Source organism: Kitasatospora hibisci (assembly GCF_043950205.1).
Lineage (GTDB): Bacteria > Actinomycetota > Actinomycetes > Streptomycetales > Streptomycetaceae > Kitasatospora > Kitasatospora hibisci.
Map to the genome: position 1 here is coordinate 5,268,780 of NZ_CP171642.1, position 54,155 is coordinate 5,322,934.

General features: G+C 72.4%; 54 protein-coding genes, 1 tRNA gene and 2 pseudogenes (2 of these 57 cut by a window edge). 33 read left to right on the plus strand and 24 right to left on the minus strand.

Annotated features, from left to right (window positions below; all coding sequences use genetic code 11):
* From ACF9IK_RS23085 to ACF9IK_RS23100, 4 genes are all read left to right on the plus strand, one after another.
* On the plus strand, positions 1-392 hold the 3' portion of the coding sequence (locus ACF9IK_RS23085; protein ID WP_395296025.1) for a Mov34/MPN/PAD-1 family protein. The gene continues 31 nt to the left of window position 1, outside the view; 392 of the gene's 423 nt are visible here — the last part of the coding sequence; its start codon lies off the left edge, out of view; it ends in the stop codon at positions 390-392.
* Positions 393-539: 147 nt separating this feature from the next.
* Positions 540-659: a putative leader peptide gene (locus ACF9IK_RS23090; protein ID WP_313763949.1), complete on the plus strand. Its 120-nt coding sequence runs from the start codon at positions 540-542 to the stop codon at positions 657-659.
* 104 nt (positions 660-763) lie between these two features.
* Positions 764-1,042, plus strand: a complete 279-nt coding sequence (locus ACF9IK_RS23095; RefSeq protein WP_395296026.1) for a MoaD/ThiS family protein — start codon at positions 764-766, stop codon at positions 1,040-1,042.
* A gap of 80 nt (positions 1,043-1,122) precedes the next feature.
* Positions 1,123-2,091, plus strand: a complete 969-nt coding sequence (locus tag ACF9IK_RS23100; protein ID WP_395296027.1) for a PLP-dependent cysteine synthase family protein — start codon at positions 1,123-1,125, stop codon at positions 2,089-2,091.
* A 51-nt stretch (positions 2,092-2,142) separates the two neighbouring features.
* Here the strand turns inward: ACF9IK_RS23100 and ACF9IK_RS23105 are convergent, their stop codons facing one another.
* Entirely contained in the window at positions 2,143-2,601 is a 459-nt protein-coding gene (locus ACF9IK_RS23105; protein ID WP_395296028.1) for a type II toxin-antitoxin system PemK/MazF family toxin, read from the minus strand.
* Between the two features lie 184 nt (positions 2,602-2,785).
* On the opposite strand from ACF9IK_RS23105, the gene ACF9IK_RS23110 reads away from it, so the two are divergent.
* Positions 2,786-2,977, plus strand: coding sequence for a MerR family transcriptional regulator (locus ACF9IK_RS23110; RefSeq protein WP_395296029.1), 192 nt, complete (start codon positions 2,786-2,788; stop codon positions 2,975-2,977).
* Between the two features lie 186 nt (positions 2,978-3,163).
* Positions 3,164-3,910, plus strand: coding sequence for an MBL fold metallo-hydrolase (locus ACF9IK_RS23115; protein ID WP_395296030.1), 747 nt, complete (start codon positions 3,164-3,166; stop codon positions 3,908-3,910).
* Between the two features lie 63 nt (positions 3,911-3,973).
* Here ACF9IK_RS23115 and ACF9IK_RS23120 read toward each other — a convergent pair whose 3' ends face one another.
* A complete protein-coding gene (locus tag ACF9IK_RS23120; protein ID WP_395296031.1) occupies positions 3,974-4,888 on the minus strand; it encodes a branched-chain amino acid transaminase in 915 nt (304 codons plus the stop codon).
* A gap of 143 nt (positions 4,889-5,031) precedes the next feature.
* Between ACF9IK_RS23120 and ACF9IK_RS23125 the strand changes: the two genes are divergently transcribed.
* A complete protein-coding gene (locus tag ACF9IK_RS23125; protein ID WP_395296032.1) occupies positions 5,032-6,096 on the plus strand; it encodes a helix-turn-helix transcriptional regulator in 1,065 nt (354 codons plus the stop codon).
* 289 nt (positions 6,097-6,385) lie between these two features.
* Here ACF9IK_RS23125 and ACF9IK_RS23130 read toward each other — a convergent pair whose 3' ends face one another.
* Together ACF9IK_RS23130 and ACF9IK_RS23135 are read right to left on the minus strand one after the other, a co-directional pair.
* Positions 6,386-7,651, minus strand: a complete 1,266-nt coding sequence (locus ACF9IK_RS23130; protein ID WP_395296033.1) for a PTS transporter subunit EIIC — start codon at positions 7,649-7,651, stop codon at positions 6,386-6,388.
* A gap of 804 nt (positions 7,652-8,455) precedes the next feature.
* On the minus strand, positions 8,456-9,745 hold the full coding sequence (locus ACF9IK_RS23135; RefSeq protein WP_395296034.1) for a PTS transporter subunit EIIC: 1,290 nt from the start codon (positions 9,743-9,745) through the stop codon (positions 8,456-8,458).
* Positions 9,746-10,147: 402 nt separating this feature from the next.
* On the opposite strand from ACF9IK_RS23135, the gene ACF9IK_RS23140 reads away from it, so the two are divergent.
* The 4 genes from ACF9IK_RS23140 to rdgB all read left to right on the plus strand — a co-directional run bounded on the left by ACF9IK_RS23140 (position 10,148) and on the right by rdgB (position 12,535).
* Complete coding sequence (locus ACF9IK_RS23140) at positions 10,148-10,381, plus strand: glucose PTS transporter subunit EIIB (RefSeq protein WP_238862766.1); 234 nt, start codon at positions 10,148-10,150, stop codon at positions 10,379-10,381.
* 189 nt (positions 10,382-10,570) lie between these two features.
* Entirely contained in the window at positions 10,571-11,296 is a 726-nt protein-coding gene (rph, locus tag ACF9IK_RS23145) for a ribonuclease PH (RefSeq protein ID WP_395296035.1), read from the plus strand.
* Between the two features lie 175 nt (positions 11,297-11,471).
* Entirely contained in the window at positions 11,472-11,876 is a 405-nt protein-coding gene (locus ACF9IK_RS23150) for a hypothetical protein (protein ID WP_395296036.1), read from the plus strand.
* A 53-nt stretch (positions 11,877-11,929) separates the two neighbouring features.
* Positions 11,930-12,535, plus strand: coding sequence for an RdgB/HAM1 family non-canonical purine NTP pyrophosphatase (rdgB, locus tag ACF9IK_RS23155; protein WP_395296037.1), 606 nt, complete (start codon positions 11,930-11,932; stop codon positions 12,533-12,535).
* Between the two features lie 61 nt (positions 12,536-12,596).
* Here rdgB and ACF9IK_RS23160 read toward each other — a convergent pair.
* Both ACF9IK_RS23160 and ACF9IK_RS23165 read right to left on the minus strand, forming a co-directional pair.
* Positions 12,597-12,674 (minus strand) — tRNA-Leu (locus ACF9IK_RS23160).
* A gap of 14 nt (positions 12,675-12,688) precedes the next feature.
* On the minus strand, positions 12,689-13,348 hold the full coding sequence (locus ACF9IK_RS23165; RefSeq protein WP_395296038.1) for an HNH endonuclease signature motif containing protein: 660 nt from the start codon (positions 13,346-13,348) through the stop codon (positions 12,689-12,691).
* 368 nt (positions 13,349-13,716) lie between these two features.
* Between ACF9IK_RS23165 and ACF9IK_RS23170 the strand changes: the two genes are divergently transcribed.
* Positions 13,717-16,050 (plus strand): chitinase C-terminal domain-containing protein, encoded by a 2,334-nt coding sequence (locus tag ACF9IK_RS23170; RefSeq protein ID WP_395298660.1) that lies wholly within the window; start codon positions 13,717-13,719, stop codon positions 16,048-16,050.
* 192 nt (positions 16,051-16,242) lie between these two features.
* On the opposite strand, the gene bcp is transcribed toward ACF9IK_RS23170, so the two are convergent.
* Positions 16,243-16,719 (minus strand): thioredoxin-dependent thiol peroxidase, encoded by a 477-nt coding sequence (bcp, locus tag ACF9IK_RS23175; RefSeq protein ID WP_238862760.1) that lies wholly within the window; start codon positions 16,717-16,719, stop codon positions 16,243-16,245.
* Between the two features lie 164 nt (positions 16,720-16,883).
* Here bcp and ACF9IK_RS23180 point away from each other — a divergent pair, with 164 nt between their 5' ends.
* From ACF9IK_RS23180 to ACF9IK_RS23195, 4 genes are all read left to right on the plus strand, one after another.
* A complete protein-coding gene (locus tag ACF9IK_RS23180; RefSeq protein ID WP_395296039.1) occupies positions 16,884-17,201 on the plus strand; it encodes a DUF3618 domain-containing protein in 318 nt (105 codons plus the stop codon).
* A gap of 189 nt (positions 17,202-17,390) precedes the next feature.
* Positions 17,391-17,693 (plus strand): GroES family chaperonin, encoded by a 303-nt coding sequence (locus ACF9IK_RS23185; RefSeq protein ID WP_375934398.1) that lies wholly within the window; start codon positions 17,391-17,393, stop codon positions 17,691-17,693.
* 133 nt (positions 17,694-17,826) lie between these two features.
* Positions 17,827-18,138, plus strand: coding sequence for a hypothetical protein (locus ACF9IK_RS23190; RefSeq protein WP_395296040.1), 312 nt, complete (start codon positions 17,827-17,829; stop codon positions 18,136-18,138).
* Positions 18,139-18,222: 84 nt separating this feature from the next.
* On the plus strand, positions 18,223-19,398 hold the full coding sequence (locus ACF9IK_RS23195) for a winged helix DNA-binding domain-containing protein (protein ID WP_395296041.1): 1,176 nt from the start codon (positions 18,223-18,225) through the stop codon (positions 19,396-19,398).
* 41 nt (positions 19,399-19,439) lie between these two features.
* On the opposite strand, the gene ACF9IK_RS23200 is transcribed toward ACF9IK_RS23195, so the two are convergent.
* Positions 19,440-21,809, minus strand: a complete 2,370-nt coding sequence (locus ACF9IK_RS23200; protein WP_395296042.1) for a transglycosylase domain-containing protein — start codon at positions 21,807-21,809, stop codon at positions 19,440-19,442.
* A gap of 227 nt (positions 21,810-22,036) precedes the next feature.
* Here ACF9IK_RS23200 and ACF9IK_RS23205 point away from each other — a divergent pair, with 227 nt between their 5' ends.
* From ACF9IK_RS23205 to ACF9IK_RS23225, 5 genes are all read left to right on the plus strand, one after another.
* Positions 22,037-22,897 (plus strand): ABC transporter permease, encoded by an 861-nt coding sequence (locus ACF9IK_RS23205; RefSeq protein ID WP_395296043.1) that lies wholly within the window; start codon positions 22,037-22,039, stop codon positions 22,895-22,897.
* Positions 22,890-23,855 (plus strand): ABC transporter permease, encoded by a 966-nt coding sequence (locus ACF9IK_RS23210; RefSeq protein ID WP_395296044.1) that lies wholly within the window; start codon positions 22,890-22,892, stop codon positions 23,853-23,855. Before ACF9IK_RS23205 ends, ACF9IK_RS23210 begins: the two co-directional genes overlap by 8 nt.
* Before the next feature lie 28 nt (positions 23,856-23,883).
* Positions 23,884-24,843 carry an ABC transporter ATP-binding protein gene (locus ACF9IK_RS23215; protein WP_395296045.1) on the plus strand — a complete coding sequence of 320 codons (960 nt, stop codon included), beginning with the start codon at positions 23,884-23,886 and terminating at the stop codon, positions 24,841-24,843.
* Positions 24,821-26,296 carry a DUF445 domain-containing protein gene (locus tag ACF9IK_RS23220; protein WP_395296046.1) on the plus strand — a complete coding sequence of 492 codons (1,476 nt, stop codon included), beginning with the start codon at positions 24,821-24,823 and terminating at the stop codon, positions 26,294-26,296. The genes ACF9IK_RS23215 and ACF9IK_RS23220 overlap by 23 nt, the downstream gene beginning before the upstream one ends.
* Before the next feature lie 203 nt (positions 26,297-26,499).
* Positions 26,500-27,498, plus strand: coding sequence for an adenosine deaminase (locus tag ACF9IK_RS23225; protein WP_395298661.1), 999 nt, complete (start codon positions 26,500-26,502; stop codon positions 27,496-27,498).
* Positions 27,499-27,623: 125 nt separating this feature from the next.
* On the opposite strand, the gene ACF9IK_RS23230 is transcribed toward ACF9IK_RS23225, so the two are convergent.
* Positions 27,624-28,097 (minus strand): sigma-70 domain-containing protein, encoded by a 474-nt coding sequence (locus tag ACF9IK_RS23230; RefSeq protein WP_395296047.1) that lies wholly within the window; start codon positions 28,095-28,097, stop codon positions 27,624-27,626.
* A complete protein-coding gene (locus tag ACF9IK_RS23235; RefSeq protein ID WP_395296048.1) occupies positions 28,085-28,861 on the minus strand; it encodes a TetR/AcrR family transcriptional regulator in 777 nt (258 codons plus the stop codon). The genes ACF9IK_RS23230 and ACF9IK_RS23235 overlap by 13 nt, the downstream gene beginning before the upstream one ends.
* Positions 28,862-28,999: 138 nt before the next feature.
* On the opposite strand from ACF9IK_RS23235, the gene ACF9IK_RS23240 reads away from it, so the two are divergent.
* The gene (locus tag ACF9IK_RS23240; protein WP_395296049.1) at positions 29,000-30,493 is read left to right on the plus strand and encodes an MFS transporter; all 1,494 of its coding nucleotides are present in this window, start codon (positions 29,000-29,002) and stop codon (positions 30,491-30,493) included.
* 67 nt (positions 30,494-30,560) lie between these two features.
* Here ACF9IK_RS23240 and ACF9IK_RS23245 read toward each other — a convergent pair whose 3' ends face one another.
* Together ACF9IK_RS23245 and ACF9IK_RS23250 are read right to left on the minus strand one after the other, a co-directional pair.
* The gene (locus ACF9IK_RS23245; protein ID WP_395296050.1) at positions 30,561-30,746 is read right to left on the minus strand and encodes a DUF397 domain-containing protein; all 186 of its coding nucleotides are present in this window, start codon (positions 30,744-30,746) and stop codon (positions 30,561-30,563) included.
* Between the two features lie 2 nt (positions 30,747-30,748).
* Positions 30,749-31,600: a helix-turn-helix domain-containing protein gene (locus ACF9IK_RS23250; RefSeq protein ID WP_395296051.1), complete on the minus strand. Its 852-nt coding sequence runs from the start codon at positions 31,598-31,600 to the stop codon at positions 30,749-30,751.
* 230 nt (positions 31,601-31,830) lie between these two features.
* Between ACF9IK_RS23250 and ACF9IK_RS23255 the strand changes: the two genes are divergently transcribed.
* Complete coding sequence (locus ACF9IK_RS23255; protein WP_395296052.1) at positions 31,831-32,208, plus strand: ATP-binding protein; 378 nt, start codon at positions 31,831-31,833, stop codon at positions 32,206-32,208.
* Complete coding sequence (locus ACF9IK_RS23260) at positions 32,205-32,360, plus strand: hypothetical protein (protein ID WP_395296053.1); 156 nt, start codon at positions 32,205-32,207, stop codon at positions 32,358-32,360. Before ACF9IK_RS23255 ends, ACF9IK_RS23260 begins: the two co-directional genes overlap by 4 nt.
* A gap of 21 nt (positions 32,361-32,381) precedes the next feature.
* Here ACF9IK_RS23260 and ACF9IK_RS23265 read toward each other — a convergent pair.
* Positions 32,382-33,020: pseudogene (locus ACF9IK_RS23265) on the minus strand (cellulose-binding protein); the annotation flags it as partial.
* A gap of 117 nt (positions 33,021-33,137) precedes the next feature.
* A pseudogene (locus ACF9IK_RS23270) lies at positions 33,138-33,914 on the minus strand (serine/threonine-protein kinase); the annotation flags it as partial.
* A 184-nt stretch (positions 33,915-34,098) separates the two neighbouring features.
* Here ACF9IK_RS23270 and ACF9IK_RS23275 point away from each other — a divergent pair.
* Positions 34,099-34,674, plus strand: coding sequence for an LppU/SCO3897 family protein (locus ACF9IK_RS23275; RefSeq protein WP_395296054.1), 576 nt, complete (start codon positions 34,099-34,101; stop codon positions 34,672-34,674).
* 60 nt (positions 34,675-34,734) lie between these two features.
* Here ACF9IK_RS23275 and ACF9IK_RS23280 read toward each other — a convergent pair whose 3' ends face one another.
* The 3 genes from ACF9IK_RS23280 to ACF9IK_RS23290 form a co-directional block, all read right to left on the minus strand.
* Entirely contained in the window at positions 34,735-35,505 is a 771-nt protein-coding gene (locus ACF9IK_RS23280) for a CDP-alcohol phosphatidyltransferase family protein (protein WP_395296055.1), read from the minus strand.
* A 135-nt stretch (positions 35,506-35,640) separates the two neighbouring features.
* Complete coding sequence (locus ACF9IK_RS23285) at positions 35,641-36,339, minus strand: YidC/Oxa1 family membrane protein insertase (RefSeq protein ID WP_395296056.1); 699 nt, start codon at positions 36,337-36,339, stop codon at positions 35,641-35,643.
* 126 nt (positions 36,340-36,465) lie between these two features.
* Positions 36,466-36,759, minus strand: coding sequence for a DUF6412 domain-containing protein (locus tag ACF9IK_RS23290; protein WP_395296057.1), 294 nt, complete (start codon positions 36,757-36,759; stop codon positions 36,466-36,468).
* A gap of 179 nt (positions 36,760-36,938) precedes the next feature.
* Between ACF9IK_RS23290 and ACF9IK_RS23295 the strand changes: the two genes are divergently transcribed.
* A complete protein-coding gene (locus tag ACF9IK_RS23295; RefSeq protein WP_238862743.1) occupies positions 36,939-37,223 on the plus strand; it encodes a type II toxin-antitoxin system Phd/YefM family antitoxin in 285 nt (94 codons plus the stop codon).
* The gene (locus ACF9IK_RS23300; protein ID WP_395296058.1) at positions 37,216-37,638 is read left to right on the plus strand and encodes a type II toxin-antitoxin system VapC family toxin; all 423 of its coding nucleotides are present in this window, start codon (positions 37,216-37,218) and stop codon (positions 37,636-37,638) included. The genes ACF9IK_RS23295 and ACF9IK_RS23300 overlap by 8 nt, the downstream gene beginning before the upstream one ends.
* Before the next feature lie 74 nt (positions 37,639-37,712).
* Here the strand turns inward: ACF9IK_RS23300 and ACF9IK_RS23305 are convergent, their stop codons facing one another.
* Entirely contained in the window at positions 37,713-38,804 is a 1,092-nt protein-coding gene (locus ACF9IK_RS23305) for a Gfo/Idh/MocA family oxidoreductase (protein ID WP_395296059.1), read from the minus strand.
* Positions 38,805-38,812: 8 nt separating this feature from the next.
* On the minus strand, positions 38,813-39,466 hold the full coding sequence (locus ACF9IK_RS23310; RefSeq protein ID WP_395296060.1) for a MarR family winged helix-turn-helix transcriptional regulator: 654 nt from the start codon (positions 39,464-39,466) through the stop codon (positions 38,813-38,815).
* 178 nt (positions 39,467-39,644) lie between these two features.
* On the opposite strand from ACF9IK_RS23310, the gene ACF9IK_RS23315 reads away from it, so the two are divergent.
* On the plus strand, positions 39,645-40,214 hold the full coding sequence (locus ACF9IK_RS23315; RefSeq protein ID WP_395296061.1) for a carboxymuconolactone decarboxylase family protein: 570 nt from the start codon (positions 39,645-39,647) through the stop codon (positions 40,212-40,214).
* Positions 40,215-40,286: 72 nt separating this feature from the next.
* On the opposite strand, the gene ACF9IK_RS23320 is transcribed toward ACF9IK_RS23315, so the two are convergent.
* Positions 40,287-41,393, minus strand: a complete 1,107-nt coding sequence (locus ACF9IK_RS23320) for a lytic polysaccharide monooxygenase auxiliary activity family 9 protein (RefSeq protein WP_395296062.1) — start codon at positions 41,391-41,393, stop codon at positions 40,287-40,289.
* A gap of 380 nt (positions 41,394-41,773) precedes the next feature.
* Here ACF9IK_RS23320 and ACF9IK_RS23325 point away from each other — a divergent pair, with 380 nt between their 5' ends.
* The 4 genes from ACF9IK_RS23325 (at position 41,774) to ACF9IK_RS23340 (ending at position 46,084) form a co-directional block, all read left to right on the plus strand.
* Complete coding sequence (locus tag ACF9IK_RS23325; RefSeq protein WP_395296063.1) at positions 41,774-42,553, plus strand: HAD-IIA family hydrolase; 780 nt, start codon at positions 41,774-41,776, stop codon at positions 42,551-42,553.
* A 111-nt stretch (positions 42,554-42,664) separates the two neighbouring features.
* Positions 42,665-43,975, plus strand: a complete 1,311-nt coding sequence (locus ACF9IK_RS23330; protein ID WP_395296064.1) for a low temperature requirement protein A — start codon at positions 42,665-42,667, stop codon at positions 43,973-43,975.
* A 120-nt stretch (positions 43,976-44,095) separates the two neighbouring features.
* A complete protein-coding gene (locus ACF9IK_RS23335; RefSeq protein ID WP_395296065.1) occupies positions 44,096-44,824 on the plus strand; it encodes a uracil-DNA glycosylase in 729 nt (242 codons plus the stop codon).
* Between the two features lie 138 nt (positions 44,825-44,962).
* Positions 44,963-46,084, plus strand: coding sequence for a glycoside hydrolase family 6 protein (locus ACF9IK_RS23340; RefSeq protein WP_395296066.1), 1,122 nt, complete (start codon positions 44,963-44,965; stop codon positions 46,082-46,084).
* Between the two features lie 175 nt (positions 46,085-46,259).
* Here the strand turns inward: ACF9IK_RS23340 and ACF9IK_RS23345 are convergent, their stop codons facing one another.
* The 4 genes from ACF9IK_RS23345 to ACF9IK_RS23360 all read right to left on the minus strand — a co-directional run bounded on the left by ACF9IK_RS23345 (position 46,260) and on the right by ACF9IK_RS23360 (position 52,469).
* Positions 46,260-48,191 carry a galactose oxidase-like domain-containing protein gene (locus ACF9IK_RS23345; protein ID WP_395296067.1) on the minus strand — a complete coding sequence of 644 codons (1,932 nt, stop codon included), beginning with the start codon at positions 48,189-48,191 and terminating at the stop codon, positions 46,260-46,262.
* A gap of 33 nt (positions 48,192-48,224) precedes the next feature.
* Positions 48,225-50,225 carry a glycosyltransferase family 2 protein gene (locus tag ACF9IK_RS23350; protein WP_395296068.1) on the minus strand — a complete coding sequence of 667 codons (2,001 nt, stop codon included), beginning with the start codon at positions 50,223-50,225 and terminating at the stop codon, positions 48,225-48,227.
* 808 nt (positions 50,226-51,033) lie between these two features.
* Positions 51,034-51,702: a 3-oxoacid CoA-transferase subunit B gene (locus tag ACF9IK_RS23355; protein ID WP_395296069.1), complete on the minus strand. Its 669-nt coding sequence runs from the start codon at positions 51,700-51,702 to the stop codon at positions 51,034-51,036.
* 5 nt (positions 51,703-51,707) lie between these two features.
* Positions 51,708-52,469, minus strand: coding sequence for a CoA transferase subunit A (locus ACF9IK_RS23360; RefSeq protein WP_395296070.1), 762 nt, complete (start codon positions 52,467-52,469; stop codon positions 51,708-51,710).
* 423 nt (positions 52,470-52,892) lie between these two features.
* On the opposite strand from ACF9IK_RS23360, the gene ACF9IK_RS23365 reads away from it, so the two are divergent.
* Positions 52,893-54,155 carry the 5' portion of a substrate-binding domain-containing protein gene (locus tag ACF9IK_RS23365; RefSeq protein ID WP_395296071.1) on the plus strand. The gene runs 12 nt beyond the window's last position, so 1,263 of the gene's 1,275 nt are visible here — the first part of the coding sequence; the start codon lies at positions 52,893-52,895; its stop codon lies beyond the right edge, outside the window.

Consider the following 54,155-nt stretch of genomic DNA (forward strand, 5'->3'; position numbering starts at 1 on the left):
CCATCGTCGCCCACGCCCGCGCCGACCATCCGGACGAGGCCTGCGGTGTGGTCGCCGGGCCGGCCGGCACCGGTCGGCCCGAGCGGTTCGTCCCGATGCTCAACGCCGCCCGCTCGCCCACCTTCTACGAGTTCGACTCGGGCGACCTGCTCAAGCTCTACCGAGAGATGGACGAGCGGGACGAGGAGCCCGTGATCGTCTACCACTCGCACACCGCGACCGAGGCCTACCCCTCGCGCACCGACGTGAGCTACGCCTCCGAGCCGTTCGCCCACTACGTCCTGGTCTCCACCGCCGAGGGCAACGGCCCCGACGACCCTTACCAGTTCCGCTCGTTCCGCATCGTGGACGGCGAGATCACAGAGGAAGACGTCCAGGTCGTCGAGGTCTGAGCGGCCTGGCCGGCACCCCACCTGGACGCGGCCCGTCGACCCTCCCGAGCGGTCGGCGGGCCGTTTCGTCTCACCAGGGGAAACGGAAACATCCGGATCCCGAGACGGGCATGTCCCCGCGGGGCCGGGAATCTATACGATGAGCCCATGCGTTCCGTCGATGTGAGCAACCAGGCCCCGGGCACCCGCCTCGTGGCGCGCCTGCACATCGACCTGTGCCGGCACGCCGGCGCGATCTGTCCCCGCACGCCGGCGCGCGCTCGCTGAGCAGCCCGCCCAGGCCCGCCGCAGGCCTTGCGCCGCGGGCCCTCCCCGCCCTGCCGCGACCGCTGCGGCCCCTCCCACCTCACGACTCGCACAGGAGCGCACCCATGGCCATCGAGGTCCGCATCCCGACCATCCTCCGCACCTACACCGACGGCGCCAAGGCCGTCGAGGGCACCGGCAACAACCTCGGGGAACTCTTCCAGGACCTCGACGCCCGCCACCCGGGCATCGCCGCCCGTCTGCTGGAGGGCGGCGAGCTGCGCCGCTTCGTCAACGTCTACCTGAACGACGAGGACGTCCGCTTCCTGGAGGGCATCTCCACCGCCGTCGCCGACGGCGACAGCGTCACCATCCTGCCCGCCGTGGCCGGCGGCGCCCGCTGACCGCCCGCGCCCCCGCCCGCCGGCCGCGCGGGTGGGGGCGCAGCCGCCCCCACCCTCACCGCCGTTGCCGGAGGCCCCCCTTGCGTTACGACAGCCCGCTCGAAGCCGTCGGCAACACCCCGCTGGTCCGCCTGCCACGCATCTCCGCCGCCGTCCCCGGCAACACCGAGGGTCTGGTCACCCTCTGGGCCAAGCTGGAGGACCGCAACCCCACCGGGTCCATCAAGGACCGCCCGGCGCTGCACATGATCGAGCGCGCCGAGGCCGCCGGGCTGCTCACCCCCGGCTGCACCATCCTGGAGCCCACCAGCGGCAACACCGGCATCTCGCTCGCCATGGCCGCCAAGCTCAAGGGCTACCGGATGGTCTGCGTGATGCCGGAGAACACCAGCGAGGAGCGCCGCGAACTGCTGCGGATGTGGGGCGCCGAGATCATCCCCTCCCCGGCGGCCGGCGGCTCCAACACCGCGGTGCGGATGGCCAAGGAGATCGCCGCCGAGCACCCCGACTGGGTGATGCTCTACCAGTACGGCAACCCGGACAACGCCGGCGCCCACTACGCCACCACCGGGCCGGAGATCCTCGCCGACCTGCCGACCGTCACCCACTTCGTGGCCGGCCTCGGTACCACCGGCACCCTCATGGGCACCGGCCGCTTCCTGCGCGAGAAGGCCCCCGGGGTGCAGATCGTCGCCGCCGAGCCGCGCTACGACGACCTGGTCTACGGTCTGCGCAACCTGGACGAGGGCTTCGTCCCCGAGCTGTACGACGCCGAGGTGCTCACCACCCGCTTCTCGGTCGGCTCCGCCGACGCCGTCCGCCGCACCCGCGAACTCCTCCAGCAGGAGGGCATCTTCGCCGGCGTCTCGACCGGCGCGATCCTGCACGCCGCGATCGGCGCCGGCCGCAAGGCCGCGGCGGCCGGGCAGCGGGCGGACATCGTCTTCGTCGTCGCGGACGGCGGCTGGAAGTACCTCTCCACCGGCATCTACACCGCCGAGTCGACCGAGGCCGCGGTCGAGGCCCTGCAGGGCCAGCTCTGGGCCTGACGCCTCAGGGCGCGAGCCGCACCCGGGGCGCGAGCCCGAGCCCCGGGGGCCTCAGGACCGCAGGGCCCGCTGTGCGCGGGCCCAGACCTGCCGGTCCACCTCGCCGGCCCGGCGGCGGAAGGCGCCGAGCGGCACCTCGCGCAGCTCGTCCGTCTCCAGCCAGCTGGTCCGGCCCTGGCGGTCGCCCACCGAGCTGGGCGGAAGCGGCAGCACCCCCGGGCGCTCGGCGTGGTGCTTGCTGGTGATCTTCGCGACGGTGGCGGTCCGCCCGTTCACCCGCAGCACCAGGCAGGGGCGGTCCTTCGCCCCGGGGCCGTCCTCGAACGGCACCTCCGCCCACCAGATCTCCTGCGGCGCCGGGCCCGGGCGGCCCTTCGCCGGACGCGGCCGCGGCGGCGCCGTCGGCACGGGAGCCCGGCGCTCCTGCCGACGGGCCCGGAGCCGGGCCCCCACCAGGGCGGCCCCCGCCGCAGCGACCGCCCAGAGCGCGAGCCACCAGTAGTTGGTCATGCGGCGAACCGTACCGGGCCCCGACCCGCCGCCACCACCGATGCCGGCCTGACCTTCGGTGATTTGTCCGTGTCCTGCACCCGGTTCGTCACGGTATGACCACAGCGTCCGTTCCGCGGTGGCGCCGCCGCGGGTGCCGGAAAGGCTGTTCGCGCACGCCCCCACGCACCGCGGAGGTGACCCCGTGAGCCGCAGCACCGACCTGTGGTCGTACGCCGAGATCGCCCGCCACATCAACGTCCAGCCGGAGACCGTCCGCAACTACCGCCGGCACGGGCTGCTGCCCGATCCGGACGTCGTCGACGACAGCGGGCACCCCCGCTGGTACGCCGACACCATCCGCGCCTGGGCCCGCCGGCGCCCCGGCCACCGCTGATCAGCCGTTCCGCCCCCGCTCCCGGCGTTCTGGTGATTCCAGCCACAGCGCGGCACGGAGACGGGGGCAAAGTGCCCCTCCGCCCTTACCCTCGACACACGCGAGAGCAGTGCTACCGGCCGGTTCACCCGGCCCGCACTGCCATGACCAGTGGCAGCCAGGACGTGTCGGGGCGGAGGGGCTCGGATGAAACTGACCGTGGTGGGGTGCTCGGGGAGCTTCCCGTCCGCCGACTCGCCGTGCTCCAGCTACCTCGTGGAGGCCGACGGCTACCGCCTCGTGCTCGACCTCGGCAACGGCGCCCTCGGCGCCCTGCAGAAGTACGCCGACATCTACCAGGTCGACGCCGTCCTGCTCAGCCACCTGCACGCCGACCACTGCGTCGACCTGTGTGCCTACTGGGTCGCCCGGAACTACCGCGCCGAGGGGTGCCCGGATCCGGTGCCCGTCTACGGCCCGGCCGGCACCGCCGAGCGGCTGGCCCGCGCCTACGACATGCCCGAGAACCCCGGCATGAAGGAGGTCTTCGACTTCCGCACCCTCACTCCCGGCGGCTTCGACCTCGGCCCGTTCCGGATCGGTGTCGCCCAGGTCAACCACCCCGTCGACGCCTTCGCCTTCCGGATCGAACACGCCGGCCGCAGCCTCGTCTACTCCGGCGACACCGGCGAGAGCGCCGAACTCGTCGAGCTCGCCCGCGACACCGACCTCTTCCTCTGCGAGGCCGCCTACGTCGACGGCCGCGACACCTACCGCGCCGTCCACCTCAACGGCCGCGAGGCCGGCGAGCACGCCACCGCCGCGGGCGCCCGCCGGCTCGTCCTCACCCACATCCCGCCGTGGACGGACGCCGAACGCAACCGCCGGGACGCCGAGGCCGCCTACGCAGGCCCGGTCGAGGTCGCCCGGGCCGGCGCCGTCTACCGGATCTGAGCCGACCGGCCCGGTTCTCCCGGGCTCCTGGAGCTCCCCGCTCCCGCACGGGCGCCGAAGGTGTCACTCCACCGGCGTCAGCCAGTGCCGGTAGCGCGGGTCGGTGCCCGACACCGCCGCCTCGTACGCCTCCTGCAGCCGAGCCGTCAGCGGGCCGGGCGCCGCCGGCAGCTCGCGGTCGTCGAGCGAGCGCACCGGAACGACGCCGGCCGCCGTCCCGCAGACGAACACCTCGTCCGCCGCGTAGAGGTCCGAGCGCAGCAGGCCCTCCACCCGCACCGGGACACCCAGGCCGCGGGCCAGCTCCAGCACCGTGTCCTGGGTGATGCCCTCCAGCGCACCCGCGCTCGCCGGGGGCGTCCGCAGCACACCGTTCCGAACCGCGAACACGTTCTCGCCGGTGCACTCGCTCACCGAACCGTCCGGGCCGAGCAGCAGCGCCTCGTCGTACCCCGCGTCGGTCGCCTCCCGGCGGGCCAGCACCGAGTTCAGATACGGACCGGTCGCCTTGGCGGCCGGCGGCACCGCGTTCGCGTCGTTCCGCCGCCAACTGCTCGTCTTGACCCTGATCCCGCGCCCTTCGGCGGGGAGTTGGGGCTGCCAGTGCCAGCTCGCGATCGCCGTCGTGGTCGGCGAGAAGCGCATGTCCAGGCCCATCGAGCCGTAGCCCAGGAAGGCGAAGTGCCGCAGGTAGCAGTCGCGGTGGCCGTTGGCGCGCACCAGGTCGACCGTGGCATCGGTCAACTCCTTCAAACTGTATGGGAGTTCCATGCGCAGCATGCGCGCGCTGAGGCCCAGCCGGTGCAAGTGCTCGGGCAGTCGGAACACCGCCGGACCGTCCGCCGTGGCGAACACCCGGGTACCCTCCAACACCCCTGTCCCGTAGTGCAGTCCGTGCGTCAGGACGTGTGTCTGCGCCGCCTGCCAGGGCACCAGCGCGCCGTCCAGCCAGATCGTCGAAGCTTCGGAAAGAGCCATGCGGCCCATCCTGACCACCGCTCCGCGGCGGGTCAGCCGTACCACCCCGACCGGAACCGGCCATGACCGGGAGCGGAAGCGGAGCCGTCTCGCCCCTCGGAAACCCCCGCCCGCGCGGCCGCCCGCTCACTACGCTGCCGCCGATGGAGAGCTCCGCCGGCCGCCACGACAGCGACGCCACGCTGCTCTACGCCCGCCTGCTCGCCGAACCCGGCCTACCGCCTACCGCCCTCGGGCAGGGCTGGGACGAGCGCCGCCTCGCGGCCGCCACCGCCGAGCTGCTCGGCCTCGGACTGCTCCAGCCCGCCGCCGCCACCCCGTCCGCCGGGGACGGCGGCGGCACCGGGGCCGCCGGGAGCCACGCCGTGGTGTCCGTCGACACCGCCGTCCGCCAGCTGCTGCTCGACACCGACGCCCAGGTCGCCGCCCTGGTCGAGGCGCTGCGCCGGGCCCGCGACTCGGTGGACCGCCTGCACACCGGCTACCTGCCGCTCCAGCACCGCCGGCACACCGGCACCACCCTCGAACTGGTCCACGGCCCTGACCGGATCGCCGCCCTGCTGGAGGACTCCGCCCGCGGCGCCCGCACCGAGGCACTGTCGCTCCGCCCGGGCCAGGACCTCTCCGGCCCTGCGCTGGCGGGCAAGCTCGCCCGCGAACGGCTCGCCCTCGCCCACGGCGCCGCCCTGCGCACCATCTACCCGGCCGCCGCGCTGCGCCGGCCCGCCGTCCTCGCGCACGTCCGGGAGCTCGCCGCGGCCGGCGCCCGGATCAGGGTCGCCCACTCGCTGCCGCTCTGGCTCATCGCGGTCGACGCCCGCCTGGCCATCCTGCCCGCGCCGGGTTCGGGCTCCTCCGGCTCCGGTCCGGGCTCCGGCCCGGGGGAGGGCGATTGCGCGACGGAGGAGCAGGCGGCCGTGGTGGTCCGCGAGCCGGCCCTGGTCGCGCTGGTGGCGGAGCTGTTCGAGTACTTCTGGTCGGCGGCCTGGACTCCGCCGGAACTCATCTCCGGCGCAACGGATGTGACGGACCGCCACAATGAGGTGCTGAAGATGCTGGCGGCCGGGCTGACCGACGCGGCGATCGCCCGGAAGCTGGAGGTCTCCGAGCGGACAGTGCGCCGGCTGGTGGCCGACCTGACGGCGGACCTGGGCGCGGAGAGCCGCTTCCAGGCCGGCGTGTACGCCGCCCGCCTCGGCCGGATCTGAGGCCGACGCCGGAGCGGGCGCCGGTACCGGCCCCGGACCCGGTCGGATTCCGGGCGCGGGCGAACCGGGCGGCCGGGGCTGTCGAGGGCCGTGGAGAGGTGCAGCGGCGGGGCACGGTGAGGCCTCGGAGTTCCTCCGGCGTTCTCGATCGGCGTCTCGGCGTCTCGGCGTCCGGGTCCTCGTTACCGCCGCCGGCCCGGCGCACTGAACGCAGAACGGCCCCGCCCCGCCGCCTGGGGGAGCAGGCGGCGGGGCGGGGCCGTGAGCGGCGCGGGGGAGGCGACGGGCGTTACGCCTTGGTCACGTCCTCGATCTCGTCGTCGTCCTCACGACCGGGGGTCTTGAGGTTGAACTTGACGATCGCGAAGCGGAACACGAAGTAGTAGATCGCGCCGAAGACCAGGCCGATCGGGATGATCAGCAGCGGCTTGGAGGCCAGGTGGAAGTTGATCGCGTAGTCGATCAGGCCGGCCGAGAAGCTGAAGCCGTCGTGGACGCCGAGGGCCCAGGTCACCGCCATCGAGACGGCGGTCAGGACGGCGTGCACGGCGTAGAGCGCCGGGGCGATGAAGAGGAAGGTGAACTCGATCGGCTCGGTGACACCGGTGACGATGCTGGTGAGGGCGAGCGAGGTCATCATGCCCAGGACGACCTTGCGGCGCTCCGGACGGGCGGCGTGGGCGATGGCCAGCGCGGCGGCGGGCAGCGCGAACATCATGATCGGGAAGAAGCCGGACATGAACTGGCCGGCGGTCGGGTCGCCCGCCAGGAAGCGGTTGATGTCGCCGTGGACGGCGGTGCCGTCGGCGGCGGTGTAGTCGCCGGTCTGGAACCACGCGTAGGTGTTGACGAACTGGTGCATGCCGATCGGGATCAGCGCGCGGTTGATCAGGCCGAAGATGCCGGCGCCGGCCGCGCCCGCGCCCACCAGGCCGTCGTTGACGTTGGAGATCGCGTCACCGATCGGCTGCCAGCAGAGGCCGAAGAGGATGCCCAGGCCGGTGCCGACGAAGGCCATGATGATCGGCACCAGGCGGCGGCCGTTGAAGAAGCCCAGCCAGTCCACCAGCTTGGTGCGGTGGAACTTCTGCCAGAGGATCGCGGAGAGCAGGCCGACGACGATGCCGCCGAGCACGCCCGGGTTCTGCGGTTCGCCCTTCGGCACGGCCGCCGTGACGGTGCCGTCGGCCGGGAACGCGGTCAGCACGTTCTTGAAGACGAGGTAGCCGACCAGCGCGGCGAGCGCGGTGGAGCCGTCCGCCTTCTTGGCGTAGCCGATGGCGATGCCGACGCAGAACAGCAGCGGCAGGGCGCCGGTGATCGCGGTGCCGGCGGCGCCGAAGACCTCGACCAGCTTCGCCGGGAAGTGCCAGCTCTCGTGGACGTCCGGCTGGCCCAGGCGAGCCAGCAGGCCGGCCGCGGGCAGCACGGCGATGGGGAGCTGGAGGCTGCGGCCGACCTTCTGGAGGCCGGGGAGGAGGCCGGAGCCGAACTTCTTGGCCGGGGCCGGGGCCGGAGCCGCGGCGGGCGCCGGTGCCTGCGCAGACTGACTCATGGGGGTGGGTTCCTAACGGCAGGGCGGGTCGGTCGGGGATGGATGCACAGGGGGCCGAACCGCGAACTGGTCTACACCACACGTGGTGTAGACCAGTTTTGTAGCACGGGCGGGGAAGGGGGGGAACCCTCGAAAGCGGTGTCGACGGGAAGCGCTATGAAATCGAAACCTACCCACGGAGCGGCGATCATGATTACCCGCCGCGATTGGGATTTTGGCTATTTGCGCAACAAAAAGGCTCGGTCGCCCGGCGGGGGCCGGCCGGGCGGGCCCGGCGCGCTGCGTGGCCCGGTCGGCGCGGGGCGGCGACCGAGCCCGCTCCCGCCGCCCGGCCGGTCGCGGCGGGGCGGGTGGCGGGCGGGTCGGCCACGGCCCGCCGCGACCGGCCGGAGGTCCCTCCCGCCACCCCCCGGAGTCCGGATTTCCCGTGGGCCGATCACGGCGGAGTCGAGGACTGCGTCCCGTCCGCTCCGAGAAACCCGTGGCGGCGCCCTTGTGGAACGGCGGTCGCCGATTGTCGGGTCGTCCCGCGCGCGCCGGTGGCGATCATTCCCCCACCCGGCCGGCGTGCCGCGGACGCGGCCGCCCGGGCCCGGGCGCAGCCCCGCCCGGCGTCGCCGCAGCACTGTCCGGGCAGTGCCGGGGCCTGCCCGGCCGCGCCGGGCGGGCCGTCGCCGAATTCCCGCAGTGGAAATTCCGGCGCTCCGGAAGTGCGGGCCGAATCGTTTTCCGGAAATGCCGGAGGCCTCCGGGCCGGGGCTGCTTCTAGGAGACTGTTCCGGATAATGCGCGGTGGCGCTCGGCCTATGCCTTGGTCACGTCCTCGACCTCGCTCTCGTCCTCGCGCCCGGGGGTCTTCACGTCGAATTTCACGATGATGAAGCGGAACAGCGCGTAGTAGACGACGGCGAAGCAGGCCCCGATCGGAAGGATCAGCCAGGGCTTGGTGGCGAGCCCCCAGTTGAGCGCGTAGTCGATCAGGCCGGCCGAGAAGCTGAACCCGTCGTGGACCCCGAGACCCCAGGTGATCGCCATCGACGCACCGGTCAACAGGGCGTGCACCGCGTACAGGGCGGGCGCGATGTAGGCGAAGGAGTACTCGATCGGCTCGGTGATGCCGGTGACGAAGGAGGTCAGGCCGACCGAGAGCATCAGGCCGTAGATCTCCTTGCGGCGGTGGGGCTTCGCCGAGTGGGCGATCGCCAGCGCGGCGGCGGGCAGGGCGAACATCATGATGGGGAAGAAGCCGGAGGTGAACTGCCCGGCCGTCGGGTCGCCCGCCAGGAAGCGCGGGATGTCGCCGTGGACGATGGCGCCGTCCGGCTTGGTGTAGTCGCCGAACTGGAACCAGAGGAAGAAGTTCAGCAACTGGTGCATGCCGACCAGCAGCAGCACGCGGTTGAGGACGCCGAAGATGCCGGCGCCGACCGAGCCCAGGTCGGAGAGGTGCTGGCTCAGGTCGGTGAGGGTGCGGCCGATCGGCGGCCAGACCCAGACCGAGAGGCAGGCCAGCAGCAGGCCCGCCACGGCAGTGATCATCGGCACCAGCCGGCGGCCGTTGAAGAAGCCCAGCCAGTCCACCAGCTTGGTGCGGTGGAAGCGCATCCAGAGCCAGGCCGAGATGAGGCCCAGCAGGAGGCCGCCCAGCACGCCCGGGTTCTGGTACACCGCGGCCGCGGCCTTGGCCGAGGTGAAGTCGATGCACTGGTCGCTGATCAGCACCGTCGGCGGCTTGCACTTCTCGGGGAAGGCCTGGAGCACCTCGAAGTAGACGAGGAATCCGACCACCGCCGCGAGCGCCGTCGAGCCGTCCGCCTTCTTGGCCATGCCGATGGCGACGCCGACGCAGAACAGCATCGGCAGGCCGAACGAGGAGTCCAGCAGGGCTCCGCCCGCCGCCGCGAAGACCTTGGCCACGTTGTCCCAGCCCAGGCCTTCCGGGCCGAAGACGTCGGGCTGGCCGAGCCGGTTGAGGATGCCGGCCGCCGGGAGCACCGCCACCGGCAGCTGCAGCGAGCGGCCCATCTTCTGGAGCCCGCCGTAGAAGGTGTGCCACCACGCGGTCCGCGGGGCCGTGGCGCCTGCCGAACTCATCCGTCGCCCTCCGAGCAGCTGCCGGCCGCGGATCCCCCGGTCGGGGCCGCCGGGCGGGGCTCTGGAACCACCGGGGCCCTTCCTGCGTTCGTCGGAGTACACATATATTGGTGTAGACCACTTTCGGAACGCAGGCCGCGCGCGCCGGGACGAAGCCCCGCTGATCGCCATCCTCGGACGAAGATCCAGACGGTGCGCGCCGAAATGGGCCAAAAGTGGACTAACGTGGCAGGCCGGTCCAGATCGGGCGATGCTTGTCGCGCCGCGTTGCGGCGCGACGGCTGCTGAATCCGCGTCAGTACCGGAACCGACCCGCCCCCGGCCTCCGGCCGGGGGGACCCAGCACAGCGCAGGACGGCGCCCGGCAGAGCAGCCGGCGGGCCGAGACAGAGGGAGAGACAGATGGCCAGCAAGGCTGAGAAGATCGTCGCCGGTCTGGGCGGCATCGAGAACATCGAAGAGGTCGAGGGCTGCATCACCCGCCTGCGCACCGAGGTCAAGGACGCCTCCCTCGTCGACGAGGCCGCGCTGAAGGCCGCCGGCGCCCACGGCGTCGTCAAGATGGGCACCGCGATCCAGGTCGTCATCGGCACCGACGCCGACCCGATCGCCGCCGACATCGAGGACATGATGTGAGCTGAGCCCACCAGGCTCACCGCCCGGCCCGCCGACCGAGCCACGCCCGGGACACCCGGGCACCGCGCCCGGACGCGCCGCCTCGGCCCGCCCGCCCTCCGGGGCCGGCGGGCCGAGGCCATCGGGGCACGTTCCGCACCGGTCGGGGCGAACCCGGAGCACCCGGCGGAGCGACTACGCTCGGTGCCTATGTCACGCATCGACGGCCGCACCCCCGACCAGCTCCGCCCCGTCACCATCGAACGGGGCTGGAGCAAGCACGCCGAAGGCTCCGTCCTCATCTCCTACGGCGACACCAAGGTGCTGTGCACCGCCAGCGTCACCGAGGGCGTCCCGCGCTGGCGCAAGGGCAGCGGCGAGGGCTGGGTCACCGCCGAGTACTCCATGCTCCCGCGCGCCACCAACACCCGCGGCGACCGCGAGGCCGTCAAGGGCCGGATCGGCGGCCGCACCCACGAGATCAGCCGCCTGATCGGCCGCTCCCTGCGCGCCGTCATCGACCACCGCGCGCTGGCCGAGAACACCATCGTGCTCGACTGCGACGTCCTCCAGGCCGACGGCGGCACCCGCACCGCCGCCATCACCGGCGCCTACGTCGCCCTCGTCGACGCCGTCTCCTGGGCCCGGGAGAAGAAGATCCTGCGCGCCAAGGGCCAGCCGATCACCGGCGGCGTGAGCGCCGTCAGCGTCGGCATCATCGACGGCGTCCCCATGCTCGACCTCCAGTACGAGGAGGACGTCCGCGCCGAGACCGACATGAACATCGTCTGCACCTCCGACGGCCGCTTCGTCGAGGTCCAGGGCACCGCCGAGGGCGCCCCCTTCGACCGTGCCCTGCTCGACCGGCTCCTCGACCTCGGCACCCTCGGCTGCGCCGGGCTGGACGAGATCCAGCGCAAGGCCCTGGAGGGCTGACCCCCCTTCACGTCGCTCCCTCCTGCTTCACCCCGCTTCACCACCGGCTCTCCGGGTCCGGCGTTTACACGCCGGGCCCGGAGACCGTACGGTTCCCGCAGCACACCGTTGCGGGAACCGCGAGCCTCTCGCGCGCGTCCCTCCCCTACGGAACCCGCGCCCCGAGGAGGACTTGATGCCCGACAGCATCGCCCGCGCCGGCATCACCCGCCCCGCCGTCCTCGCAGTGGCCGCGCTCATCGCCGTCCTGCCGCTCAGCGTGGTCAGCTGCTCGGCCGTCCAGAAGGCCATCGACTGCGGCAACACCGCCGTCACCATCACGGGTGACGTCAACGACGTCGTCTCCGCGTTCAACAACGCGAGCAACGACGCGGCCGCCGCCGGGCAATCGCTGCAGAAGCTGAAGAACGACCTGGACCAGCTGGGCGAGAACTCCTCGAACACCGACGTCGCCAAGGCCGTCACCGACCTCAACACCCAGGTCGACAAGCTCCAGCAGGCCGTCAACAACAAGCAGGTCCCGGACCTCAAGCCGCTGGGCGATGCCGCAGGCAACCTCACCAAGATCTGCACCGGCTGACGCCGCCGGGCCCGGGCCCGGACCCGGGCGATCAGGGCGGTTAGGGTGGGTTCATGTCCACCCGTCTGATTCTCGCCACCCGCAACCAGCACAAGGTCGCCGAGCTCCGGGCCATCCTGGGTGACGCCGGCCTCGACGTCGAACTGGTCGGTGCCGACGCCTACCCCGAGGTCCCGGACGTCCCCGAGACCGGCGTGACCTTCGCCGAGAACGCGCTCCTCAAGGCCCACGCGCTCGCCCGCGCCACCGGCCTGCCCGCCGTGGCCGACGACTCCGGCCTCTGCGTGGACGTACTGAACGGCGCCCCCGGCATCTTCTCCGCCCGCTGGGCCGGCAAGCACGGCGACGACCGCGCCAACCTGGAGCTCCTGCTCGCCCAGCTCTCCGACATCGACGCCGTCCACCGTGGCGCCCACTTCTCCTGCGCGGCTGCCCTCGCCCTGCCCGACGGCACCGAGCGCGTCGTCGAGGGCCGCCTCCTCGGCACCCTCCGCACCGCGCCGTCCGGTGACGGGGGCTTCGGCTACGACCCGATCCTCCAGCCCCTCGGCGAGACCCGCACCTGCGCCGAGCTGACCCCGGCGGAGAAAAACGCCATCAGCCACCGGGGCCAGGCCTTCCGCGCCCTGGCCCCGGTGGTGAAGGACCTGCTGGGCTGAGTGGGCAGTAACGACAATGGCCCGCCCACCTTCGAATCAAAGGTCGGCGGGCCATTCTGCTTGGTACGCCCGGTGGGACTCGAACCCACGACACTGCGATCCTAAGTCGCAACCCTCTAGCCAGCTGGGGTACGGGCGCACGCGAGCACTAGCCTACCGGCTGCCGGGGATGTGGGCGGACCGATTCTTGTTCCGCCCACAGTAGGTCTCGGTGACGGCGTGACAGTTCGGGCAGAGCAGTCTGAGATTCCCGGGCCGGTTGTCCGACCAGTCGCCGTTGATGTGGTCGACCTCCAGCGTGAGCGGGCGCCCTCGCCATTCGGATCCCGTGCCGCAGCCCTCGCAGCATTCGGGGCGTCCGAGTGCGGCCAGGGCTCGGCGAATGCGGACACCTGGGATCCGCTTGGCCTCCATTGGCCGCTGAACCAGAACTTCTTCGGGTGGGAGCCGCCTGGGGGATGTCTTGCCGCGGTTGTGGGCCTGGCCCGTGAAGTGCGAGGTGTCGATGCCGAAGGCCTTGATTCGGCGCCCGATGTGCGCCTGGGTGCCGCCGGCCTGGCGCTGGCCGAGGTATCGCACCACGCCCGCCACGCTGTGGGAGGCCGATACGGCTTCCTGCAGCAACTCCTTGGTGTAGATCGTTCCGGCGGGAGGGAAGTGAGAGGCGTCGATGCCGTACGCCTTGATCCGCTGTCGGAGGTAGGAGCGGTTGTAAGCGTTCGGCTCCCTGCCGAGGGTGGTGAGCATCTCGTCGAGCGAGGCGGTCGTCGCCGCGGCGGCCGCGAGCAGTTCGCGCGTGTACTTGATCGTCATGGTCGTCCCCGTTCGGGCTGGTGTGCGCCCGTCCCCCGGTCGGTGAACGACCGGCGCGAGGATCGGTCACGGCCTTGTCGGGAGGTCGTCGGAACCGGAGGTTCCGGTGGTCGGTTCAAGGAAACTGGCGGTCAATTGGTACAGACCTATTGACCTATGTGGTTCAGACCACATACCTTCAGCGCCAATTCTGCATTCCCCCACGAGCGTGCTCCCCCACAGGCACGCGCCGACACTCTCTCCCGGAGGACCGAGTGTTGATCCGAAGCACGGCGACGCGGCGTCCCACCGCCGATCGCCGCTCCACGAGCCCGGCCGCCCGAGCGGGCCTGGCCTCGCTGGCGGCCGTCGGCCTGGCCGGCCTGCTGATGGCGACGCTGGGCGCGGCGCCCTCGCAGGCGTCCGCCGCCGTCGACAACGCGGCCTGCCGCCCCGACGGGCTGTACCAGACCCCCGGGGTCGACGTCCCGTACTGCAGCGTCTACGACACCAGCGGCCGCGAGAAGATGGGCGCAGACCACCAGCGCCGCATCATCGGCTACTTCACCGGCTGGCGGACCGGCAAGGACGGCACGCCGCCCTACCTGGTGAGCGACATCCCCTGGGACAAGGTCACCCACCTCAACTACGCGTTCGGGCACGTCGGCGGCGACAACAAGATCTCCGTCGGCACCGACAACGACAAGAACGAGGCCACCGGCATCTCGTTCCCGGGCGTTCCCGGCGCCGAACTGGACCCGTCGCTGCCCTACAAGGGCCACTTCAACCTGCTGACGAAGTTCAAGAAGCAGTACCCGAACGTCAAGACCATGATCTCGGTGGGCGGTTGGACCGAGACCGGCGGGTACTTCGGCGACGACGGCAAGCGCGTCAACTCCGGCGGCTTCTACTCGATGACCGTCAACCCGGACGGCAGCGTCAACCAGGCCGGCATCGACACCTTCGCCACCTCGGCGGTCGACTTCATCAAGAAGTACGGCTTCAACGGCGTCGACATCGACTACGAGTACCCGACCTCGATGAAGGACGCGGGCAACCCGCTGGACTGGCAGCTCGCCAACGGCAAGCGCGGCTCGCTGGCCAAGGGCTACGCGGCGCTGATGAAGACGCTGCGCGAGAAGCTGGACCGGGCCGGAGCCGCCGACGGCAGGCACTACCTGCTCTCGGTCGCGGCCCCGTCGTCCGGGTACCTGCTGCGGGGGATGGAGACCTTCCAGGTCGCGCAGTACCTGGACTACGTCAACATCATGTCGTACGACCTGCACGGCGCCTGGAACAAGTACGTCGGCCCGAACGCCTCGTTGTTCGACGACGGCAAGGACGGCGAGCTGGCGGCGGCCAACGTCTACGGCACCGCGCAGTACGGCGGGATCGGTTACCTGAACGCGGACTGGTCGTACCACTACTTCCGCGGCGCGATGCCCGGCGGCCGGATCAACGTCGGCCTGCCGTACTACACCCGCGGGTTCAAGAACGTCACCGGCGGCACCAACGGCCTCTGGGGCACCTCGTCCACCAACACCTGCCCGGTCGGCTCCGGCCTGACCACCTGCGGTGACGGCGCGGTCGGCATCGACAACATCTGGAACGACAAGGACGACGCGGGCAAGGAGTCCCCGGCCGGGTCGAACCCGATGTGGCACGCGAAGAACCTGGAGAAGGGCGTCGTGCCCGACTACCTCGCCGAGTACGGCGTGACGGACACCGCGCTGCAGGGCACCTACACGCGCAACTACAGCTCCGCCCTGGTGGCGCCGTGGCTGTGGAACGACACCAAGAAGGTGTTCCTCTCCACCGAGGACGAGCAGTCGGTGGCCGCCAAGGCGGACTACATCGTCGACCGGGGTGCCGGCGGTGCGATGATCTGGGAGCTCGCGGGCGACTACAAGTGGGACGCGGCCGCCAACGGCGGCAAGGGCCAGTACGTGCCGGGCTCGACGCTGACCTCGGTGATGTACGACAAGTTCAAGGCGGCCACCCCGTACGGCGCCGTCCGCGCGACCACGGCGCTGCCGCAGCAGACCCTGCCGGTCGACGTGTCGTTCACCAACTTCGCGCTGGGTGACTCGAACTACCCGATCAACCCGAAGATCCACATCGTCAACAACTCGACGCTGACCCTGCCGGGCGGCACCGAGTTCCAGTTCGACTACAGCAACTCCGCCCCGGGCAACGCCAAGGACCAGTCCGGTTTCGGCCTGACCGTCATCAAGCAGGACAACCCCGGGCCGGGCAACGTGGGGGGCCTCAAGGGCACTTACAACCGGGTGTCGGTGAAGCTGCCCGGCTGGCAGTCGCTGGCGCCGGGCGCGTCGATCGACATGGACTTCGTCTACTACCTGCCGGTGTCGACGCCGTCGAACTGGACGGTCAACGTCGGCGGCACACTGTACGGCCTGAAGGGCGACCTGACCCGCGGTGCGACGGACGGGAGCACCCCGCCGACCACCCCGCCCACGACGCCGCCGACCACCCCGCCCACGACGCCGCCCACCACCCCGCCCACCACCCCGCCGACGACCCCGCCCACGACTCCGGCGGGCTGCGCCGGAGCCCCGAGCTGGGACGCGGCCACCACCTACGCGACCACCACCAAGGTGTCGTGGAAGGGCCACTACTACCAGAACAAGTGGTGGACCAAGGGTGAGGACCCCTCGCTCAGCGGAGCCTGGGGAGTCTGGAGCGACCTCGGGGCCTGCTGATCACGGCGGTCCGCCGAGGTGAGGAACGGCGGTGGCGGTGCACCCGGTCGGGGGGTGCGCCGCCACCGCTGCGTCGTGCCCGGCACGGGCCGCCGCTCGCGCTCCGCCCGTCAGGGATCGCGCGGAGCGCGGACAGCGCCGGGACACGGCGGTGACGAAGTGACACCGGCCGTGCCCCGGAGGGGAGTCCGGTCAGGCGGCCTCGACCTTGAGGTCGCGCAGCAGCTTGGCCACGTGGCCGGTGGCCTTGACGTTGTAGAGGGCGCGCTCGACCTTGCCCTGCTCGTCGACGACGACGGTGGAGCGGATCACGCCGACGTACGTCCGGCCGTAGTTCTGCTTCTCGCCGTACGCGCCGTAGGCCTCCAGGACGGCGTGGTCCGGGTCGGAGAGCAGGGTGACCTTGAGGTCCTCGGCCTCGCGGAACCTGCCGAGCTTCTCGGGCTTGTCCGGCGAGATGCCGATGACGTCGTAGCCGGCGCCGGCGAACACCTCCAGGTTGTCGGTGAAGTCGCAGGCCTGCTTGGTGCAGCCGGGGGTGAGCGCGGCCGGGTAGAAGTAGACGATCACCTTGCGGCCGAGGTGGTCGGCGAGGGACACCTGGTTGCCGTCGGCGTCGGACAGGCTGAAGGCGGGCGCGGTGTCGCCGGGCTGGAGTCGCTCAGACACGGGGGACTCTCCTGGTGCGTGGACGGGTGGTCGTACCACCGCAAACTTACCCCCGATGGTGGGTGGGGCCGCGCGGCCGTGCAGCGCAGCTGACAGACTGGGTCAGTCGCACAGGACAACATCAGTGAATTGGGGTGGCCCGAGTGGGCGAGGCGAGCAAGGACATGGCGACGCGGACGACCGCCCAGATCGAGGCGGACATCGCCCGCACCCGCACCCAGCTGGCGTCGACCCTGGACGAGCTGGCCATGCGCGTGCACCCGAGCACCATCTCCGCCCAGGTGAAGGCCAAGGCCGTGGCCACGGTGGAGGAGAAGGCCGGCCGGGCCTACGTGGCGGCCAGCGGGCTGGTCGAGAAGGCCAAGGCGCAGTTCGTCGACGACAAGGGGCAGCCGCGCAAGGAGCGGATCGTCCCGGCCGCGCTGGTCGGCGTCGGCCTGGTCCTGCTGGTGGCATCGTCCCGCAAGCGCCGCAAGGGCTGAGCGGGGAGTCCTCCGGGCCGGGTGCCGGTGGCGCCCGGCCCTTCCGCATCCCGGGCCAGCGTCACACCGCCCGCCCGGGAGCGGTACCTTCGGGGCGTGAGTACGAACGACGAACCGACCCCGCAGACCGCCCCGCACGAGTCCGACTCGCCGCGTCACGACCGGCTGGGCGAGAAGCTGCCGATCAAGATGCTGCACGACCGCGTCCTGGTGAAGACCGAGGGCGGCGAGGGTGAGCGCCGCTCCACCGGCGGCATCCTCATTCCGGCCACCGCCGAGCTGTCCAAGCGCTGCGCCTGGGCGGAGGCCGTGGCGGTCGGCCAGAGCGTGCGCTCGGTGGAGCCGGGCGACCGCGTGCTGTACGACCCGGAGGACAAGCTGGAGGTCGAGGTCCGCGGCGCCACCTACGTGCTGCTGCGCGAGCGCGACCTGCACGCGGTGGCCGCGATGCGCTTCGGCGACACGGAGGGGTCGACCGGCCTCTACCTCTGATCCGGGGCACCGGGGCCTTCAGGTGCGACGGCTGTCGCACCCGAGGCCGCCACGGCCTCTGCACGGCCCGCTGACCGCTGCACGACCACTGAACGCTCCGGCCGAACGGGCCGACCCCGGGGGAGGGGACCACGTGGATCACCTGCGGTACTTCTACGAATACGGCGTCGACACGCCGCTGTGGCCGCACGACATGGAGAGCCCGTACGGTCACCCGACCGAGCTCGACCGGTTGCCGATCGGTGCTGCGCTGCGGGCGGAGCTCTCCGAGCTGGCCGACTGGTACCAGTCGTCGCTCAACCAGGAGTACCCGCCGGACCCGTCGCCCTGGCCGCGGGAGGAGCAGGACCGGTTCAACGCGCGGGCCCGGGCCGCCCTGGTCGCGCTGCGCCGCGAGCTGGGGCCGGGCTGGACGGTCGACGACGGGTTCGTACCGGTCGACTGAGCGCCACCGCCGCCGTCGTCGTCGACGCCGCTCCCGGCGGTCGGTGTCGGTGGCGGTGTCGGTGGCGGGCGCTAGGGTCCCGCCATGAGCAGCGGTCCGATTCCGATCAGTGACGAGCAGCGCCGCGCCCGGCTGGGCCGGCGGCACCTGTTGGCCTCCGCCGGCCGGGCGGCCCGGGTCGAGCAGGTGGCGGACGCGCTGGTGGGCCTGCACGCCACCGACGCGGCGACGGTGTACCTGTCGGCCTGCGCCCGGCTGGCGGAGCCGTCGGCGGCGGAGGTCGAGCGGGCGCTCTACGAGGACGTCACGCTGGTGAAGCTGCTGTCGATGCGGCGGACGATCTTCGCGGTGACCGAGGGCTTCGCGCCGTACGTGAGCGCGTCGACGGCGCGGGCGATCGCCGTCAAGGAGCGGGCGACGCTGCTGAAGCACCTGCGCGAGTTCGCCGAGGGCTGGGACGAGGCCCGGCTGGCCGAGACGGAGCGGTTGGTGCTGGCCGCGCTGGAGCGGCGCGGCGAGGCGACCACGGGCGAACTGGGCGCGGACGTCCCGGCCCTGCGCGAGACCATGCTGATGTCGGCCGGCAAGCCGTACGAGGCGAAGCAGAGCGTGGGCAGCCGGCTGCTGCGGCTGCTGGCCTCGGACGGGCACGTGCGTCGGTGCCGTCCGCGCGGGTCCTGGCTGAGCAGCAGCTACCCCTGGGCGCCGGTGGCGCAGTGGCCGGACGTACCGGTGCGGGAGGCGAAGGCCGAGGTGGTGCGCCGCTGGCTGGCGGCGTACGGGCCGGCCACCGTCGAGGACGTGAAGTGGTGGACCGGCTGGACGCTGGGCGACACCCGCAGGGCGCTGGGCGACGTGGGCGCGGTGGACGTCGCGCTGGCGGGCGGCGGGGCGGGGCTGGTGCTGCCGTCGGACACCGAGCCGGTGCCTGAGCCCGAGCCGTGGGCGGCGCTGCTGCCGGGGCTGGACCCGACGGTGATGGGCTGGCGCGGCCGGGACTGGTACCTGCGGCCGGAGGACGTGCCGGCGCTGTTCGACCGGGCCGGGAACGCGGGGCCGACGGTGTGGTGGTGCGGCCGGGTGGTGGGCGGCTGGGCGCAGCGCCCCGACGGCGAGGTGGTGTGGCGGTTCTTCTCGGACGTCGGGGCGCAGGCCGGGGCGGCGGTCGCGGCGGAGGCTGGCCGGCTGGCCGGCTGGCTGGGGGAGGTGCGGGTGACGCCGCGCTTCCGGACGCCGCTGGAGCGGGAGCTGTCGGCGTAGGGCGTGTCCGGCCGGGTCCGCCGGCCCCGACCCCGGCGCGGCTACCGGGCCGGGGTCGGGGTGGCGGCTCCGGTGGGTTGGGGTGGGGTGGTCGCGGTCGGCGGCGCCGTCGGGAGGGTGGGCGTGGGCCGACCGGTGGGGGTGGGCTGCTGTGGCGGGGCGGAGGGCTGCTCAGGGGCGGGCGTGAGGTTCGGCGGTGGCGGGGCGGTGGTGGGCTGCGGGGGTTCGGCGGGCCGGCTGGGCTCGGGGTGCGGGGCGGTGGGGGCCGGCTGGGTCGGCGCCGGGGCGCTGGGGGTGGGTGCGGTGGCGGTCGCCGGGGCCGTGGCCGTGGTGGTCGGGGTCGCGGTCGGCGAGGGCGCGGTGGTGGTCGGGGTCTCCCCCCGGCTGTTGCCGTGGCTGGGTTCGAGGTCGAAGTCCTGGACGTCGGTGCCGTCGAGCGCCTCGCTCATGTAGGCGGTCCAGATCTGGGTGGGGAAGGCGCCGCCGTTGACCCGGGTGAAGCCGGCGGTGCCGGAGAGCGGCTCCTTGGCGTGGGTCTTCGGGTGCTCCCGGAAGAGGCCGACGGTGGTGGCGAGTTCGGGGGTGAAGCCGGCGAACCAGGCCGAGAGGTTGGAGTCGGTGGTGCCGGTCTTGCCGGCGGCGGGGCGGCCGAGTTCGAGGGCGGCGGCGCCGGTGCCCCGCGGGGTGACGACGTCGCGCAGTACGTCGGTGACGGCGTCGGCGGTGCCGCGGTCGAGCGCGGTGGTGGCGACGTGGTCGGGCATCTTGGGGACGTCGATGGCGCCTCCGGGGTGGACGCGTTCGAGTTTGACGACCGACCACGGGGCGAACGCCTGGCCGTGGTTGGCGAACCCGGCGTAGGCGCCGGCCAGGTTGAGGGCGCTGGGCGTCGCGGTGCCCAGGGTCATCGAGGTGTTGGCCGGGTCCATGCCGCGGACGTTGTCGGGGATGCCGAGGCGGACGGCGGTCTCGCGGACGTGCGCGAGCCCGGCGTCGACGCCCTCCTGTGCGTAGACCGAGTTGACCGACTTGACCATGGCGTAGCGCAGGGTGATGTTGCCGTAGTCGGTGTCGTCCTCGTTGGGCGGCGCGTACGGGGTGGGGCCGCCGGTGACGGGGCGCTCGCTGGTGCCGTCGTAGCGGGTCTCGGTGGTGATCGGGCGGCCGTCGCCGCTGCTGCGGCCGGAGTCGAGGCCGGCGGCGAGGTCGAAGGGCTTGAAGGTGGAGCCGATCTGGTTGTCCTGGCGGAGCGCGTCGTTGTAGGGCTGCTTGGCGTAGTCGGGGCCGCCGTAGACGGCGACGACGCGGCCGGTGGCGGGCTCGACGGAGGCGCCGGCGACGCGGACGTCGGTGTCGGTGGCGGGCCGGGCCTTGGGGTCCAGCTCGTCGGTGAGCTCCTGCTGGACGGCTTTGGCGAAGGCGTCCTGCTTGTCCTTGTCGAAGGTGGTGGTGATCCGCCAGCCGCCGGCCTTGAGGGTGGGGGTGTCGATGATGCCGGAGGAGACGAGGTAGTCGTCGGCGACGCCGACCAGGTAGCCGGCCTGGCCGCTGAGGCCGGTCGTGGGCTGGGGGTCGATCGGCTCGGCGAAGGTGGTGGCGGCGCGGTCGGAGGCGCTGAGGAAGCCGAGCTGGACCATGCCGTCGAGGGTGTAGTTCCAGCGGGCGAGGGCCTTCTCGCGGTTGGCGGGGGTGGCGGTCTTGACGTCGTAGATGCTGGGGCCCTGGAGGAGGGCGGCGAGGTAGGCGCCCTGGGGGAGGGTGAGGGCGGAGACGTCGACGCCGTAGTAGGCGTGGGCGGCGCTCTGGATGCCGTAGGCGCCGCGGCCGAAGTAGCTGCTGTTGAGGTATCCGGAGAGGATCTCGTCCTTGCCGCGCTGCTGGTCGACCTTGAGGGCGATGAAGAGCTCGCGGCCCTTGCGCTCGATGGTCTGGTCCTGGGTCAGGTAGTAGTTCTTGACGTACTGCTGGGTGATCGTGGAGCCGCCCTGCATGCCCTTGCCGGTGAGGGTGTTCCAGCCGGCCCGGATCATGCCGGACAGGTCGATCCCGCGGTTCTGGTAGAAGGTGCGGTCCTCGGCGGAGACGACGGCGTGCCGGGTGTCCAGCGGGATCTGCTCGATCGTCACGTCGGTGCGGTTGACCGCGCCGGTGCGGGCGATCTCGGTGGTGCCGTCGGCGTAGAGGTAGATGTTGTTCTGGGCGACGGCGTGGGCGTTGGCGTCGGGCACCGGGACGATGAGGTAGAGCACCGCGAAGGAGCCGACGGCGAGGAGCAGCACGGCGGTGAGCGCGCCGAGGGTGACCCGCCAGGTGGGCAGGAGCCGGCGCCAGAGCGGCTTGGCGCGGCGCGCTTCGCGGCGGGCGGCCCGTTTGGCCTGGCGCCGGGTGCGGTGGTCTGCCCTCAGAGTCATGGGGCGATTATGTGCTATTTGATCCGCGATCAGGTGTTGCGCAAACCGGATGCGCGTGGTGATCGCCGGCGGTACGGTGAAAGGTGCAAACCACATAGCGCACTCAGTTCGGGCAGCTCTGCCCGTCGGGCCCGGTACCCCCGGGTTGCGGCGGTCGGGGCTACTCCGGCGTGCGCTGGTGTTCCCAGGCGCACCCCCGCGCCCGTATTTGTCGACAAGGAGACAATATGCTGAACACCGTGCCGGCCGCGACGCGGCTCAGGCCCCCTCCCGACGGCGGCGGTGCCGCCCGCCTCTACCTCGCCGTCGCCCGCGCCGGCTTCCGCCGCTTCGCCGGCTACCGCGCCGCCACCCTGGCCGGCACCGTCACCAACACCGTCTTCGGCTTCATCCTCGCCTACACCTTCCTCGCCCTCTGGCGGGCCAGGCCCGGTCTGGGCGGCTACGACACCGCCCAGGCCGTCACCTACATCTGGATCAGCCAGGCCCTGCTGGCCACCGTCGCCGTCCTGGGCGGCGGCTTCCAGGACGACGTCAAGGACCGCTTCCGCAGCGGCGACATCGCCATCGACCTCTACCGCCCGGTCGACTTCCAGGGCTGGTGGCTGGCCACCGACCTCGGGCGGGCCGGCTTCCAACTGCTCGCCCGCGGCATCCTGCCGACCGCGGCGGGCGCGTTCGCCTTCGACACCCGGCTGCCGCACGACCCCGCGGTCTGGGCCGTGTTCCTGCTCTCCGCGCTGCTCGCCGTGGTGGTCAGTTTCGGGCTGCGCTTCCTGGTCTCGCTCACCGGCTTCTGGATGCAGGACGCCGAGGGGATCCGCTCGGTCATGGTCGTGGTGACGATGTTCTTCTCCGGGATGCTGCTCCCGCTCGGGCTCTTCCCCGGGTGGCTCGGCGAGCTCGCCCCGCTGCTGCCCTGGGCCGCGATGATCCAGATCCCCACGGACGTCTTCCTGGAGCGGCACAGCGGTGCCGGACTGCTCGGCATCCTCGGGCTCCAACTGCTCTGGGCGGTCCTGCTGCTCGCCGCAGGCCGGGCCGTCCAGCGGCTCGCGACCCGCAAGGTGGTGGTCCAGGGTGGCTGACACCGTCCGCTCCGAGGCGCCCGCGGCCGGCGCGCCTGCCGCGGGCGCGTCCGCCGCGGGCGCGTCCGCCGCGGGCACGCCTGCCGCCGGGGCCGGCCGCGCCGGGTCCGCCGGGCGGCCCGTGACCGTCCCGGCCGAGCCGCTGACCGCCCGGGTCCGCTGGGCGGTCGGCTCCTGGTGGCTGGTGGCCGCCATGTGGCAGCGCTCCACCATGGCCTACCGGCTCTCCTTCGCCCTGATGGCCGTGGCCAGCACGGTCGTCACCTTCCTCGACTTCGCCGTCGTCCTGCTGATGTTCCGGCACACCAGCGCCCTCGGCGGCTGGACCCTGCCCGAACTCGGCTTCCTGTACGGCACGTCGTCCTTCGCACTGGGCACCGCCAACCTGCTGGTGGGCACCGCCGACGCGCTCGGCGAGCGGATCCGCACCGGCAGCCTCGACACCATGCTGATCCGGCCCGCCCCGGCCCTGGCCCAGCTCTGCGCCGAACGCTTCACCCTGCGCCGGCTCGGCCGGCCCCTGCAGGGCGCGGGGGTGCTCGTCTGGTCGCTGACCGCCCTGGACGTCCGCTGGACCTGGGACAAGGCCCTGCTGGTGCCCGTCCTGCTGGTCTGCGGCAGCGCGATCTTCGCGGCGCTCTTCATCGGCGGTGCCACCGTGCAGTTCTGGTGGGGCGAGGCCGGCGAGCTGCAGAACTCCCTCACCTACGGCGGCGCCACCCTGCTTCAGTACCCGCCGACGATCTTCGCCAGAGAGCTGGTGGCCGGCGTCGTCTTCGGCGTCCCGCTGGCCTTCGTCAACTGGCTTCCCGCGCTGCGCATCCTCGACCGGCCCGATCCGCTCGGGCTGCCCGCCGCCTTCCAGTACGCCTCGCCCGTCGCCGCCGTGCTCTGCTGCGCCGCGGCCGGCCTGGCCTGGCGCGCGGGCCTGCGCGCGTACCGCGGCACCGGCAGCTGACCCACCCCCGGAACAACGGAGAACTCCCATGACCCTGATCGAACTCGACGACGTCCGGCGCACCTTCACCGTCCGCACCAAGGCCGGCCGGTTCCGGCGCGAGAAGCGCGAGGTCCGCGCTGTGGACGGCCTGAGCTTCACGGTGGCGGCCGGCGAGTGCGTCGGCTACATCGGCCCGAACGGCGCCGGCAAGTCCACCACCGTCAAGATGCTGACCGGCATCCTGGTACCCACCGGCGGCCGGCTGCGCGTCGCCGGCATCGACCCCGCCCGCGAGCGCGTCGCGCTGGCCCGCCGGATCGGCGTCGTCTTCGGGCAGCGCACCACGCTCTGGTGGGACCTCCCGCTGCGCGACTCCTACGAACTCGCCCGCCGGCTCTACCGCATCCCCGACCACCGATATCGCGCCAACCTCGAACGCTGCGTCGAACTCCTCGACCTCGGCGGGCTGCTGGACAGGCCGGTCCGTCAGCTCTCGCTCGGCCAGCGGATGCGCGGCGACCTCGCGGCGGCGCTGCTGCACGACCCGCAGGTGCTCTACCTGGACGAGCCGACGATCGGGCTCGACGTGGTGAGCAAGGGGCGGGTGCGCGAGTTCCTGCGCGAGGTCAACCGCGACCGGGGCACCACCGTCCTGCTCACCACCCACGACCTCACCGACATCGAGCAGCTCTGCGGCCGGGTGATGGTGATCGACCACGGCCGGGTCGTCTACGACGGCGGCCTGGAGGGCCTGCACGCCACGGCCGACAGCGAGCGGACCCTGGTCGTCGACCTCGCCGAGGCCGGGCCGCCGATCGAGGTGGCAGGGGCCCGGGTGGTGAAGGTCGAGGGCCCGCGGCAGTGGCTGGCCTTCCCGGCCCGGCAGAGCGCCGCCCCGATCGTCGCCGCGGTCGCCGACCGCTACCCGCTGGTCGACCTCTCGGTCCGTGAGCCGGCGATCGAGGACGTGATCGCCCGGATGTATGCGGAGGTCGCGATCGGCTGACGGCACCGGGGCGCCGACGGCCCGCCGTCGGCGCCCCGGGCCCACGCCCCTGCGCCTCGCCCGGTGGAGCGCTCGCGGGAGCACTTGTGGTGCGCACCCGGCGCGAGTTGGCGGGGCGAGCCCTCCACCCGCGCCGGTCACCGGGCAGACTGGCGGGGTGAGTGACGAAGCCTTCAGCGGGACCGGCCCCGGGGTGCGGTTCACCGCTGCCGACGAGGAGAAGAGACGCGGCGTCCGCCGGATGAAGACCATCGCGACCGGCCTGCTGGCCTTCGCGACCCTGGTCTTCGCCCTGGCGACCTGGGCGAAGTCGGCCGGCGCCGGCGCCTGGGCCGGCTACGTGGCCGCCGCGGCCGAGGCGGGCATGGTCGGCGCGCTGGCCGACTGGTTCGCCGTGACGGCGCTGTTCCGCCGCCCCTTCGGACTGCCGATCCCGCACACCGCGATCATCCCGACCAAGAAGGACGCCTTCGGCCGCTCGCTCGGCGACTTCGTCGGCGACAACTTCCTCGCCGGCCAGGTGGTCCGCAGCAGGCTGGCCGCGCTCGGGATCGGCCGCCGGCTCGGGGAGTGGCTGGCGGCCCCCGGCGGTGCCGAGAGGGTCACCAAGGAGGCGTCGGCGGCCCTTCGCGGCGTGCTCGCGGTGCTGCGGGACGACGACGTGCAGGCGGTGGTCGGCGAGGCGGTCACCCGGCGGGCCGCCGCCACCTCGGTCGCCGAGCCGGCCGGCCGGATGCTGGCCAAGGTGGTCGCCGACGGCGGGCACCACGGCATGGTCGACCTCGTCGCGGTCCGGGCGCACGGCTGGCTGACCGCGAACCACGAGGAGGTCGTCCAGCGGGTCAGCCAGAAGACCCCGGGCTGGACCCCGAAGTTCATCGACCACCAGGTGGGCGAGCGGGTCTACAAGGAGCTGATGCGGTTCGTCACCGACATCCGCGACCACCCCGACCACCCGGCCCGCGGTGCGATCGACGGCTTCCTCGCCGACTTCGCCACCGAGCTGCAGACCGACCCGGAGACCATCGCCCGGGTCGAGCGGGCCAAGGTCGAACTGCTGGCCCGCCCCGAGGTGCAGGACCTCATCGCCTCCACCTGGGCCGCGGTCCGCACGCTGGTGCTGAACGCCGCCGAGGACGAGGAGAGCGAACTGCGCCGGCGCATCCGCACCGGCGTGCGCGACTTCGGGGTGCGCCTCGCGACGGACCGCAAGCTCCAGGCCAAGGTGGACGGCTGGCTGCAGGACGCCGCCCAGTACCTGGTCGACACCTACCGGGCGGAGATCACTTCGCTGATCTCCGAGACGGTGGCAGGCTGGGACGCGGACGACGCCTCGCGCAAGATCGAGGCCAACGTCGGCCGGGACCTGCAGTTCATCCGGATCAACGGCACCGTGGTCGGTGCCCTGGCCGGCCTGCTCATCCACACCGTGGCGGTGGCGTTGGGAGGGTGAGCGTTGCCTATCCTTGCGACCACTGCTCGATACGCGCGTAGATGCCGTCGGCGCCCACCGGCGCCAGGAGGACGTCGCGCGTTCCCCCGCGGAACACCAGAGACGAGAAGAGGGGCACCACCGTGGTCCAGCCGGACGGAAGTCGGATCGGAACCGCCAGCAACCCGAGTGCCGACCGGAGCATCGAGGCGTTCATCGCCGGGATGCCCAAGGCGGAGCTGCACGTCCACCACGTCGGATCGGCCTCGCCGCGGGTGGTCGCCGAGCTGGCGGCCCGCCACCGCGGCCAGTCGAAGGTGCCGGTCGACCCGGTTGACCTCGCCGAGTACTTCACCTTCACCGACTTCGCGCACTTCATCGAGGTCTACCTCAGCGTGGTCGACCTGATCCGCGACGCCGAGGACGTCCGGGCGCTCACCTACGGCGTCGCCGAGGACATGGCCCGGCAGAACATCCGCTACGCCGAGCTGACCGTCACCCCGTACTCCTCGGTCAGCCGCGGCATCCCCGACGTCGCCTTCATGGAGGCGATCGAGGACGCCCGGGTGCGCGCCGAGAAGGATCTCGGCGTCGTCCTCCGCTGGTGCTTCGACATCCCCGGCGAGGCCGGCCTGGCCGCCGCCGAGGAGACCGCCCGCCTGGCCGTCGACCTGGCCCCCGAGGGCCTGGTGAGCTTCGGGCTCGGCGGCCCGGAGATCGGGGTGCCGCGTCCGCAGTTCAAGCCCTACTTCGACCGGGCGCGCGCGATCGGGCTGCGCAGCGTCCCGCACGCCGGCGAGACCACCGGTCCGGAGACCGTCTGGGACGCCCTGCGGGTGCTCGGCGCCGAGCGCATCGGCCACGGCACGCAGGCGGTGAAGGACCCGGCGCTGCTGGACCACCTCGGCGAGCACCGGATCGCGCTGGAGGTCTGCCCGACCTCGAACATCGCCACCCGGGCGGTGGAGCGGATCGAGGACCACCCGATCAAGCAGATGGTCGAGGCCGGGCTGCTGGTCACCGTCAACAGCGACGACCCGCCGATGTTCGGCACCGACCTCAACACCGAGTACGCGGTGGCGGCGCGGCTGCTGGAGCTGGACGAGGCCGGGATCGCGGCGCTGGCGAGGAACGCCGTCGAGGCGTCCTTCCTCGACCGGGCCGGCAAGGCCCGGCTCACCGGCGAGATCGACACCTACCTCGCCGGGTGGAACCGCGGCTGACCCCCCCGCCGTACCGGCCCGCTGCCGGTGAGACCGCCCCCGCCGGACCCGTCCGGCGGGGGCGGTCGGTTCGGTGCGCAGTGTTCGGTGCGCAGTGGCGGCCGTGACGGGGAACGGGCGGCAGGTCAGGCGAGGAAGCCTTCGAGCAGCCGGGTCCGGGAGGAGTGGCGGGGCTTGCCCATGGTCTTGGCCTCGACCTGGCGGATGCGCTCGCGGGTGACGCCGTGGAGCCGGCCGATCTGGTCGAGCGTCCTGGGCTCCCCGCCGTCGAGGCCGTAGCGCAGGACGATCACGCCGGCCTCGCGCTCGCTCAGCCCGGAGAGGACCTTCCGGAGCTGTTCGCGGAGCAGGACGTTGTTGAGGGCCTGTAGCGGCTCGGGCGAGCCGGTGTCCTCGATGAGGTCGCCGAGCTCGGCCCCGCCCTCCTCCCCGACCGGGGTGTGGAGGGAGACCGGGGCGAGGTCGTATCGCCGGACCTCGACGACGCGCTCGGGGGTCAGGCCGGTCGCCGCGGCGATCTCGGCCGGGCTGGGCTCGCGGTCGAGCTCCTGGGCCAGCTCGCGGCGGGCCCGGGCCACCCGGTTGATCACCTCGACCATGTGGACGGGGATCCGGATCGTGCGGGACTGGTCGGCCAGCGCGGCAGGCGCAGGGCCAGGCCGTCGAGGACGACCTCCAGGCCGTAGTGGAACTTGGTGTCCCGGATCGCGACGGGATCGACCGCGGCGACCGTCGAGGACGCGGCGTAGGACTCGGTGAGGTGGTCGTATCCGGCTGCGGCCTCCTGGGCGGCGGGCATCAGGCGGGCGATGAACTCCGCCTCGCTCTCGCCCGAGCGGGCGACGGTGGTGAGCCAGGCCGCCTCGGTGGTGCTCATGCCGATCACGTACGTCATGACGGTGTCGATCGCCCGGTTCGGCTCGGGGAAGCCGAAGGACGTGAAGAGCGCGGCGAGCCGGTCCGAGAAGGACATCAGGTTGGGGCCGAGGTAGGCGAGGCCCGCGGTGCCGAGGACCGAGGCCAGCCAGGGGTGCTGGAGCGTGGTGGTCCGGAAGGACCGGGCGGCCTCGGTGGTGGCGGCGCGCCAGTCGGGGCTGTCGGCGGGCGGGAGGACGATCTCGGCGAACACCTCGTCGACGGCCAGCTCCATCAGCTCGTCCTTGGTGGCCACGTGCCGGTAGAGCGAGGTGGCGCCGGCGTTGAGCCGGGCACCGAGCTTGCGCATCGAGAGCGCTTCGATGCCGTCCGCGTCCAGCATCGCGATGGCCTCGCGGACGATCGCGGCCCGGCTGAGGGAGGGCTGTTCCGGTTCGCGCTGCTCGCGGGCCCATACGGACGGGATCGGGTTCGTCTTGGCGGCCATGGGCACTCCCTCGTCGCTGTTCGGCTGCGCACACCGTTCGCATCGAGCGTACAGGAACCGGTGTTGCGCACACTGTTCCGCGATGCGTACAGTGTGCGCATCGACGGAACGCCGTACGCACCTCGGAGGGGAACAATCATGGAAGGCCGCAATCCACGACGCTGGTGGATCCTGATCGTGCTGTGCCTCAGCTCGATGGTCCTGGTGATCGACAGCATGGCGCTGACGGTGGCGGTGCCGTCGATGACGGCGGACCTGAGGGCGACCGCGCAGGACACACAGTGGATCCTCGACTCCTACATCCTGGTGTTCGCCGGGCTCCTGCTGACCTCGGGAAGCCTCGGTGACCGGTTCGGCCGGCGGAAGATCATGGTCATCGGCCTGCTGCTCTTCGGGGCCGCGTCGCTGGCCGCGACGTACTGCACCAGCCCGGGCGAGGTCGTCGCCTCCCGGGTGGCGATGGGCGTCGGCGGCGCGCTGATCATGCCGTCCACGCTGTCGATCCTGATCACCGTCTTCGAGGAGGACGAGCGCGGCAAGGCGATGGCGGCATGGGGCTCGGTGTCGATGCTCGGCCTGGTGGGCAGCCCGGTGCTCGGCGGTGTGCTGATCGACCACTTCTCCTGGCACTCGATCTTCTTCATCAACGTGCCGGTCGTGGTGCTGGCGATCGTGGCGGCGCTCGTCCTGATGCCGGAGTCCAAGGGGCCGTGGCAGAAGCCGGACCCGCTGGGCGCGGTGCTGTCGGTGGTCGGGATGACGTCGCTGGTGTGGTGGATCATCGAGATCCCGAAGCACGGCGCGTTCGAGGGCAGGTCGCTGGTGACCGCGGGGGTCGCGGTCGTGGCTCTGGTCGGGTTCGTGGTCTGGGAGAACGTGGCGGCCGCGCCGATGGTGCCCCTGGCCCTGTTCAAGAAGCGCAACTTCAGCGGCGGGTCGCTGTCGCTGACCCTGGTGCAGATCGGGAACGGCGGTCTGCTGCTGGTGCTGACCCAGTACCTCCAGTTCGTGCTGGACTACTCGCCGGTCAAGGCGGGCCTGGCCTTCGTGCCGCTGGCGGTGGCCGCGCTGATCGGCAACGGTGCGGGGGCGGGTCTGACGGCGAAGATCGGCAACCGGCCGCTGGTGCTGGTCGGGATGGCGCTGATGGCGGGTGCGTTCGCGCTGCTGACCACGGTGGACGCGGAGACCGCGTTCGCGGTCCCGGCGGTGGCGCTCGGGCTGCTGGGTCTCGGCGCGGGGCTGGCGATGCCGGCTGCGATCGGTGCGCTGATGGGGGAGATCCCGGCGGAGAAGGCGGGCGTGGGGTCGGCGCTCAACGACACGATCCAGCAGGCGGGGACGGCGCTGGGCATCGCGATCCTGGGCTCGCTGCTGGCGAGCGGGTATGCGGACGAGATGCCGGCGGGGGCGTCGGAGCAGGCCAGGCAGTCGATCGTGGGGGCGATCGCGGAGGCGAAGGGGGATGCGGGTCTGGTGCATGCGGCTCGGGAGGCGTTCACCTCGGCGATGAGCACCACGTTCACGGTGGGCGCGGTGGGTGTCCTCGCGGCGGCGCTGCTGGCGGCGGTGGTGATGCGGGACAGGAAGAAGCAGGAGCTGCCCGTGGAGGAGCCCCAACTCGCCGCGTGAGGAGGAGCGGTGAACGGAGAAGGCCGGCACCCCGGGGGGTGCCGGCCTTCCGGCGTCGGTGGTGCGGTCAGACGTCGAACTCGCCGTTGCGGATGCCGGTGAGGAGGTCACGCCATTCGGCAGTGGTCAGCTGGGCGATGCCATCGGGCTGAAGGCTGCTGCGGAGATAGACGGTATCGGCGGTGACGGCTACCTCGGGGCAGCTCGCGCCGTCCTGACAGGCCTCGGGGCGATTCCATTGAAGTGCTTCCATGCTCAGATCTCCTTTCTGACGGACCTGATGAGGTCGCGTGACTGGGCCTCGGCGAGTGATCGCCCCGTCATCGTCTCGATGATGTGGCGATAGTTGTCCAACTGCGTCTGCTCGTGTAGGAATACCGGGCCGCCCACCGCGTCGAGTTGAACTGTGTCGAGGCGGGGTACTGGCCCCTTCGCGTGGATGATTCCTTGACCTGAACCGACGAATCCATGGCAGCTGAAGCTGATCACGCGGAGCGTCACGTGCGGCATCTCCGCATAGTCAAGCAGTCTGTCGAGTTGGCGCCTGGCGGCACCGCGGCCGCCGAACAGCATTCGCAGGGCGGCCTCGTGAACCACTGCGGAGTAGGGTCGGCCGCTCTCGCCCATCAGCACTGCAGATCGCTGCACTCGGTTCTCGACGCGCGCCTCCAGCAACCGAGGTGGGAGGGGCGGGTAAACGTCGTTGAAGATCGCCCTTCCGTACTCTTCCGTTTGCATCGCGCCTGGCACGTGCGAGACCTGGTACGTGCTGATCTCGCTGGCGAAGTATTCCATCTCCGAGATGTCGAGAAAGCCGGTCGGCACGGCGCCGCGGTAGTCCTCCCACCAACCCTTGTGCCTCTCCTCGGCCATGGCGGCGAGCGCATCGACGTAGGCGGTGTCGCTCTCCTGAAAGTCGGAGGCGAGCATGCGCACGCGCTCGGCTGTGACCGGGTAGTACCCCTTTTCGATCTGAGTGATCTTCGTGCGGTCGAGCCCGAACAGGGAGGCTGCCTGGGCGGTTGTGCGGCCGGCACTGTCGCGCATCTTCCGCAGCTCGACGCCGACCCTTTCCTGTCGGACTGACGGGGTGGTTCGTGGTGGCATGCCCCAAGCATCCACCGCGATCCCTCAGCGGGTCCAGCAATCAGTCGATCGAGTGAATGGCGGTGGTATAAGTGCCCTCACATGTGCCACCGATGCTCTACAGTCTGTGCTGCACCGCTCACTGAACGGGTCGTCAGTAACGCCGTCCGGTGGCCGAAGAGCACCTGATTGAGGCTGGCTCACGGCGACACCCGATCAGCAGCCCTACCTACACCGCAGGGAGAACTCCCGTGTGTAACCGCAACCTCGCTTCCCTCAACTCCCCCTCCCTCGCCATCGCCCGCGAGGCCCTTCGCGCCGCCATGGACCGCTCCGGCTGGCACCCCGACCTCATCGCGGACGCCGAACTCGCCCTCGCCGAGCTGATCGTCAACGCCTGGCGACACGGCCGGACGACCTCCCCCGTCGTCCTCTTCCTCATCCTCGACGGCACGCTCCGCGTCTCCGTCTGCGACGACAGCTCCGATCTGCCCCAGCCGTGCGCGCCGTCCCGCTACTCCGAGTGCGGCCGGGGCCTCCAGCTGATCGAGGGCCTCACCCACCGCTGGGGTGCCGAACCCCGGAAGCGCGGCAAGACCGTCTGGTTCGAACTGGACGCCGCCGCGTGAACTCCGCCCCCACCCCGCCGAACGGTCTCCCCGTGCTCGGACTCCTGATCCTGATCCTGCTCTCCGCCGTCCTCGGCGGCGTCTGCGAGGCGCGGGCCGCATCCCTCCGGCCGCTCGACGCCGAAACCGACGTGCAGCCGAAGGGCTCCTGACCGACTCCTGCCTACCCGGCGCTAACGCTGCTGTTGTTGTGGGGGAAGCTCCGCAGCGGCCACGGCTGCGCCGGTCAGCGTCGCCAGCATCTCGCGGACGTTGTTCAGCTGGGCGTTGAGGCTGTCGCGCCGGTTGGTCAGAGCCGCCAGCTCGCGCTCGGATTCGCTGCGGATCCGGTCGGCCTTGGCGTTGGCGTCGGCCACGATGTCCTCGGACTGGCGCTGGGCCGTCTCGACGGTCTGGCGGGCCCGGCGCTCGGCGTCGGTGCGCAGCTTCTCGGCCTCCAGCCGCAGCTGCTCGGCCCGGTGCTCGATCTCGGCGAGGCGCTTCTCGGCCCTGGCCTGACGGGCGGCCAGGTCGCGCTCGGACTGCTCCCGGCGCTTGGCCAGGTTGGTCTCGAACTCCAGCGCGGCCTGGGCGGCCTTGGTGCGGGTCAGCTCGAACAGATCGTCCGCCTCCCCGCGCTTGTTCTGGGCATCGAGGTTGGCCTTGGCGCGCAGCTGGGCGCTCTCGTTCTTGGCCTCCTCCAGGACTACCCGGACCTCCTCCTCGGCCTGGGCGCGGCGCTTGGCAAGGTTGGTCTCGAACTCGGCGGCCGCCTGGGCGGCCTTCGCCCGGGTCTCCTCGAAGAGCGCGTCCGCCTCGTCCCGCCGGTTCCGCACGTACACGTCGTCGCTGATCGAGGTGTCGCGCACCGTCGGGGTGTACGCGGGCGCCGGGTTGGCCAATGACCACGCGGCCGCACGCAACCGGACGGCTACCTGGTCGGCGCCGGACGGCCGCTGCTCCGGGTCCTTCGCCAGCAACTCCAGGACGATCCGGTCGACCTCAGCCGGGATAGCGCCCCGGAGCTCGCTCGGCGGCGCGGGAGCGACCGTGCCGTGCAGCCGCATCAACTCGAAGACGCCACCGCGGAAAGGGGGCTGGCCCGTGCACAGCTCGTAGAGCAGGCAGCCGAAGGCGTAGAGGTCCGAGCGGGCGTCGAGCCCCTTCCCCTCGAACCGCTCCGGTGCCATGTACGCCGGAGTCCCGATGATGGCGTGCGTGCTGGTCACGCCGTCGTCGCCGGCCTCGGTCCGGGCGATGCCGAAGTCCACCACCTTCACCGAACCGGACTCCAGCACCATCACGTTGGCCGGCTTGATGTCGCGGTGGACGACGCCCGCGCGGTGGGCCACCGCGAGCGCCTCGGCGATCTGTGAGGCCCACGCCAGCGAACGGGCCAGCGGCGGAACCCCGCGGGCCAGGCTCTCGGTCAGCTGGGCGCCGTCGAGCAGTTCCATCACCAGGTAGAACACCGGCCGGCCCGCGCTCCGGTGCTCGCCGAAGTCGTGCACGGTGACGATGTGCGGGTGGTTGAGCGCCCCGGCCGTGGCCACCTCGCGCACGAAGCGGGCCACGTCCTTGGCCGTGTTGCCGCCCTGCTGCATGACCTTGACGGCGACGTGGCGCTGGATCCGGGCGTCGCGGGCCCTCCACACCACCCCGAACGCGCCTTCGCCGATCGTCTCGATCAGCTCGTACCGGTCGTCCAGGACATCGCCCGCCTGCATTCTCGCCCCCTCGCCCGCCAACCGCGCCTCGCCGTGCACAACTTACCGCCCGCCGCCTGCTCGGACAGGGTGTCCGCGCGCAATCGGGGTCGTCGCGATCACCGACAGGTGGACGGGTAACCTGCACCGGTCAACGGCACGTTGACCACCGCTCATGTCATCGACCACGGGGACCTCCAGCACCATGACCGCACCGCCGCCCTACCAGAACCACCCGCCCCAGCAGCCCTACGGCTACGCACCGCCGCCGCCCCAGCCGTCGTACGGCCAGCCGCCCGCCTACGGACAGCAGCCCCCGTACGCGCAGCCGCCGCACCCGCAGTACGCCCAGCCCCAGCCCCCGTACGGCGCCCAGCCGCCGGCCCCCCAGCCGCCCCGGCGCCCGCAGCAGCGACGGAGCCCGCTGCAGTCCGTCCTCCCCATCGTGATCGTCCTGGCGGTCTTCGGCGGCGGCGCCTGGTACGTGTGGAAGTACAACACCGACCCCAACGGCGGCAAGGCCAAGGCCGAGGCCTCGCAGTCCGCGCAGGCCGCGGAGAACAAGACGCACGACCCGAACGTCGGCGACTGCGTCAAGATCCAGGACCCGCAGGGCTCTCCGGTGCCGACCGTCGTCGACTGCAAGTCCTCCGAGGCCCAGTACAAGATGGCCGACAAGCTCTACGGCCCCGACAAGAGCTGCGGCGCGGCCTTCGACTACGGCATCAAGGTCGACCGCAGCAAGGGCGTCGACTACACGATGTGCTTCAAGAAGGTCTGAGCCGGAACGCCGCTGCCCCCGGAAGCGGGCTTCCGGGGGCAGCGGGGGAGCCGGCCGGGCTCAGCGCAGACGCGACGAGGACAGGATCGACGCGAGGTGCGCCACCACCATCCCCCAGGTGATCACCGCGATGGCCGCGAGCGCGTACCGGGTCGGACCGACGTTGCCGACCGCCGCGTCCGCCACCGCCGTGGCGAGCAGGACCAGCGAGGCCTCGATGCCGTTGGCCACCCGGTGGATCTTGAATATCGAGGCCAGCCGGCGCGCGGTGGCGATGCCCTGGGACCGCGGCTGCGTCGACTCCTCGTCGGCCGGCGCCATGCCGCTGCGCGCCCGCGCGACGTCCACCAGGTCGGTCGAGGCCTTCAGCAGCACCACGCCCAGCGCGGTCGCCAGCCCGACCGAGACCCACAGCTCCGAGCCCCCGCGCGCGGCCCGCACGCCGGCCCCGATCATCAGCGCGGCGTCGGCGAGGTACGCGCCGAGCCGGTCGACGTACACCCCCGCGGTGCTGAACTGGCGCTTCCAGCGGGCGACCTCGCCGTCGACGCAGTCGAACAGCAGGAAGCCCTGGAACAGCACGGCCGCCAGCACGGCACCCGTCAGCCCCGGGATCAGCAGCGCGGCCCCGGCGCCCACGCCGCAGGCCACCATCAGCCAGGTCAGCGTGTTCGGTGACACCGAGGTGCGGACCAGCTGCCGGGTGGTCCGCAGCGAGATGCGGCGCATGTAGAGGCGGCCCGCCCAGTGCTCCCCGTTGCGGCTCTGCAGCTTCGCCTGCGGCTGGCAGACCTCCCGCAACTCGGCCAACGCCGGAGCAGCGACCACCATGACGACTTCCCTCCATCGGTCCGACCGGCGGACGACCTGAATGACCAGCTCAGGCTAGACGGCAGTCCCGAACGGCCCCACGCCAGGGAGGGCCTGGGACGGTCGGCGGCCCGGCGGCCGGGGGGCCGGCCGCGGTCAGATCAGTGCCACGCCGGGGACGGGCGCGGCGCCCCGGTGCAGCCAGGCGCGTTCGGCTGCGGACCAGGCGGTGGTGGTGAGCAGGTAGATCCCGGCTGCCAGCGGGACGAGCGCCGCGAACAGCACCGTGCCGAACGACAGGTACGGCAGGAAGGCCAGCCCCGGCTGCGGCGTGGCGGAGGCGGGCTGCGCCGCCTGCGCACGGCGGGCGCGCCGGAAGCCGACGTACGCCACCGCGGCCAGCGCCGCGTACAGCAGACCGAAGACCGCCCACTGCGCCGCGCCCTGCGCGCCGCCCACGTGCAGGCCGAGCGGGACGCCGAAGAGGGGGTGACCGAGCAGGTCGTTCGGGGTGGTGAACAGCCGGTACATCACCGAGAAGAACGGGATCTGCACCAGCATCGGCAGGCATCCCGCGAAGGGCGAGGCCTTCTCCTCCTTGTACAGCTCGGCCAGCGCGGCCTGGAGCTTCTCCGGCCGGTCCTTGTGCTTGCGGTTCAGCTCCGAGATCTTCGGCGCGAGCCGGGCCCGCGCCTTCTCGCCGCGCGCCGCGGCCCGGGCCAGCGGGTGCAGCGCCAGCCGGACGCCGACGGTGAACAGGACGATGGCCGCTGCCGTGGGCAGGACGGTGGCGAGCGCGGCGACGACGTCGTGGGCCAGGGCGACGGCCGGGTCGAGAACTGCGAAAAGGGACATGGTGGAGCGAGCCCTCCGGGGTCTCAGCGTCTGCGGACATGAGTGATCGGCGGAGGACGGCCGCGTCGGGACGGCGCTCGGAACCCCGGAACGGCCGGGTGGCCTGCTCGGGGGGAGGGAGTGGAGCTACGCGGCCGTCGGGGCCGCTCCGGGTGCCCTGGGGCGTCGCCTGCCCCGGGCATCCGGATCACGCTGTGGAAGGAAGGCGGTCCGGAACGCGCGCCTGCGCAGCATCCCGTTCCGTACGGCGGCCGGTGCCCGTGCGCCGAGCAGTCGGGCGACGACCAGCGCCCCCGCCACCGCTCCGGTCAGCAGCACGACGGCTGCGGCGGTCGCCACCGAGGTCAGCGTGCCGCCCTCGGCGAGCACGTCCCCGCTCAGCACCCGGAGCAGCCCGAGCAGCATCGCGACGAGTTCCACGTCGTGCTCCTCTCCTGCTCGCGGTCGACCTGTTCCGGACGTTGACGACGATGGTACGGCCTGTCGGGTTCCCGCGGAGCGGATTCGTCGGGGTGCGATCCGCCACTCTTCGCGCGGTGGCCCTGCCGGCTGCCGTCCGCACTGTAGCCACGGGTGCTACGCGGGGCTACCTTGGGGGTATGAAGACGATTACCCAGCGGGAGTTCCGGAACAACTCCGCCGCGGTGATGGACGCGGTGGAGGCGGGCGAGACCTTCCACATCACCAGGAACGGGGTCGAGGTCGCGGAGCTGCGACCGGTGTCGGGCCGACGGCGGCTCACGGCGGAGGAGCTGGTCGCGCGGCACGTGAAGCTGCCGCGCGTCGACTACCACCAGATGCGCAAGGAGTCCGAGGAGTACTTCGGGCCCGAGGAACTGGTCGGGGACGACGGTGACGACCCCTTCGAGCGGCCGCGTGGCTGAGCGGCGCAGGACGCCCCGGCGGCGGCCGGCAGGGGTGCTGGACACCTGCGTCTACATCGACCTGGCGCTGCTCAGCCCGGCGGACCTGCCCGCCGTGCCGGAGCTGACCGCGATCACCTTCGCCGAGCTGCAGCAGGGTGTGTCGATGGCGCGCGACCCGGTCAGTCGGGCGGCCCGGCTGGAGGTGCTGGGCGCGGCGATGGCCGACTTCGACCCGCTGCCCTTCGACGCGGCGGCCGCCGCGCGGTACGGGACGCTGGTCACGCTCACCATCGCGGCCGGGCGGCAGCCGCGCCCGCGGCGGATCGACCTGATGATCGCCGCCGTCGCCTCCGCGCACGGCCTGCCGCTCTACACCCGCAACGTCGCGGACTTCCGTGGCCTGGGCTCGGCGGTGGAGATCATCGGCATTTGACCGCCGGGGGCCGCGGCCAGTCCCCGACGGCGTGCCGGGTGACCGCGGTCGGGGGTCCGGCGCCCGGGGCACGGTCAGTCCAGCCGGACCGTCGTTCCGGTGGCGGCCGAGGCGCGGGCGGCCTCCAGGACGGCGAGGGTCGCGACGGCGTCCCGCGGGTCGACCGGCGGCGGGGTGCCCGGGTTGGCCAGTGCGGCGGCCACGCCCGCGTAGAACGCGGGGTAGTCGCCCGGGTCCGTGCGGACCGCGACGGTGGACTCGTCGGTGCCGAGGGTGCCGTAGCGGCCGGGCTCGTCGGCGCCCCACGGGCGTCCGTCGCCCGGGCGGTGGCCGGCGCGCAGGTCGGCCTCCTGGGGGTCCATCCCGGTCTTCACGTAGCCCGCGGCGTCGCCCAGCACCCGGAGCCGGGGGCCCGCCATCGGCGCGATGGCGCTCGTCCACAGGTGCGAGCGGGTGCCGGAGGCGTGGGTGAGGGCGAGGAACGCGTCGTCGTCGACCACCGCGCCGTCGCGGCGTACGTCGATCTCCGCGTACACCGTCTCCACCGGCCCGAACAGCGCGAGCGCCTGGTCGACCAGGTGGCTGCCCAGGTCGTAGAGCGTGCCGCCGACCTCGGCCGGGTCGGCCAGCTCGCGCCAGCCCGCCTTGGGCTTCGGCCGGAACCGCTCGAACCTGGACTCGAAGCGGTGCACCCGACCGAGCGCACCCTCGCGGATCAGCCGGGCGGCGGTGAGGAAGTCGCCGTCCCAGCGGCGGTTCTGGAAGACCGTGAGCAGTGCGCCCCGCTCCTCGGCCGTCGTGCAGAGCTCCAGCGCCTCGGCGGCGGTGGCGGCCAGCGGCTTGTCGACGACGGTCGCCAGCCCGGCGTGCAGCGCCGCCCGGGCGAGCGGCACGTGGGTGCGGTTGGGGGAGGCGATGACGACCAGGTCGAGCGCGTCCGGGTCGGCGAGCAGTTGCTCGGGGGTGTCCACGGCGCGGGTGTCGGGGTGCTCCCGGAGCAGCTGGGCGCGGCGGTCGGGGTTGGCGGTGACCACCGCGTCCAGCCGCAGGCCCGGGGTGGCGGCGATCAGCGGGGCGTGGAAGGCGGAGCCGGCCAGGCCGTAGCCGATCAGGCCGACCCGGAAGGGGCCGTCGTGCTGGGCGAGGGGGCGCAAGGAGGGGCTCATGCGCCTACTCAATCACGCTGCGTCCGATTGGCCCGGGTTTCGGAGGAGGGGTCGGCGAACGCCGCAGTCTCGTGGTCGGGGCAGTCCAGACGCAGTCCGCCGTCGCCGAAGGGCGCGTCGACGAAGTCGCAGTGGTGGGGCTCGTGCGGGTTCTCGGGGTGGGCGTCGGGCCGGTAGAAGCGGCAGGTGACGCAGGTCCGGGAGACCGGGACGGCCCGGTGCTGCTGGAGGACCCGGACCATGGCGGTGGTGCCGCGCAGCATGGCCGCGACGTCGTCCTCGTCGAGCGCGGCGAGCGCGTCGCGCAGCGGTGGCGGTACAACGGCGAGCCGTTCGGCCTCGGCGCGTCCGGCTCCGGTGAGGGTCAGGGTGACGGCCCGGGTGTCGGTCCGGTCGCGTTGACGGTCCACCAGTTCCTTCGCCGCCAGTGCGCGCACGGCGTCGCTGACGGTCGGGGCCGTGGAGGCGAGGGCGGTGACGATCTCGCCCTGGCGGCGAGGCCGGGGGTCGCCTGCCAGGTAGAGCAGGATGTCGGCCTGCAGCGGGGTGAGCTTGGTCGGGCCGGCGTTGTGCCAGGTGCTCAGCCTGACCGCCTGGCCGAGCCTGGCCAGCCCGATCAGCAGCTGTTCGCTCGGGGACAGCCCCGGCAGTCGACCCGCCATCCGAACCCGTCTCCTTCGTGCGTTCCGGCCCTTGCATCCTAGGCAGCGCCAAGTATATTTGGCACTGCCAACCAATGATTGGCAGTGCCAATCATTGGTCGCGGCGCTTCGACGCTGCGCCGTGACCGGCCTTGCGTCAGTTCCCCGTCAGTCACTCCTCCGCGAACGGAGCACAGCCATGCCTCGACTCGGCACCGTGAACCCGGACACCGCCGAACCCACCGCCAAGGCACTCCTCGACAAGGTCGAGCGGGCGCTCGGCGTGACCCCGAACATGATGCGCGCGATGGCGGCCTCGACCGCGGTGCTGGACGCCTACCTCTCGTTCAGCGGCGCGCTCGCCAAGGGGCGCCTCGGCGCCGCGCTGCGCGAGCAGATCGCGCTGGTCGCCGCCGTCGAGAACTCCTGCGACTACTGCTACGCCGCCCACCACGTGCTCGGTGCCAAGGCGGGCGTCAGCCCGAGGGACCTCGCCTCCGGCGGGCAGGCCGAGGCGGCGGATCCCGGGGCGGAGGCGGCGCTGCGGTTCGCCCGGGCGGTGATCCGCACCAAGGGGTTCGTCTCCGACGAGGAGCTCGACGCCGTCCGCGCGGCCGGGTACGGGGACGGCGAGATCGGCGAGATCATCGGCGCGGTCGCGCTGAACACCTTCACCAACTACTTCAACTCGGTCGGCCGTACCGAGGTCGACTTCCCGGCCGTCCCGCTGCCGGCGCCGGCAGCGGATACCGCGGCCGCGACCGCGTAGGTCCCGCGACGACCGGTGCGCCGCCCCCCAGGGCCCGGGGGCGGCGCACCGGCGTTCGCGGCCGTACCAGGGTCAGCGGGCGTGCGCCCGGCGGCGGCGCTGGCGGTGGAGGACGGCGACGGTGGCACCGGCGAGGAGGAAGGCGGAGCCGACGGAGGCGAGGATGCCGAGGGAGCGGTCCGAGCCGGTCTGGGCGAGCTGGTCGGGGGCGGCGGCGGTCGTCGCGGGGGCGGTGCCGGCGGCGGCGCCGGCGGCGAGCGCGGTGCCCGCGGTGCCGGTGGGGGTCGGCACCGCGGGCGCGGGGGCGGTGGGCGTGGGGGTGGCGGTCACGGCGGTCGGGGCGGCCGGTGTGCCGGCGGAGGCGGGGACGGGTGCCGCGGTGGGGGCGGTGGCGCCGCCGGCCGGGGCACTGCTGGTCGGGGCACTGCTGGTCGGGGCGGGGGCGTGGCCGTGGTCGTGGCCTCCGGCCGTGGTGGGGGTGGTGGGCGCGGTGGCTCCGGTCGGCGCGGGCGCGCCGCCGGTGCCGGGGTTGGCGCCGCTGCCGTCGAAGACGACGTCCGAGCAGGAGTAGAACGCCTCCGGGCTGTCCGAGCGCTGCCAGATGGCGTAGATCAGCTGGCGCCCGGTCTTCCCGGCCGGCACCTTGCCGGGCAGGACGTACGAGCCGTCCACGAGCTGCGGGTCGGTGACCGTGAGGAAGGGCTGCGGCTCCAGGTTCGCCCAGGTCAGCGGCTTGGTGGGGGAGTAGCTGCCGTTGGTGATGTAGAGCTGGAAGGTGCCCTTGTGCGGAGCGGTGGCGCGGTAGCGGAAGGTGAAGTCGGCCCCCGAGGTGAGGTTGGTGGCCGGCCAGTCGGCGCGCGGCAGGTCCAGGCCCCGGTAGGTGTCCGAGCCCGCGCTGCACAGCTTCCCGTCCGGGATGAGCTCCCGGTGGCGGCCGGCGGCGTCGCCGATCCGCAGGCTCATCCAGTCGTACAGCGCCGCCGTGCCGCCGGTGGCCACGGCCGCCGTGCAGGCCGCCGACTTCGGGTGCTCGGCGCCCTCCAGGTAGCAGCCCTCGACCCGGCTGAGCGGGTTCTGCATCGAGCCGTGCGCGGCGGCCGGGGCGGCGGTCAGGCCGACGGCCAGGCCGGTGGCGGTGAGGGTGAGGACGGCGGCGGAGAGACGACGGCGCACGGGCATGGCAGGGGACTCCTCCGGGGAGTGCGGTGAGGGTGGTGCCGCTCACGCTAGACCCGCGGGACGGCCGTACTGAGAGGTCATCAGTGCGGTTAGGGGCTGCTTAAGGAGCCCTTGAGGCGGGCGCGGTGCCGGGCGGGCCTCCCGGCACGGAGCCCGGTTCTCCGGGCCGGTCCCCGGGCGACCGGCCCGGAGACCGGGACCTCGCTGTCGTCGGCCTGGTGTGCGGATTAGGCTGTGCCCCGTCGGGGCAGCCAGCAGTACCCCCGGCGGTCCGGTGTCCCGGGGAGGGTCCGGCCGGTGGGAGGCGCAACGGTGACGGCGGTGCGCCGAAGGTTCGTACGACCATCGCAAGACGTTGCAAGACTTCGGGAGACACGCACGTGGCAGACCGCAAGCCCATCGAGTCCTGGCTGACCGACATGGACGGGGTCCTCATCCACGAGGGCACGCCGATCCCCGGTGCGGAGGAGTTCCTGCGCCGGCTGCGGGAGTCCGGCAAGCCGTTCCTGGTGCTCACCAACAACTCGATCTACACCCCGCGCGACCTCAGCGCCCGGCTGGCCGGCATGGGCCTGGACGTGCCGGAGGAGTCCATCTGGACCTCGGCTCTGGCCACCGCGCAGTTCCTCAGGGGCCAGCGCCCCGGCGGCACCGCGTACGTGATCGGCGAGGCGGGCCTCACCACCGCGCTCTACCAGGCCGGCTACGTGCTGACCGACAACAACCCGGACTACGTCGTCCTCGGCGAGACCCGCACCTACAGCTTCGAGGCGCTCACCAAGGCGATCCGGCTGATCAACCAGGGCGCCCGGTTCATCTGCACCAACCCGGACGAGACCGGACCGTCCACCGAGGGCGTGCTGCCGGCCACCGGTTCGGTCGCGGCGCTGATCACCAAGGCGACCGGTGTCGAGCCGTACTTCGTCGGCAAGCCCAACCCGCTGATGATGCGCGAGGCGCTCAACACGGCCGGCGCCCACTCGGAGTCCGCCGTCATGATCGGCGACCGGATGGACACCGACATCGTGGCGGGCATGGAGGCGGGCATGGAGACCATCCTGGTCCTCACCGGTCTCACGGCCGCCGCCGACGTGGAGCGTTTCCCGTACCGGCCGACCCGCGTGGTCAACTCCATCGCGGACCTGGTCGAACTGATCTAGCGTTCGTTCTGTTGTTCGGGCCCTTCCCCGGCCGCCCGGCCGGGGAAGGGCCCGTGCGCTGTGCGGGGTGAGTCCGTGCACGGTGCGTCCGTGGTCGCCGAGGAGGGGCGGATGAGCACAACGACGGAAGAGCCGGCCGGGGGGCCGGACACGACGGGTGGGATGTCGGCCGGGGCGGCCGCGACGACCGGGGCGCCGGTGGTGGAGGCCGGGCCGGGCCCGGTGGCGGAGAAGCGCGTCACCTGGGCGGAGCTCTACTTCGACCTGGTCTTCGTCTTCGCGATCACCCAGGTGTCCGGCCTGCTGCACCACCACCACGACTGGGCCGGTGTCGCCCGGGCCCTGGTCGTGTTCGTACCCGTGTACTGGTGCTGGGTCGGCACCACCGTGCAGGCCAACATCCGGGACGTGGACACCCCGAAGGGCCGGATCGGCATCCTCGCGGTCGGCCTGGCCGGCCTCTTCATGGCGCTGGCCGTGCCCGCCGCGTACGAGGGCCGGGGCCTGCTGCTCGGGGCCGGGTACTGGGCGGCCCGGGTGGTGCTGCTGCTGGTGCTGATCCGCATCCCGGGCGTCTGGCGCGGGCCGTACGGGGTGGGCGTGCTGGTCAGCGGCCCGCTGCTGCTGGCCGGCGGGCTGCTGCCGGAGGGGCCGCGGACGGCGCTCTGGGCGCTCGCGGCGGCCTGCGACCTCTCCGCCCCGCTGATCTTCCGCAGCCGGCTGGCCCGGGTGGCCTACCACCCGTCCCACATGCCGGAGCGCTTCGCGCTCTTCCTGCTGGTGGCGCTCGGCGAGTCGATCGTCGGGATCGGCGCCACGGCCGCGGACACGCGCCTGGACGCGGTCGAACTCGCCGCGGTGGCCGCCGCGTTCACCATCTCCTGCGGGCTCTGGTGGCAGTACTTCGTCTACGCGGCGGACGCCATGCGGCACGCCGTCACCGTCGCGGACTCGCGCCGCGACATGATCCGCCGGATCTTCCAGTACGGCCACCTGGCGCTGGTGGCCGCGGTGATCGCGGTGGCGGTCGGCTTCGGCGAGACGGTGGCCGACCCGCGGCAGTCGCTCGGCCCGGGGTCGGTGGCGCTGCTGTACGGGGGCTGCGGGCTGTACCTGCTGACCTTCGGCTACACCCGGTGGATGATGTTCCGCGCCGTGTCGACCACCCGGGTCCTGGCGGCGGCGGTGGTGCTGGCGCTGGTCCCGGTGGTGGTGCGGCTGCCGGCCATCGTGGTGCTGGCGGCCCTGGCGGTGGTGCTGGTGGTGCTGAACGTCGTCGAGCACGTCCGGGTGGAGCGGGCTGTGGCTGCGGCCGCCGCGTCGGCTTCCGCCTCGGCGGCTGCGGGGTCCGCGCGGCCCGCGGCGGGAGGTGCGGGGGCGGAGGACGGTTCCGCGGGGGCCGGCCGGTCCGCGGCGGAGTGAAGTGTCAGTCGGTCTGTGTAGCGTTCGGTGTGGAAAGAGGGCGTGCGGCGCGAGCGGCGCGGTGCGTCCGAGGTCGGGGCGGTGCGGCGGTGAGCGGCCGTCCGGTGGGAGGTTGATGTCGTGACGGACACGGTCGAGGCGGGCGTGGTCGAGGCTGGAGCGGGTGCCGGGCTGGAGCTGCCCGAGCCCTGGCGCGAGGTGCTGGGCGCCGAGACGGAGAAGCCGTACTTCGCCGAGCTGGCGGCCTTCGTGGCGGCCGAGCGCGCGGAGCACCAGGTGTTCCCGCCCAGCGGGCAGGAGTTCTCGGCGCTGGAGGCCACTCCGTACGAGAAGGTCCGCGTCCTCGTCCTCGGCCAGGACCCGTACCACGACGACGGCCAGGCCCACGGCATGAGCTTCTCCGTGCTGCCGGGCACCAAGACGCCGCCGTCGCTGCGCAACATCTTCAAGGAGCTGGACGCCGACCTGGGCATCCCGGCCCCGGACAACGGCTACCTGATGCACTGGGCCGAGCAGGGCGTGCTGCTGCTGAACGCGGTGCTCACGGTGCGCGCGCACGAGGCCAACTCGCACAAGGCCAAGGGCTGGGAGAAGTTCACCGATGCCGTGATCAAGGCGGTGAGCGCCCGCGAGGAGCCGGTCGTCTTCGTGCTCTGGGGCAACTACGCGAAGAAGAAGCTGCCGCTGATCGACACCGAGAAGCACGTGGTGGTCCAGGGCGCGCACCCGTCCCCGCTCTCCGCCAAGCTGTTCTTCGGCAGCCGCCCGTTCTCGCAGATCAACGAGGCGCTGTCCGGCTTCGGCGTGGACCCGATCGACTGGCAGGTGCCCAACCTCAAGCAGGGCTGAGGCGGTCAGGGCGAGCCGACACCTCGCCCACGTACTGCCGCCGTCCGCTGTTCACCGGCCTCGGCTGCCGGTCGGTACCCGGTGTGCGAAGCTGGGTGCCGACCGGGTCGCCGGACCGGGTCTGGGGAGGGGCGTTACGTGCGCCGGTTGGGGCGAGGGCCGGGGTTCCGGCTGGTCGCGGGGGCGGTCGTGCTGGGCTTCGTGGCCGCCGTTGCGGGGTGCAACGGCAATGGTCCGACGAGCAGTTCGGGCGGGGCCGGGTCGGGGGGCGCGTCGGGGTCGGGTGGGGTTTCCGGCTCGGGTGGTGCATCGGCGTCCGCGGCGGCCGGTGGGCAGGCGGGTGGGGGTGACGTCGGCGGGTCCGCCGCCGGACTGGCCCAACTGCCGGGCCAGACCTTCTACGTCTCGGACCAGACCTCGGCCGCCCGGCAGCTCGTCGACCTGCGCGGCCAGGGGCGGACGGCCGAGGCCGACACGCTCCTGAGGATCGCCGCCCAGCCCTCCTCCCAGTGGCTCGGGGACCAGGCGGCCAAGGGCATCGCGGAGCAGGTGAGCCGCCGGGCCGCGGCGGCGGACCGCACCGCGGTCTTCGTCGCCTACAACATCCCGCACCGCGACTGCGGCCAGTACTCGGCGGGCGGCGCGGCCGACGCCGCGTCCTACCGCTCCTGGATCACCGGCCTGGCCGAGGCGCTCGGGGACCGCCGGGCCTGGGTCGTGCTGGAGCCGGACGCCGTCGCACACACCCTGGACGCCTGCGGGGTGAAGGGCGCGGCCGCGGCCGAGCGGTACGGCCTGCTGTCCTTCGCCGTGCAGGAGTTGAAGAAGCGTCCGCAGGTGAAGGTCTACCTGGACGCGGGGAACCCCGGCTGGGCGCAGGACCCGTCCGCGATGGCCGAGGCACTGCGCAAGTCCGGCGTCGCCACGGCGGACGGCTTCGCGGTCAACGTCTCCAACTTCTACGCCACCGACCGGAACGCTGCCTACGGCGCGGAGCTCTCCGCCGCGCTGGGCGGGAAGCCCTTCGTGATCGACACCAGCCGCAACGGCAACGGCCCGCTCGGTGGCGACGCCTGGTGCAACCCGCCCGGGCGGGCACTCGGCGAGCCGCCCACCGCGTCCACCGGGCGGCCGGGCGTGGACGCCTACCTCTGGATCAAGAACCCCGGCGAGTCCGACGGCGAGTGCGGCCGCGGCGAGCCCAGGGCGGGCGAGTTCTGGCTGCCGTACGCCCTGGGTCTCGCGCGCGGGGGCGCGTAGCGCACGCCCGGCGGGCCTCGCGGAGGCGCGGGGCCTCGTGGCCCTGGGGGCCCTGTCGGTGTTGTCGGTGTTGCCGGCCTTGTGGGTCCCCGGGGTCCCGGGACCCTTGTGGTGGGCCTTGGGGCCGCCTGCCGAGTTCGTGCCTGCGGGCCGTTCGGGCCCTGCCGGACCCGGCTCAGCCCGTCACCTTGATCCAGCGGGCCACCGACGGCGTCCCGGCGCCGTCCGTCACGAACAGCATGTACCAACCCGGCGGCAGCAGATCGGCGTTGGCGGGCAGGGTCAGCGCGACGGCGCCGTCCCTGCGGGCACCGACGTCCAGGGCGACCGACCGCTGCTCGACGTCCGTCGCATGGGTCACAGAGCTAGGCCGGATGAGCTTCGCGGTGGCGATGCTCCCGGCGTCCGGCGAGTCGACCGTGATCCCCCCGCCGAGCCTGGCGGTCTCCGGCGCGCCGGTCAGCTGCGGGCGTTCGCCGTGGAACAGGTACGGCGGCGTGTAGATCTCGATCCGCTGCTCGAAGGTGCCCGGTTCGGTGTCGGCCCGGTCGTTGAAGAGCGGGTTGGAGCCGAGGACGACCACACGGCCGTCCGGCAGCAGCAACGCCTCGGAGTGGTAGTTCCGGCCCACGGTCGGCTCGGCGGCGGTGGTGAAGGCGTTGGTGTCCGGGTGGTAGACCTGCGCCTTGAGCAGGTCGCTCTTGTGCTTGCCCCGGTAGTCGCTGGAGCCGCCGGTGGTGAACACGGTGTCGTCCGGAAGGATCACGCTGTTGAGGTACCGGGTGCCGCCCGCCGGGAGGTCCGGCCCCGGGGTGAACGCGGGCTCGGCGGCCGACAGGTCGGCGATGTCGGTCCGGGCGGAGGACAGTGGTGACTCGCCCACCCCGCCCCCGCCGAGCACCATCACCTTCTGCGCCTGGGCCGGTGGGAGCAGCACCGAGGACGAGGTCTCGGTCAGTGCCGGGTCGCGCAGTCCCGGCACCGGTTGGAAGCTGTTGTCCTTGAGGTCCCAGAGCCCCGGCTCCCGGCCCTTGTCGGCCGGCCCGTAGCCGGCGTTGGAGCCCGAGTAGAAGAGCTTGCCGGAGGCGGTGAGGAAGATCGACGGGTAGGTGGGGAAGTAGCGGTCAGGCGCCTTGGACCAGGTCTTGCTCGTCGGGTCGTAGATCTCGTTGTCGTCGCCGCTGAGGATCTGCCCGGTGTCGTCGAGCCCGGAGACGGTGACCACCCGTCCGTCGCCCAGTCCGGTGAGGGTCGGGTACCAGCGGGCGTACGCCATGTCGGCGACCGGCTCGTACAGCTCCGTGTCCGGGTTGAACTCGAAGGCGGAGCGGATGCCCTGGAAGTCCTGCTTCTCCAGCGTCAAGCGGTCCGCCATGCCGTAGAGATTGCGGGCGTCGGCGCTGCTCAGCCCCTTGATCGTGTACTGGACGGGGGATTCGGCGACGTAGTCGGCCCCCGCTGCCACCGCCTCGACGAAGACGTGCTGCTCGCTCGCGGTGACGACCGTCCGGTCCCCGGCTCCGGTCTTGACCGCCGCCGGGACGGTGACCGCGGCGGTGGACACGTACGCGCGGCCGTTCGGCGCGGTGAACACCGTGCCCTTGGGGAAGGTGCGGGCGGCATCGGGGTTCTCGTTGCGCACCCGCATGGTGCCGGCGGCCTTCTTCACGGCGCCGTCCAGCGCCTCGTAGCGCAACGTGCCGCCGGCCACCAGCAGCCGTCCGTCCGGGAGCGCGGTGTGGCCGCCGCAGAACATGTCGGCCGGGGTCGGGACCGGTTTGTACGTGTTCTCGGCCGGATCCCAGAGCAGGCTCTTGAAGCTGCCCGCGTCGAACTGCCGTTGGTCGTTGCCGGAGCCCGCGATGATCAGGACCTTGCCGGTCCGCAGCAGGGTGGCGTGGATGGCGTTGATCCGGAACTCGGCGGGCAGGGTGACGGTCTGCCAGTGGCCGTACTCGGCCTTGTACTCGGCGCGGTTGATCACGTACTGGTGGTACTGCTCGTTGGCGAAGCCGAGCACGGCCGGCGCGTTCATCCCGGCCACGGTCAGCGCGACCGTGCTGCCGAGGGCGAAGCGCCTGGTGCGGCCGGCGTTGCGGATCTTCACGGTGGTTGGTCCCCTCGTGCTGCGGGTTCGGGTTCAGCGTGCAGTGGGCGCGGCGCTGGCGGGGGGCGCCGCGGCGGTGGGGGCGGTGCTGGCGGAGGACCCGGCGGGGGCGGCGGCGCGGGCGGTCGGGGCGGTGCGGCCATGGGGTGGGACGCACTGCGCCGTGGCCGGCGTGGTGGCCGGCGTGGTGGCCGCCGTGGGGGTGGCGCCGGTGACCGAGAGGGTGGAGGTGGGCCGGGCCCGGCGTCGGCGGACGGCGTCCGCGGCCAGCACCAGCACCGGCAGCAGGCTGAGGAAGAGCGCCAGGCAGGCCCACGTGCGCATGGCCACGTGGCCGTGGCCGGTGAAGAACGAGGCGGTGACGGCGCCGCCGAACACCAACGCCCAGAACAGGTGGATCCGGAACGTCGCCGGCCGGTCCGGGCTGGCCGAGTCGCCCTTGGGCGTCACCACGAAACGGCTTCGCAGGCGAAGCGCCGCTTGCAGAAACGATGCTGCATAGATCGGTCCGCAGAGCGCCGACATCACCATGCCCGCCACCCCGGAGGATCCGGCCGGCTCGTGCGGGCTCACGTTGTGCTTGCGGTTCCAGGTGTAGAGCAGGACCTGCAGCGCGGCCGCATCGCTGTACAGCATCATCCAGATCTCGGACGAGACGTGGACTCCGGAGGCTCCGAAGCCCAGGTAGAGCACGCTGGACAGCCCGCCCAGCAGCCAGGTCAGCGCCGCCATCGGGTAGAAGCAGACCATCAGCGTGTAGTTGAGCAGCCGGCCGGGCGAGAGCCGACGTACCGCCCGCCAGTACTGGGTGAGCAGGGTCTCGTAGGTGCCCCGGCTCCACCTCAGTTGCTGGGAGAAGAAGTCCGTCCAGGACGAGGGGCCCTCGCCGACCGCCAGCACGTCCGGCGTGTAGACCGACTTCCAGCGCGCGCCGGTGGCCGGGTTGCGGCGGCGGTGGAACTCAAGGCCGGTGGCCATGTCCTCGGTGATCGAGTCGTACAGTCCGCCGATCGACTGCAGCGCACTGATCCTGACGGCGTTGTTGGTGCCGACGAACATCGGTGCACCGTAACGGTTTCCGGCCCGCTGGATCAGCGCGTGGAAGAGGAACTGCTGGCTCTCCGAGAACTTGGTGACGGCCGAACCGGAGCTGCGGTAGTTCCCGTACACCTGCGGCCCGACCACGAACGCCACGTCGGGGTCGCGGAAGTAGCCGAGCATCCGCTCGCAGAACTCGGGCAGCGGCACGTGGTCGGTGTCCACCGAGGCCCAGAAGTCGTAGTCGGAGCCGTGGGCCAGGAGCCAGCTGTTGTAGTTGCCGTGCTTGGTCCTGGCGCGAAAACGGCCCTCGGGCTGGTTCCACCGCTCGATCCCGCGCCGGCTGAAGTGGCACGCACCCAGCTCGGTGCAGAGGGACCGCATCGCAGGATCGTTTCCCTCGTCCAACAGCCAGACGTCGTACGGGCCGTCGTGCCGGACGGCCAGTGCGGCGGTCAGGGTGGCCCGCACCATCTCCGGCGGCTCCTTGCCCGGAACGCAGGTGGTGAGGAACGCGACGCGGGTGCCCGCCTCCGGCGTGACCGGCACCGGGTCGCGGGCGACCAGTGTCGCGTGGGTGTTGGAGACGACGTTGACCAGCCGGAACACCTCGACCACCGCGATGATCCCGATCATCACCTTGTCGCCGACCAGCAGCCAGGTGTGCGTCTCGCCGGGTCGGACCGGCCAGTGGCCGGGGAGCAGCAGCCAGACGAGGAGCACCGCCTCGACGACGGGGGCGGCGAGCAGGAGCAGCGCCGCTCGGAGGCGGTGCGGCTCGCGTCGCAGCAGGCTGCGGTACTGGACGCGGTAGGGCGGCGGGGCCCCGGGTGCGGTGGCGGTGGTCGGCTCGGTCTCGGTGGTCGCCTCGGTGGCGGCGGTCGGATCGGTGGCGGGGCCGGCCAGTCGGCTGAAGTGGGCGTAGTCGTAAGGGGCTTCGAGAACAGGTATGGAGCGAAGGTCGTCCGTCGCTCCCGTGGCTGTGGCGGCTCCCATGGTTGCCGCAGCTCGCGTGGTTGTAGCGACTCCCGTCGGAGTCGTCGTGGCCCGGACGGGCGAGTCCCCTCGATCCGTCTGACGCGAGAACAGCTTGATCATGTGCGGCTCCCCCCGTGGCCGGCCGCGCGGGCCGAACCGTTCGGTGCGTGCTCCGACCGGGGGCGTACGACCTGAAACCGCGCGCTGCGACCTGCGCGCCGGGACCGCGACTCCCCCCGGAGCCTTGCTTTCGAAGCAGAACACCGGCCGGTGAACTGTGCCGTGTCCAGGCAGTTTCCGGGCCGTCAATCGTTAAAACGTATACGATCGATTGTTGTGCGGGGCTGCGCGGCTGCTTCGAAGGCAGGATCCCGGCTCGTTCTCCGGACTCCCCACCGGGGGCAGGATCCTCGGGCTGTCACAACTCTCCCGGAGCGCCCACGTGATCGCAACCGGTCTGATGAATGATCATTGTTTAAGCGTGAATATATGTTGATTCTCGGCCAACTGTGGCATCGCTGATGCTATCGGCGGTTGTTGCGGTCGGCGGGTCGGCGGGTCGGCGGGTCGACGGGTTGACGGGTCGGTGGGTCGACGGGTCGACGGGCATTCCGAATCCGCCGGGTGAATCGAATGAACAGGCGAAGGCCGGACTGTTGCGCTGTCGGTCAGGCCTTCGCCCGCTCTGGACGGGTTCCTATTGCGGTGCCGCCGGTGCGATGTTCTCCCGGTGTTGCCGGCGTTGCCGGTGTTGCCGGTGTTGCCAGCGTTGCCGGTGTTGCCGGTACTGCCGATGTGCCCTCCGGCGCCGTCGGCGCGGCGCTCCTCAGCGTGCCGCCGGGAGGAGGAGGGTGGGCCCGGTCGCCGCCCGGACGTCGTCCACCGCCACCCCCGGCGCCGTCTCGACCAGGCGCAGTCCGCCCGGCGTGACGTCGATGACCGCCAGGTCGGTGACGATGCGGTCGACGACGCCGCGCCCGGTGGCGGGAAGCGAGAGCTCGTCGACGATCTTCGGTGAACCGTCCTTCGCCGTGTGCTCCATGACGACGATCAGCCGCCGGGCGCCGTGCACGAGATCCATCGCACCGCCCATGCCCTTGACCGTCCTGCCCGGGATCGTCCAGTTGGCGAGGTCGCCGGCGGCCGAGACCTGCATCGCGCCGAGGACGGAGACGTCGATCCGGCCGGCCCGGATCATGCCGAAGGAGAGCGCGGAGTCGAAGTACGAGGCCCCGGCGGCGACGGTCACGGTCTCCTTGCCCGCGTTGATCAGGTCGGGGTGCTCCGCCCCTTCCTCTGGGTACGGGCCGATGCCGAGAACGCCGTTCTCCGAGTGCAGCACCACGTGGACACCGAGGGGCAGGTGATTCGGGATCAGCGTCGGCAGGCCGATGCCCAGATTGACGTACTGCCCGTCCCGCAGTTCGCGCGCGGCCCGGGCGGCGAGCGCGTTCCTCGGGTCGAGCACGGCGGGATGCGTCGTGGCGGTGGGCATCGGGGTCAGGCCTCCTGGGGTGCGGTGCGGACGGTACGGCGCTCGATCCGGCGGTCCCCGGGGGCCGCCGCGACCACGCGGTCGACGTACACACCGGGCAGGTGCACGGCGTCCGGGTCGAGCTCGCCCGGCTCGACGATCCGGTCCGCCTCGACCACGGTGACCCGGCCGGACATGGCGCAGAGCGGATTGAAGTTGCGGGCGGCGGCGTGGAAGGCGCAGTTGCCGTGCCGGTCCGCGACCTCGGCGCGGACGAGCGCGAAGTCCGCGGTGATGGCCTCCTCCAACAGGTAGCGGCGGCCGCCGAACTCGCGGACCTCCTTGGGCGGTGAGGCGAGCGCCACCGAACCGTCCGCCCCGTACCGCCAGGGCAGCCCGCCCTCCTCGACCTGCGTACCGACCCCGGCCGGGGTGAAGAACGCGGGGATGCCGGCGCCGCCGGCCCGCAGCCGCTCCGCCAGCGTGCCCTGCGGCGTCAGCTCCACCTCCAGCTCGCCGGAGAGGTACTGACGGGCGAACTCCTTGTTCTCGCCGACGTAGGAGGAGGTCATCCGGGCGATCCGACCCGACCGGAGCAGCAGCCCGAGCCCCCAGTCGTCGACCCCGCAGTTGTTGGAGACCACTCGCAGTCCGGTGGTGCCCGTGTCGGCCAGGGCGCCGATCAGCGTGCTGGGGATTCCGCAGAGGCCGAAGCCGCCCACGGCCAGCACGGCGCCGTGGGGAACGTCCCCGACCGCTGCGGCGGCGGAGTCCAGGACCTTGTCCAAAGGGTCACCTCGTAAGGGGAGTCGGTAGGAGGCAGGAGGCAGGAGGCAGGAGGCAGGAGGCGGGTGAGGGGGTGCGGGGTGCCTCAACGGCGCGGCGCGAGCGGTGTACGGGTGCGCCGGGACGGCCGACCGGCGAGCGCGCCTGCCGGAACCCGACCGTCGAGGCGACCGCCGTCGCTCCTGCCCCTCCACCGTCACCGGGCGCGGGTGGGCCGTGCCATGGCGGGGCGCGCCACGCCCAGGTCGGTGGGCATGGCGACCGCCCATACGCGCGACCTCCCGACCGGCTGCCGGCCCAGCGGTATGGCGGCTGCAGCCACATCCGCACGGGCTGATACGTCCCCCTGGCACATGTCGCAGCCCCCGTGCCACCCCTACGGTTCCGGCATCCACCCCCCGCAGCCCCCTCAGGAGTCGGTCACCATGCGCAGCTCTACAGCCTCCACCAGGACCGCCTCCGGAGCCCCCGCGGGCGCTGCCGGCGCCGGCGGCCGGACGCGTGGGCTCGTCGCCCTCGCGGCCTGCGCACTCCTCGCGGCCGGCTGCGCCGAGGCCGGTACCGCGGGGACGGGCGCGGCGGACGGCGGCAGCGCCCAGAGCCCGGTCAAGGTCGGCCTGGTGTACTCCAAGACCGGACCGTTGGCCGCCTACGGCAAGCAGTACCTGGAGGGCTTCAAGGCCGGGCTGAGCTACGCGACCAAGGGCAGCGGCGCGGTCGACGGGCACCGGATCGAGGTCGAGGAGCAGGACGACGCCGGCGATCCGGCCAAGGCCGTCTCGGCCGCCAAGGACCTCATCGGCAAGGGCCACAAGATCCTGGCCGGCTCGACCGCCTCGGGCGTCGCCCTCCAGGTCGGCCCGATCGCCGCCCAGAACAAGGTGCTCTTCGTCAGCGGCCCGGCCGCCGCCGACAAGGTCACCGGCCTGAACAAGTACACCTTCCGCTCCGGGCGCCAGTCGTACCAGGACATCAGGACGGCGGCCTCGTTCATCGGCGACGCCAAGGGCAGGAAGGTCACCGTGCTCGCTCAGGACAGCGCCTTCGGGCAGGCCAACGTGGCGGCCGTCAAAGCGGTCCTCGGCTCCCAGGGCGCCACGGTGGACGCCGTCCTCGCGCCGCCGAGCGCGACCGACCTGACCCCCTTCGCCACTCAGGCCAAGACCGCCAAGCCGGACCTGCTCTTCGTCGCCTGGGCCGGCGACACCTCGGCCGCGCTGTGGACGGCGCTGAACCAGCAGGACGTGTTCGCCGAGACCAAGGTGGTCACCGGCCTGGACCTCGCCGCCTCCTACCCGCTCTTCGGACCCGCCGGCGAGAAGATCTCCTTCCTGAACCACTACTTCGGCGGCGCCGCCGGCACCCCGGTGGAGAAGGCCATGGACGAGGCCGTCACCGCCGCCGGAGGCACGTCCGACATCTTCACCCCGGACGGCTTCACCGCCGCCCAGCTGATCGTGCACGCCGTCGAGGCCGGCCACGGCTCGGCCGACGACACCGCGGTGCTGGTGAAGGCGCTCGAAGGCTGGAGCTTCGACGGTGTGAAGGGGCGCACCACGGTACGGGCCGAGGACCATGCCCTGCTGCAGCCCATGTTCCAGGTCAAGCTGACCGGCAACGGGGCCGCCGCCAAGCCCTCGGTGGAGCGCGCCCTCACCGCGGACGAGGTGGCGCCCCCGGTCACCCCG

Excerpts from the sequence above, each read along its gene's own strand:
- ACF9IK_RS23095 (WP_395296026.1), top strand. The coding sequence starts at position 764 with ATGGCCATCGAGGTCCGCATCCCGACCATCCTCCGCACCTACACCGAC.
- ACF9IK_RS23150 (WP_395296036.1), top strand. The coding sequence starts at position 11,472 with ATGCCCGACAGCATCGCCCGCGCCGGCATCACCCGCCCCGCCGTCCTC.
- ACF9IK_RS23230 (WP_395296047.1), bottom strand. The coding sequence starts at position 28,097 with ATGGTCGAGGTGATCAACCGGGTGGCCCGGGCCCGCCGCGAGCTGGCC.
- ACF9IK_RS23140 (WP_238862766.1), top strand. The coding sequence starts at position 10,148 with ATGGCCAGCAAGGCTGAGAAGATCGTCGCCGGTCTGGGCGGCATCGAG.
- ACF9IK_RS23225 (WP_395298661.1), top strand. The coding sequence starts at position 26,500 with ATGCCCAAGGCGGAGCTGCACGTCCACCACGTCGGATCGGCCTCGCCG.
- ACF9IK_RS23115 (WP_395296030.1), top strand. The coding sequence starts at position 3,164 with ATGAAACTGACCGTGGTGGGGTGCTCGGGGAGCTTCCCGTCCGCCGAC.
- ACF9IK_RS23220 (WP_395296046.1), top strand. The coding sequence starts at position 24,821 with ATGCGGAGGTCGCGATCGGCTGACGGCACCGGGGCGCCGACGGCCCGC.
- ACF9IK_RS23215 (WP_395296045.1), top strand. The coding sequence starts at position 23,884 with ATGACCCTGATCGAACTCGACGACGTCCGGCGCACCTTCACCGTCCGC.
- ACF9IK_RS23305 (WP_395296059.1), bottom strand. The coding sequence starts at position 38,804 with ATGAGCCCCTCCTTGCGCCCCCTCGCCCAGCACGACGGCCCCTTCCGG.
- ACF9IK_RS23205 (WP_395296043.1), top strand. The coding sequence starts at position 22,037 with ATGCTGAACACCGTGCCGGCCGCGACGCGGCTCAGGCCCCCTCCCGAC.
- ACF9IK_RS23090 (WP_313763949.1), top strand. The coding sequence starts at position 540 with ATGCGTTCCGTCGATGTGAGCAACCAGGCCCCGGGCACCCGCCTCGTG.
- ACF9IK_RS23275 (WP_395296054.1), top strand. The coding sequence starts at position 34,099 with ATGACCGCACCGCCGCCCTACCAGAACCACCCGCCCCAGCAGCCCTAC.
- ACF9IK_RS23105 (WP_395296028.1), bottom strand. The coding sequence starts at position 2,601 with ATGACCAACTACTGGTGGCTCGCGCTCTGGGCGGTCGCTGCGGCGGGG.
- ACF9IK_RS23350 (WP_395296068.1), bottom strand. The coding sequence starts at position 50,225 with ATGGGAGCCGCCACAGCCACGGGAGCGACGGACGACCTTCGCTCCATA.
- ACF9IK_RS23320 (WP_395296062.1), bottom strand. The coding sequence starts at position 41,393 with ATGCCCGTGCGCCGTCGTCTCTCCGCCGCCGTCCTCACCCTCACCGCC.
- ACF9IK_RS23200 (WP_395296042.1), bottom strand. The coding sequence starts at position 21,809 with ATGACTCTGAGGGCAGACCACCGCACCCGGCGCCAGGCCAAACGGGCC.
- ACF9IK_RS23165 (WP_395296038.1), bottom strand. The coding sequence starts at position 13,348 with ATGACGATCAAGTACACGCGCGAACTGCTCGCGGCCGCCGCGGCGACG.
- ACF9IK_RS23120 (WP_395296031.1), bottom strand. The coding sequence starts at position 4,888 with ATGGCTCTTTCCGAAGCTTCGACGATCTGGCTGGACGGCGCGCTGGTG.
- ACF9IK_RS23245 (WP_395296050.1), bottom strand. The coding sequence starts at position 30,746 with ATGGAAGCACTTCAATGGAATCGCCCCGAGGCCTGTCAGGACGGCGCG.
- ACF9IK_RS23195 (WP_395296041.1), top strand. The coding sequence starts at position 18,223 with ATGAGCAGCGGTCCGATTCCGATCAGTGACGAGCAGCGCCGCGCCCGG.
- ACF9IK_RS23285 (WP_395296056.1), bottom strand. The coding sequence starts at position 36,339 with ATGTCCCTTTTCGCAGTTCTCGACCCGGCCGTCGCCCTGGCCCACGAC.
- ACF9IK_RS23280 (WP_395296055.1), bottom strand. The coding sequence starts at position 35,505 with ATGGTGGTCGCTGCTCCGGCGTTGGCCGAGTTGCGGGAGGTCTGCCAG.
- ACF9IK_RS23240 (WP_395296049.1), top strand. The coding sequence starts at position 29,000 with ATGGAAGGCCGCAATCCACGACGCTGGTGGATCCTGATCGTGCTGTGC.
- ACF9IK_RS23125 (WP_395296032.1), top strand. The coding sequence starts at position 5,032 with ATGGAGAGCTCCGCCGGCCGCCACGACAGCGACGCCACGCTGCTCTAC.
- ACF9IK_RS23315 (WP_395296061.1), top strand. The coding sequence starts at position 39,645 with ATGCCTCGACTCGGCACCGTGAACCCGGACACCGCCGAACCCACCGCC.
- ACF9IK_RS23235 (WP_395296048.1), bottom strand. The coding sequence starts at position 28,861 with ATGGCCGCCAAGACGAACCCGATCCCGTCCGTATGGGCCCGCGAGCAG.
- ACF9IK_RS23180 (WP_395296039.1), top strand. The coding sequence starts at position 16,884 with ATGGCGACGCGGACGACCGCCCAGATCGAGGCGGACATCGCCCGCACC.
- ACF9IK_RS23250 (WP_395296051.1), bottom strand. The coding sequence starts at position 31,600 with ATGCCACCACGAACCACCCCGTCAGTCCGACAGGAAAGGGTCGGCGTC.
- ACF9IK_RS23185 (WP_375934398.1), top strand. The coding sequence starts at position 17,391 with ATGCTGCACGACCGCGTCCTGGTGAAGACCGAGGGCGGCGAGGGTGAG.
- ACF9IK_RS23310 (WP_395296060.1), bottom strand. The coding sequence starts at position 39,466 with ATGGCGGGTCGACTGCCGGGGCTGTCCCCGAGCGAACAGCTGCTGATC.
- ACF9IK_RS23130 (WP_395296033.1), bottom strand. The coding sequence starts at position 7,651 with ATGAGTCAGTCTGCGCAGGCACCGGCGCCCGCCGCGGCTCCGGCCCCG.
- ACF9IK_RS23355 (WP_395296069.1), bottom strand. The coding sequence starts at position 51,702 with ATGCCCACCGCCACGACGCATCCCGCCGTGCTCGACCCGAGGAACGCG.
- ACF9IK_RS23135 (WP_395296034.1), bottom strand. The coding sequence starts at position 9,745 with ATGAGTTCGGCAGGCGCCACGGCCCCGCGGACCGCGTGGTGGCACACC.
- rdgB (WP_395296037.1), top strand. The coding sequence starts at position 11,930 with ATGTCCACCCGTCTGATTCTCGCCACCCGCAACCAGCACAAGGTCGCC.
- ACF9IK_RS23295 (WP_238862743.1), top strand. The coding sequence starts at position 36,939 with ATGAAGACGATTACCCAGCGGGAGTTCCGGAACAACTCCGCCGCGGTG.
- rph (WP_395296035.1), top strand. The coding sequence starts at position 10,571 with ATGTCACGCATCGACGGCCGCACCCCCGACCAGCTCCGCCCCGTCACC.
- ACF9IK_RS23330 (WP_395296064.1), top strand. The coding sequence starts at position 42,665 with ATGAGCACAACGACGGAAGAGCCGGCCGGGGGGCCGGACACGACGGGT.
- ACF9IK_RS23170 (WP_395298660.1), top strand. The coding sequence starts at position 13,717 with ATGGCGACGCTGGGCGCGGCGCCCTCGCAGGCGTCCGCCGCCGTCGAC.